Below are 57,671 nucleotides of genomic sequence, written 5' to 3'. Positions count from 1 at the left end.
TCACAGGCTGTTGCCACCACCTTGAAGTACCTGCGGATGTCCAGTGAATCCAGCACCGCATCCACCATGGCCCTTCCGTTGCTGGTGGCAATGCCGGCCACCAGTCCCTTTCCTGAGATAAATTCCAGGAAAGCCCGCGCTCCCGGCTTCAAGGTTACTTCCTTTCTGTACTTCTCTATGGACATCTGAATCCAGGCGTTCTTTATCTCATCCAGGGATTCCTTTAACCGGAACCGTTCCTTAAAATACACCGCAGTCTCAGAAAAGCTCATTCCCTCGATTTCCTTCTGCAGGTCATCCGGGCAGGCAAGACCAAACCTGGCCAGGTATTCTATGTCAATCGCCTTCCACATCCACATGGAATCCACCAGCGTGCCGTCCAAATCAAATATAACTGCTTTTTTCCTGTTTAACTTCATCTTTCCCTATTTTCCTCTGTCTATAAACATGTTGACAAGTTTTCCGTGACTCTTATTCTGTGACTCCTATATAGTTATACACGGTTTCCCCGGTTCCCGCAATCCTTTATGGAAGCCTCCTCCTGCAGAGTCAGGGGACGGTATTCCCCCGGTTCCAGATTTGGGTCCAGGATAAGGGGTCCCATGGATATCCGTTTCAGATACTCCACCCTGCACCCCAGCGCCTCAAACATCCGCTTAATCTGATGGAACTTTCCTTCCCTTATGGTAACCAGTACTTCCTGCGCGTCTTCCTCCGGTCCTGCTCCTTTTAGTATCTTAAGCTCTGCCGGAAGGGTCATGGTGCCGTCCTCCAGTTTGATTCCTTCCTCAAACCGCTTTACGGCATCCTCCGGCAGCCCTCCTGACACATGGGCCAGATATACCTTATCCACATGCTTTTTAGGCGACAGCAGATTGTGGGCCAGCTCCCCGTCGTTGGTGATGAGAAGAAGTCCCTCCGTGTCAATGTCCAGCCTGCCCACCGGAAACAGGTCTTTTCTCAAAGCCTCCCTGATAAGACCCACCACCGTCGGGTATTTCCTGTCCTCGGTGGCAGACACCACGCCCTGGGGCTTGTTGAGCATATAGTACTCCATTCTGGCGTACGCCACCCGGCTCCTGTCCACTTCTACAATATCTGATTCCGGGTTCACCTTCCGGTCCGCGTCCTTTACCGCCTCTCCGTTCATCCGGACGCGTCCTTTCTTCACCATATCCTTTACCTGGGTACGGGTCCCGTATCCCATCTCAGCCAGAAACCGGTCAAGACGCATCGGTCCGTTTTTCCTGCCTTTATCAGCCATCGGTCCCTTTCCTCCCATTGCGTTGTTTAACTTTAGATGCTTTCATACGGATGGCTACTGCCATCTCCAGCCGGGATAGTACTTATTCTTCAGGCTCATCCCCGTACCTTTGGCCCAGCCAAGAGGAAATCCCTCCATGGCTGCCAGGCACCATCCCTTAACCGGTCCTTCATCCCCTTCCAGGGAAATAGTCTCCCCCTTCAGATAGCGGAGTACCCTGTTGTCACCGGCAGGGAAGCTGACGGTATTCGGAAACTGCCCGGCCTTCATGGACATGGCCAGGGCCTGGGATGGTTCAAACCGTCCTTTTTTTAGCTCTCCCAAAAAAAGCCCCGTGCGCAGGAATCTCAGGGGCAGGTTCCATGCAAGTCCCTCCGGCAGATAGTAGACATTGTCCTGGTGTATGACAATCCGCCCATAATCCCACTCTGCGCCGCTCTGCCTTAAAAATGCATCCAGCTCTTTTTCCTTCTCCACAGCCCGGACCCGCTTCCTGGCTGTTCCGGGGTCCATGGGGGGCAGTATCTCCTTACCCCCGTCATCCCCGCCCTTTTTTCGCATCAGGGCCAGAAAATGCCCCTCCCCTTTTAAGCGGTGCGGAAAGAGCCTCATGCAGCCGGGAAGCCCAAACCCGCCGCATGCTCCCGGCACTTTATCAAGGTCCAGACAGCACAGCTGCATCTGCGGAAATTCCTCCAGGACATAGGCCACATTCCCCTCATCCTCCTCCACGGAAAACGTACAGGTAGAATACAGCATATATCCGCCCGGTCTGAGCATGGCTGCGGCCTGGGACAGTATCTGGCGCTGGATGGGCACATAGTATTCCGGTCCCTTTTCATTCCAGTCCTTCACCATATCCTCATCCCGGCGGAACATGCCTTCCCCGGAACAGGGGGCGTCCACCAGTATCTTATCAAAAAACTCCGGCCACACGCCGGCCAGCTTTTCAGGCGCTTCACTGGTAACGCAGATGTTTGCCGCACCGGCCAGCTCCAGATTTTTAAGAAGCGCTCTGGCCCTGGAATAGCTGATGTCATTGGACACAAGCATTCCCCGGCCTTTAAGCTTTGACGCCAGCTCTGTGCTCTTGCCTCCCGGTGCAGCGCAAAGGTCCAGCACCCTGTCTCCGGGAACCACAGGCAGCATGGCTGCCGGGGTCATGGCGCTGGGTTCCTGGAGGTAATAAAGCCCGGCGTAATAGGCCGGATGCTTGGAGGGTCTTAATACCTCCCCGTCCAGCGTCCCGTCATAATAAAAACCATTGTCTGCCCACGGCACCGGCTCCAGGTTCCACGGCACCAGTTCAGCCAGTTCCCCCGGGGAAAGCTTCAGCGTGTTCACCCTGAGACCGGGCTTCCACTCCTCTTTGAAGCTTTCCAGGTACTGCCCGAACTCCTCCCCCAGAAGCTTCTGCATTTTCAGCAGAAAGGCCTCCGGAAGCTGTCTCACATCCGTCATATCATCCGCCCTCATTTCTTTATAACAGTACAGGTCAAAACTGTCACAATTGTATTTATCATATCACATCCGCCGTGATTCTGCCACCGTGCGTTTCTTTCCGGGAAATCCTGGAAATTTTATAAAAGTAATAGGGCACAATGGGAACCAGGGCCGCAAGCCAGGCCGCCGGGTCCGCCAGGCACACTCCCACATACCCGAAGCTTCCTGCCACTGCCGCCACAATAGCAGCCCTGGCAATCAGCTCAAACACGCCTCCCATCATGGGCATAAGTCCGTATCCCAGACCCTGCAGGGCATTTCTGTACAGGAAAATACTTCCCAGGAAGGGATAACACCATGCCACTGCTCTGAAGTACGTTCTGGCCGCACTCATTACCTCTGTCTCCGATGCGTCAATAAATATATGGATCAGCATATCCCCGAATAAATGGATGACCAGAATCATAACAGCGCTCCAGACCAGAATCATAACCTGTATGGACTTGACCCCCTGATGGACGCGGTCCATACGGCCTGCGCCCCGGTTCTGCCCCACATAGGTGGCTGCCGTTGCCCCGAATGCCACAAACACAGTGGACACAATGTTTTGTATCTTACCCGCAGCTGAAAAGCCGGCAATGTACACAGACCCAAAGACATTGACGGCCCCTTGTACAATGATAGTGCCTATGGCTGTGATGGAAAACTGAAGCCCCATGGGAATCCCGATGGACAGGAGCCGTCCCATAATGCCGAAGGAGATACGAAAATCCTCCCGGCTCAGCTTCAGTATATCAAATTTCCTCACAATGTAGAGAAAACACAGAAGGGCTGAAACGGCCTGGGCAATCACGGTGGCGTAGGCGCAGCCCTCCACTCCCATTCCAAACCAGATGATGAAGGCCACATCCAGGAGCACATTGATGACCGCGGAAATAATCAGAAAATACAGCGGTGAACGGCTGTCCCCCAATGCCCTCATAACAGCCGCCAGCCCGTTGTAGGCAGCCGTCGCAAAAAGCCCTGCGTAAATCACAGCCATATAACCGGCCGTGTCATCTATGATTCCATCCGGCGCGTTCATCAGGCGGAGAATGGGATAATTAAGTATCTCCAGCGCGATTGTCATGACCAGCACAAAGGCCAGGCACAGATAGATGGACATGGCCACATTGCGGCGCATCCTTTCATATTTCCCGGCTCCGAAATGCTGGGCCACCATAATGGAAAAACCGCTGGTAAGACCGTTGAGCCAGCCTATCACCAGAAAAATAAGGGATGTGGTGCTTCCGATGGCTGCCAGGGCATCCACTCCGATGAAACGCCCTGCCACCACGGAATCAGCCAGGTTATAAAACTGCTGGAATATGTTTCCCAGGCAGGTGGGAATCATGAACTGCAAAATCAGTTTTGCCGGCTTTCCGGTTGTCATATTATTAGTCATATAGTTATATTCTACCTTTCCAAAAATAGCAGGCATCATTATAATACAAAATCATGGAATATTCCAGTTGTTTTTTATCTGCTTAATGGTATACTGGAAAAATCAGACTTAGACGGACATTTGCAGGGCATTTTTGCATGATTGGCAGGGAGACACACTGTATGAACGGAAAGAAACTTCGCTACGGGTTGGTATTTATTGTTTTGACCACACTTATATATATGCTCATGGAGCTTCGCTATGGCCTTCCCATCCGGCCTCTGCGTCCAAAGCATTATGCTGCCGCGGCTGTTCTCGCCGCATGCTCCTGCCTGATTCACAGCAGGCGGGCCGCGGCATCCCCGGGTTATGCAGGGGAGCTGTTATTAGGATGCCGTAATCAGCCCGGACGCATTGTATATATGGATTATCTGAGGGTACTGGCTTCCTTCCTGGTCATCCTCGTTCATGTACTGGAGCCGGCTTATGCCCTGCTTCCTCCCCATACCTTTTCCAGAAATGTGATGGCTGCGGCGGCCGGTCTGGGCTTAAGCTGCAACCTGCTGTTCATGATGCTCAGCGGGGCACTGCTGCTGGGAGGAAGGGAGGAATCCGTCTTACAATTTTATTCCCGGCGCTTTGTCAGGGTGCTGATTCCCTGTTTTGCCTATTACCTCTTATACTTCTTTTATGTGGAAGGCATCTTTGCCCTCAGTCCTGGAAACTGGGGTAGCCTGATACAGAGCTTCCTGTCCAATGACAGCGGCCAGACACCTCATTTCTGGCTGGTGTATATTATCCTGATGTTTTACGTTGCAGCACCCTTTTTCCGAATCATGTTAAGACACATGACAGAACCCATGCTGGAGGCACTGACCGCTGTTATCTTTATCCTGCATTTCATCTACACCTACGGCCCTCTGGTTCATATACAGTTTGCAGCCTCCTCCTTCCTGGCATCATGGGACTCCATTTTCCTGCTGGGATATTACTGCACCACCCGGTCTGCCATGAAGCATTACCGGCTATTCATGACGGCAGGCCTGTTGTCAGGGCTGGCAATAGCGGGCTCCATCATGGCCCCGGAGAGCCTGGGCCCCCTGGTTTACAACAACGCGCCTCCCCAGATGCTCTTTACCTGCGCCGTATTTCTCTTCTTCCGAAAACATGGGGACCGTCTGTTTGCAAGGATTCCCACCCTGCTCTCCGCCATAGGCAGGTACAGCTTCTCCATTCTCCTGATTCACTGGCTGGTGCTGCACCGGATTGTGGGCGACGTGTTTGGCATTAACGGCCTGTCCTTTGGAATTGCAGGCGGCATACTGGTATCCTTCCTGCTTACCCTGGTCATCAGCCTGGCCCTCTCCTTCCTGTATGACAATACGGTAGTCCTGTGCATGGACAGGGCCTGTGAGATTTTCTTCGGAGTCTTGGGACGTGTGGGGAAACGGCTGGGGCGCTTTGCAAAATAGTCATGCTGACAGTTATGCTGTATACATGCCTTCCGGGCGCAGTGAAACGGGCCTTTCATGATGGTTTTCATGAAAAGCCCGCTGTCTTTTATCCTCTTACTTTATCCTCTTTTTTATCCCTCTATTTCATCCGCGGTGCCTGGTTTCAGCGGTGCATAGTTTCAGCGGTGCTTGGTTTCATCTGCAGGGACAGCCTGGCATCCTCCTTCAGGAACAATGGAATGGTATCCAGAGGCGCATCTGCCTCAATCCGCGTTCCGCCGTCATATACCATGCCCGTTCCCGCGTCCTTCCACCTGCATCCCTCCGGCAGATAGACCATCCGCTTTCTGGCTCCCAGCTCCACCACCGGGGCCACCAGAAGGTCCGGTCCGAACATATACTCATCCCCTATGTCATATACATTTTTATCCCCGCAAAAATCGTAAAACAAAGGACGCATGACTGGTGTTCCGTCTTCAGAGGCCAGCTTCATCTGCCCCATGATATACGGCTTTAATTCTTCTCTGACATACATATACCGGCGGATGATTTCATAGGCCTCCTCACCAAAACTCCATACCTCATTGGGACCTCCTGAACCGCAGTAACCGTCCGGATTCAATATATCCCTTACCGGATAGGGAAGCCTGAATCCGTGAAGGCGGAATATAGGGCAGAATACGCCGAATTCAAACCATCTAATCATCAGCTCCCGGAATTCTTCCGACTCCGGATCCCCATTGATGAACCCGCCGATATCCGTGGTCCACCAGGGTATCCCGCACATGGCCACGTTAAGCCCTGCCTTCAGCTGTTTTCTCAGGCTGTCAAAGGTGGAAGCAATGTCCCCCGACCATAGTACGACTCCATACCGCTGGGAGCCCAGCCATGCGCATCTGACCAGGTTGCACACTTCCTCACCCTGGGCTTTCAGGCCGTCGTAAAATGCCTTTGCAACCCCCACGCAATAGATATTGCTGACCTCCTCCCCGTTTCCAAGGTACATGCGGACATTGTCGTAATCATAGGGCCGCATCTCCGGCTCCGCCTCATCCAGCCAGAAAGTACGGATTCCATAGTCATAGTAATTTTTCTTTGCCCTGGACCAGAAAAATTCCCGGGCTCCCGGATGGGTGGTATCCACATATGTCTGGGGACCAAAGAACATAAATACCACGTCCACTCCCCGCTCTCCCCTGAGAATGTAATTATGCTCTCTCATATATGCATAATTTTCACTTCTTGGGTCTATGGTAGGCCAGACGGACACCATCAGTTTGATACCCATGGACTCCAGCTCACTGACCATGGCCTTGGGATCAGGCCATTTCTCAGGATCAAACTTCCATTCTCCCTGCATGGTCCAGTGAAAATAATCAATGACTATGACTGAAATGGGAAGTCCCCTTCTTTTATACTCCCTGGCCACCTGAAGCAGCTCCTCCTGGGTCTCATAGCGCAGCTTGCACTGCCAGAAACCCGCGGCCCACTCAGGCAGCATGGGAGCCCGGCCTGTGATGGCGGTAAATTTCTCATTGATCTCTCCCGGCGTGTCCCCTGCTATGATCACATAGTCAATCTGCTTTGCGCACTGTACATGCCACATGGTATGGTTGTTGACAAATTCAGCGCGGCCTATGGCTGGATTGTTCCATATGAATCCATATCCCCTGGATGAATATGTATAGGGGATGGTGCATTTTCCGTTCTTCTGAAGCAGCTCCACCGTGCTCCCCTTTAAATCAAAGCAGTCATTGGCGTCCTGTCCCATTCCATAAAAATGCTCGCCCGGCTCCGCCTTAAAGTACAGGCTTATCTTAAACTGATTGCCTGATGTGACCCTGTATTCCCTGGCCCTGCGGAGAGGGGCCGTGTGTACCCTTCCGTCAATCCAGTATTCCTCCAGAAGCACCTTTCCTGTCCGGGTGTTCCGGTAGGTGACGGTGCCGTCGCCCGTAATCGTCACCTGTATTTTACCGTTTGTCATGCAGGCCTTTTCATCATCCGCTTCTATGATAACTCCCTCAGGAGAGGCCGGTTCCTCCAGAGTCCAGTTGAGAGCTTCATCAATGCGCAGGCTCTTACTGGAGCGGAACCGTATGGCGTCCCTTCCGTATGGTTCGATATAGACCAGCTCTCCTGCCGTCTCCCATATGATGCGGTTTCCTTCTGTCTTTCCCTCATACCTGGGTATTGTGTAATATGCCACTTACTGCTCTCCTTTCTCTATGACCATATGGATATCATGGTCCTGCATCCGATTGCCCATATGGATATAAGTCCTTTTATGGTCCATCCTGAAACCAATGTCCTGTCCGTCAGCCTGCACTCCGGCCGGTCTTATGTTGTGCAGGACAAAGGTAAGGTTCATGTCCGTTCTGGTGCAGTCAATTTTGACCCGGTCAGCCGATGCGTACATTTCAACTGTAAATCCGTGTTCATAGGAACAGAGCCGTCCTTTGCCCTCCATTGGATAACAGTGGATTTCCCACTGGTCATCTTCCTTCTGTCCTATATATTCCATTTCAGGCCCAATGGGGATAATGGCGTTCTCCCTTACATAGACCGGTATCTTATCTAACGGAACCACCTGTTCCATCCATTTCCCGCCTTCCTCAACCGTATCGTCGTAAAAATCCGTCCACTGACCCCGGGGAAGATAGATTCTCACTGAATTATCTTCATTTAACACAGGAATGACCATAAGCTCTTTTCCAAACAGATACTGGGTATCCAGACCGGCCGCGCTTAAATCTGACGAATAGTCATAGAACACCGGCCTGTGTATCAGTGTGTCCTCTTCCCTGACAGCCAGGGCCTGGTTATAGATGTATGGAATCAGGCGGTAACGCAGGCCCGCGTATTTCCTGTAAACATCAACTGCCTGCTGGCCAAAATCCCATGGCTCCCTGGAATAAAAGCCATGGAACCTGGCGTGGGAGCAGAACATGCCAAATTCCAGCCACCGGATATAAAGCTCCGGACTGCTCTCAAACCAGAATCCCCCTATGTCGCTGGACCAGAATGGAATTCCGCTGAGGGACAGGTTCAGACAGCCTTTAACGGAGCTTGCAAGGCTTCCAAAATCCGTTCCCGCATCACCGCCCCAGTGAACCGGATATTTCTGGGAGCCGGCCCAGGCGCTTCTGGCCCATATGAGGGCCTTATCTTCCCCAAATTCCTCCTTAGCGGCCTCGTATGCGGCCTTATTGTACAACAGGGCATACAGGTTATGCACGTCCCTGCCGTCGGCGCCTGCATACTTAAAAAATGCCGGGGCGGATTCCCCAAAGTCAACCTTGATGACATCCACGCCCTTCCTGAGCAGGGGTTTTATCAGTTTTTCCTTATACCAGTGAACTGCCTCCGGATTGGTGAAGTCAATAAGTCCGTGAGGAAACTGAAGGTCACCGTCCGGATTTCCGGCAAAATATCCGTTGGCAGCCGCCTCATCATAAACCTCATAGGAGGTCTTTCCCCGTTCAATATAGGGAAGCTGCCAGAGGGACAGCTTATATCCGTCCTGATGGAGTTTTTCAATCATCTCCTCCACCTTTGGGAATTTTTTCTCGTCAAACTTCCAGTCACACACCCAGTTTTCCGTAAACCAGTCCGTATCAATATGTATGACGTCACATGGAAGCCTGCTGCTTCTCATCTGTCCGGCCACCCGCTCCACTTCTTCCCTGGTGCCGTAACTGATTTTACTCATCCAGATGCCGAAGGACCATTTGGGAGGCACCGCAGGCAGTCCTGTCAGCCTGTGATACGCCGGAATAATGTCCTTTATCGTGTCCCCTGTCATCAGAAAATAATCTAACAGAGCTCCTTCCACCATGGTATAGCTTGCCTTGGATAAGGTTGCGCCCAAATCACACCGTATTTTCCTGGATGTATTATAAAAAATCCCGTATCCCCTGGAACTCATATAAAAAGGAATATATTTATATCCCCTTTCCGTGTTTACCCCAAGGGAATTGGTGTTCCACAAATCGAACAGTCGGCCCTTTCTTGACACAGATGTAAAATTCTCCCCCAATCCGTAAAACTCCTCATAGGGATCGGACCATGCCGCCTCACAGGCATATTGTTCCTTTGTATTTCTGTCAAACAGGAATCCCATGGGACAAATCTCATAGGGCATAAAGGAATGGCAGTCCCTGCCGAACTGGCGGTATATGACCTCCCCATCCCTGTTTTTGACAGAAAGGTTCCAGGGACTTTTCTGAATCACAGCTGTCATACATCCGGTTGCCATTACAATCTGGCCCTCTGATTCAGAACAGGTGACGCTGCATTCCGTCTCTTCCATATCCCCAATCATTTCTGTCCTGTTTTCCGGCACACAAAAACCCTCCGCCATGGTGACCCGCAGCGTATTCTCATTGACAAATCTGAGCCGTATGGAAAGGGTACTGCGGTTTGGCTTTTCTGTAAACACATGGCGGTAATCCAGATACCTGTATGTATAATTTTCATCCACATACAAGCCCTCTGCCAGGATATCACATCCCTTTGGGACAGGGGTGCAGGATTTCACCCTGTGCACCAGCAGCATGGTCAGGTTCTTTGACCGGCTGATTCTGGGAAATACAGGCATGTTCTCAAATAATTCTTCCTCACGGGCTATGTTTTCTTCGGATAGACCGTGCATGATTTCTCCAAGGCTTTTCTCCATCTTTTTACTCCTCTCACCCTTTGACTGAGCCGGCGGTCAGACCGCTGACTATGTATTTCTGCAGACAGATAAACACGATAACAATGGGAAGCACCACTACGGTTGAGTAGGCCATTAAAATCTCCCATCTGACTCCCAGCTCGCCCATGGCCTTGTAAAGAATCAGCGGCAGGGTCTTTAGCTTTTCCTGATTCAGGAATGTCAGGGAGAACACCATGTCGCCCCAGGACATGAACAGGGCCATGGAAGTGGCTGTCACGATACCCGGATAGCTGATGGGAACCATGATGCGGATGAATGTCCCCAGGGGACCGCATCCGTCAATAATGGCGGCCTCCTCCAGTTCTTTGGGTATGTCTTTAAAATATGTCCTCAGTATGATGACCACAAATGGTATGGTAATGGTTGCGTCGGACAGGATGACTCCCAGATGATTGTTGATTAACCCCAGTTTGTTAAAATTTACAAACAGAGGCGTCAAAATCAGTGAGCTGGGCAGCATCTGAGCCACCAGGAAGATGAACAAAAGCACGCTTATCATCCTGCTTTTAAACCTTGCCAGCCCATAGGAGGCCGGAACCCCTAAAACCAGGGTGAGGGCTGTTGCCCCGAACGAAACCACAACACTGTTTTTAAGATATGTGAACAGGCTGATCCCATGTTCATTTTTCAGGATATATGAATCAAACACAATCCTGCTGGGAAAAAAGGACGGGTTGGAAAAGGATTCCCCCGGCGGTCTGAGCGATGTGGCCACCATCCAGTACAAAGGAAACAGGAATACACAGGTAACCAGTATGCCTGCGGCTGTCAGCGCTGCCTTCCTCCGGCCTTCCATACGTTTTCTATCCTTCATAGTCCTCACCTCCTAATTTTCGTCTTCCCGCGTCACAATATGAATATAAATCATTCCCACCGCCATAAGCATTACAAACAGAATGTTGGCCACAGCCGCTCCCTGGGAGAAGTTATATTCACTGAAGGAATAGCGGTAAGCCAGGGTGGACAGCATCTCCGTGGAAGATCCAGGTCCACCCCCCGTCATCACATACACCAGGTCAAACACCTTAAAGGTATAGATGAATCCCAGTGTTAGCACCGATATGATGGCCGGCCTCAAAAGAGGCACTGTAATATAAAAGAATCTTTGTATTCTGGTGGCTCCGTCAATACTGGCTGATTCATAGATATCCTGGGGTACTGTGGTCAGCGCCGTTGCCAGAAGAATCATGTTAAACGGAACTCCCTTCCATATGTTTGCGATTATGATGGCTGCCATGGCCGTATTCCCATGTGCCAGCCATTCCACCGGCTTCTGAATCAGGTGCAGCCCCATCAGTATACGGTTCATGATTCCTATATCGCTGTTGAACATGTATTTGAACACACCGGCTACCGCAACCATGGGAATCATCCAGGCCACCACATTGACGGCCCGCAGGGGTCCGGCTCCCTTAAAATCCTGGCCGAAAAACAGCGCCATGAGAAACCCGATGGGGAATTGGAATACAAGACACCACAGGGTGAATACCAGGGTATTCTTTACGGCAATCCAGGTGACCTCTGTCCTGCATATTTTCTGGTAAATCTTAAGTCCCACAAAATGGCTGTCACCTGTGGCAAAATTCATCAAATCCACATTCTTAAAGCTCATGATTATATTGCTTATAATCGGAAAAATAATCATGATGGTCATGAACGCTGCACCCGGCAGGACAAACGCAAACAGTGTCAGCTTCTTCTTAAAGAAATATCCTTTCTTACTTCCCATCTTCCCACTCCATTTCGCAAAAAGGGCGCTGCTGCGCGCCCTCTTCTTTATTCGCTGATGATTTCCGCAACCTCTGCCGCTGCCTGCTTCAGTGCATCGTCCACTGATTTGGCACCCGAGAGCACATCCTGGTACGCAAACTGAATCGCACTGGAAATCTCAGGCCATTTCGGATGAGGCCCCCTGGCCTTGGCAAGCTTTAACTGTTCCGTATAGACCGAAAGAATTGGGTCATCCAGCCACAGGGTACTCTCCGCCACAGCATCTTCCCTTGGTGATATGTAACCGGCATCCTCACAGAATTTCCTGGAATTCTCTTTGCTGCTGAGGAATTTCATTAATTCCCAGGACGCTTCCCTGTTGTCATCCTTCATCATCATGATGTTCCCTCCACCTATGGGAGAAGCGGCATTTTTGTAGTTGGGGAAGGTAACCACGCCGTAATTCAGATCCGGGTTCTCATTCTGGATATTGGTATTCAGCCAGCTTCCTGCCACCATCATGGCCGACTTGCCGGTTGCGAACAGAGAAGCGCACATATCTGCCTGGGTCATGGATATCAGCTCCTTGCTCATATATCCGTTCTGGTAGAAATCATTAATCATGGTAAGGGCTTCCCCGGCCCCCTCTGAATCCAGGCTGTCATAATCCGCCCCTGCCTGCCAGATAAACGGAAGCACATCAAAGGTCCCTTCCTCTGATTTAATCAGGGACATTGTAAGCCCGTAATGGTCTGCCGTGGTTGTCTTGGCCGTCATGTCCTTAAAGTCATCCCAGGTCCAGCCGCTGTCAGGATACTCCAGCCCCATTTCATCAAAAATGTCTTTATTATACATGATGGCAAGACAGTTGCTGTAATAGGGAACCCCGTAATACTTATCCTCGTACCGGGCAGAGTTCACCGGTGCCTCAAAATAATTCTCCAGCTCTCCCCAGGCCTCCACCTCGCTTGTGATATCCATGGCTGCTCCCATGGCTGCAAATGAAACATTGTCCACGGTATCACAAAGCGTAACGTCCGGCAGCTGATCCGCAGCCACGCCAATGGACAGCTGTTTCTTGATTTCCGCGAAAGCCACGCTCTGGGTTTCCACCTTGATGCCGGGATGCAGTTCCTGGAACTCATCAATCATCTGAAGCAGAAGCGTTGCCTGGTCCGGAGAAATGTGATACCACATTTCAATGGTGGTCTGCTCCTGTCCCTGAGACGCCTGGGTTTCTGCGGTCTGACCTGTGGTGCCTGCGTCTGTGCTGCCCTGGCTGGTACTGGTGCCGGAGCCGGAACACCCTGCCAGCATCACCGCTGCCAGCCCAAGGGCAATTCCTCTTGTGAATAAACGTTTTTTCATGTAATCCCCTCCTGTATTTTCTGTCATCTGATGTCTTAAGTATATCCATTTAATCCAATTTAGGGAATTCCATTATTTTAACTTCATTTTGATATTTTAACCAAAATACATTCCACTTTTTTAAACCATATTGACTATTTTGATGGTTAAAATTATAATTAAGCCACTTATTAGTACTACATTTCGGCGCGAGGGGGGATTTATGTGAGAAAATTCATCCCATGGATAAAGGGACATTTTTTATATAAAATACGATACCAGATTACCATTTTCCTGTTCTTTGTGACCTTTCTCCCGGTCATCAGCATTCAGCTTTTTAACTATGAAAAGACTTCCGAAATGCTGTTTACTAAAAACCACTCCCTCCTGGCAGATAACCTGCAGCTGACCCAGAACAGCATCAATAACGTGCTGACGGATTACAAACGTATCCTGTTCCAGATATCCACCGATGTTACCTGCATGGATAATATACTGGAACTGTCCAAGGTATCTCCTGATTCCGCAGAATACAGGCGCATCTCTGAGTCGCTGGAAACATATATCAAAGCCAATATTCTCATGTACCCGGAAATACAGGCATTGTGTGTCATCAGCACCACCGGCACCCCCTATATCTACGTTCAGAAACGCCAGAAAACCCAGCCAATCATAGATTATTTTGAGGCGAATAAGGAAGAACTGAACCAGCTTCTTCTCTCGTCGACCCGTTCCATCATTGGTTCCGTCCACGACGGCAGCCCTTATTATGACCCAGAGCACCCGGTATTCTTTCTGGGCAGCAGAACCATACATTATGAAAAAATGAAAATAACCGGCAGCATACTTCTGTTCATCTCACCGGATAAGATGAACTCTGCCATCAATAACCCGGATTCCCAGGTCTATCCCTTTACGGATAAACTACTGGTGGATTCCTCCGGAAGGCTTATCTGTTCCAAAGACAGAAACACCGGAAAAATCCTTGGCAGCCTGGAAAACTACAAAGCCATAGACTGGGACAGCCTCTCCTCTGACTCCGGGGACATGCAGGGGGATTATCTGGTATCCCAGATACCGCTGGAGCATTTTGACCTGCACCTTATAAATATAGTGGATTACAGACAGATGACAAAGGACCTGGAGGCGCTGTGGACCACCATTACCCTGGCCATATCAGCCATCCTGCTGGTGTCCATGCTGGTCGCCTATGTGCTCTGCCACAAGTTCATATTCTCCATTGAAAATGTGGCCGCCAAAATGAATCTGTTTGACGAGCATCATCTGGATGTGGAAATCAGGAACATGAGCAGGAATGAGCTTCGCATCATAGAATCTTCCTTTAACCGGATGCTGGGGCAGATCCGGGGCCTGTTGGATGAAAACAAGCAGCAGTATAAGAAAATCTGCGAGGCTGAGTTAAAATCTCTGGAGCTCCAAATCAATCCCCACTTTTTGTTCAACACCCTGGATTCCATCTGTTGGACGGCTGCCCAGGAAAACTGTCTGACCGTAAGCGAACAGCTCAACAAGCTGGCTGCCATTCTGCGCCACACAGTATATAATATGAACTGCGTGGTTCCTCTCCAGGATGAAATCTGCTGGATGCAGAATTATCTGGATTTACAGAAAAGCCGGTTTCACGGCCGTTTCTCCTACGACATACACGACCTGACAAAGGGCAGGCGAATTTATATCCATAAGCTGCTTTTACAGCCGTTTTTGGAAAACGCCCTGATTCACGGATTTGAAAATCTGCCCCGCAAGGGCCGTCTGGAGATTGCCTGCCGTATCACCGGACAATCCCACCTGCTCCTTCAGGTGTCTGACAACGGCTGCGGCATACCGGAAGATAAGGTGAGGGAAATCAATCTTCTCTTTACCACAGGACGGTCCGCCTTTACCGGCATAGGGCTGACTAATATTGCTTACCGCACAAAGGGCTATTATCCTCACAGCCGTATTTTTGTGTCATCCTCTCCTATGGGCACCTGCTTTAAGATATTTATACCAATGAATGAAATGGAGTGAAAAATATGTTTCGATTGTTGATTGTGGAAGATGAAGAAAACTCAAGAAAAGGGCTGAAAGCCACGCTTGCCCCCATACCGAACCTGGAAATCGACACTGCCTGCGATGGACGGGAAGGCTGCTTAAAGGCCATACGATGGAATCCGGATATCATTATCAGCGATATCCACATGCCTGTCTGGGACGGACTTGTGATGACGGAAAAGCTCTGCAAAAAGGGATTTGCAGGCACCATATATCTGCTGACCGGATACGCGGAATTTGAATATGCCAGAAAGGCCCTGCAATACCATGTGGAAGATTATATTCTGAAACCGGTGGTCCCCTCAAAACTCAGGAATCTCATTGAAGTCAAATTGAAAGACCTGAACAAAAAAAGAAACAGCCAGAATCCCCAGCTATGCCATCTCTTATCCGATGAAGATTCGGTGCTTCTCACGGAACGCCTGGCCCCCTTCTGCTATACGGATTATTTTTTGGCCGTGGTCTATATGGAACGGGAACACCATCTTCCCCTGGAGGTCAAGGAAGCTGTCATAGAAGAGCGGGGCCATTATATCCTGACCCTGCCGGATAAGCACTACCGTGGCATCCTCATAGGCTTTACGAACCACATGATTAACCACGGCAAAATTGACCGTATTTCATCCCTGCTGGAGCCATACGAGCATCTGACCTGCATTTATGAAACACGGCAGGCTGGTTTTATTTCAAACTGGCTTCTTGCCTTTGAACAGCTCCGGAGTGCCATTCCCTGGACCATCACCTGCCGCTCCCGCTTTCTGTCCTACGATACATACATGGAGCAGGAGGCGGGAGAATTAAACGAGGATGTATTTTTCAAGAAGGACCTGCAGCGTATGCTCTGCGGCGGCGACTTTGACGGATGCAGGAAAATACTGCTAAAAAAAATCAGCCAGATGCAGGCCAATGCCTGCCATCCCAGACATATTCTTGCCGCTGCCGTATCCGGCCTGGTCAAGTTTGACTCCAAACAGGCCTATCTGGAGGCGGTAAACCAGATGGCGGCTGCCAGAACCATGCATGAAATCAGGACCTGTATTGATTCCTATTATGAGACATGCAAGGGCAGACCCGCGTCCGCCGGCTATTCCCCACTGATACAAAAGGCCCTTCATGTGATAGATAAGAGCTATAAAGAACCTATTTCCCTGAATTCCGTTGCGGAACAGCTCAACATCACCCCCCAGTATCTGAGCCGGTTATTCATGAAGGAGATGTCCCGCTCTTTTGTGGATTATCTGACCTCCTACCGCATGGAGCGCGCCAAAAGCCTGCTCCAGGATACAAACATGAAAATCAACATGATCTGTGTCCAGGTAGGGTATCAGGATGCCAAATATTTCTGCACCCTGTTCAAGAAAATAACCGGAGTGACCCCCAACCAGTACCGCGCCAGCAGCCCTAATATGTAAACACCAGCCGCTTCTTTTCCAGCCATTTGAGAATCCAGTAAGGATTCACGCTCATTTCCTCATTGTGGTCCGTCTTAATATAAATCCCCACATGGAGATGAACATCAAAGTTCCCCCTGGTTCCCTCTGTCTTTCCGTATCCCGTATCCCCCATGTATCCGATCAGCTCCCCTGCCTTTACCCTGTCTCCTTCCTTAAAGTCTCCGGCATAGCTATAGAGGTGCGCATAGTACAGGTAGGCTCCCCCGGGAGCCCGCACGCCTATGCGCCATCCCCCCATTTCCAGCCACCCTATTTTTTCAATGATTCCGTCCGTCATGCTGACAACAGGATAATATCCGGGCGGCATTTTTGAGCCCATGATATCGCAGCCTTCATGGCGGCGTTTTGGGCTGTTTTTCCGGCCACCGTTCTCTCTGCTGTTGTCCCCTCCGCCGTTCTCCCCGCCGCTTACATATCCCCGCCCGTCCATCCAGCCGTTCTCAAACGCCACCTCCGGCGTGTCCTTATTCCGGCTCTCTGGAATTGGAAAGTACTCTAAATCCCCCAGGACGGTCTCATATGCATGTTTCAGCTTTCGGTAGTCCGCAGGCCTGGCCGCAGCCAGCAGCCTGTTATTATATCTGGTGTCCTTAATGCCTGTAAGGTCATAATCATGTTCCACCATCAGGGTGGCAACCATGTCCGGATCCAGGTTGTCAAGCCCTGCCACCGCATCTCCCAGACTCATGGCCCTGAAATCATCGCTCTCCCAGGAATACGGCCCCAGCTGGTAATAATCCGGATTCGCAATCAGATAATTGGTAATGGAACACTGGAATACCGCCAGCAGCAAAATAAGAATCAAAGGCATAGCCCGCCACCCTTTACAATATATTTGTATAAACCATTGTATTCAGGTGCGTATGAAAAAATCCATAGGAGGCGTTCTGTCTGTCCTCTGTCTGCTTATGCTGTTATTCAACCCCGGACTTGCACTGGAAGGTGCCAGGCAGGGTCTTGTACTTTGGGGAAATGTAGTCCTTCCCACGCTCCTTCCCTTCATGATATGCTCCGGCGTCATCGTGGCCATGGATGCCATCCATATCCTCACAGGACCCTTTAAACCCATCCTCTCAGGCATCCTGTCCCTGTCAGACCAGGGCAGCTTCTGCCTGATGAGCGGGCTGTTATGCGGTTATCCCATGGGTGCCAAGACCACCAGCGACTTTTTAGACCAGGGCAGACTCTCTGTTCAGGAGGGAAAATACCTGCTGGCCATCAGCAATCATCCCAGTCCCATGTTTGTGCTGGGATATGTAATGGCCCAGATTGCCCTGATTCCCTCCATGGCATCCCCCTGCCCGCTGTGGGCTGTCCTGGCAGCCCTGTATCTTCCCATACTCCCCATCTCCATATTAGCCAGATGCTGCTATCATTACAACCGGCAGACCCGTGAGGAAGCATGCCCTTTGGCGGCACAGGCAGCACCGGAAAAAACAGCCTGCTTTTCCTTTGACACTCACATGATGAGCTGTTTTGAAACCATGGTCAAAATAGGCGGTTATATCATGCTGTTCTCTATCCTGGCTCTGTATCTGACCGTGTTTCCGTTTCAGATGCCTCCCCTGCTCCGCCCGGCCCTGTTGGGAAGTGTGGAAATCACCACCGGCATCCAGATGATAGCATCCTCCGTGCCCGGAAGTATGGGAGCCCTACTTATCATTGGCTCCGCTGCCTTCGGCGGATTTTCAGGCATATTTCAGACAAAAAGCGTATTAAAAAATGCCGGATTGTCCATCCGGCATTATATGCTGTGGAAAATGCTCCACAGCGCGCTGTCCTGTCTTATATTTTATGTATCCCTGTGCTGATAGCCTATCCCTGTGCCGGCAGCCTATGCCTGCTGCTGGGCGTCATCCATCTCCTGAGGCGCCTGGCCTTCGCCCTCCTCCGGCCTCACAATGCCTCCTGACAATTCATTCCGGTTTGAGGAAACAATGTCATAGCTGGACTGCATGGAAGACATAAAGGCGTCAAAACGTCCCCTTGCCCCTTCCATGGTATGGTTGATGATGGTCTGGAGACTGCGGAGCATGTCGTCTGTATACTGAATGGAACTCTGGCGGATTCCATTGGCATCGTTCACAGCAGAGTCCACAATGGCCTGGGCCTGTATGCTGGCCTGCTCCACCACTTCGTTGGCATGGGCATATGCGCGCTGCATGATTTCATGCTCATTAATCATCTCCGAAGTCTGTTCGCTGGCCTGGGCCACCATGGAATCCGCCTGCTTCTTGGCATCATCCAGCATGGCATCCGCCTGGGCCTGGGCTTCATTCAAAATGGTTTCCTGCTGGCTGATGATTTTCTGATATTTCTTAATTTCATCCGGTATCCTGAGTCGCAGCTCTACCAGCAGTTCCTCCAGCTCTTCCTTATTGACAATAATTTTGCTGTTTGATAATGCCTGGAACTTACAGCTGTCTATATATTCCTCGATTTCACTGATTAACTGCTCTATCCTACTCATCATGTCAACCGTCTCCTCTCCTCCAGCTTCTCTCTTACCCTGGCTGCAATGACCGGATGGAGGAATTCACTGATATCCCCCTCGTACTCCGCAATCTCTTTCACAATGCTGGAACTCAAATATGAATATTTTAAATTCGTAGTCAAAAATATAGTATCAATCTCCGGCGCAATGACCCTGTTGGTCTGCGCCATCTGAAGTTCGTATTCAAAATCCGTAATGGCCCGCAGTCCTCTGACCACGATATCCGCATGACTCCTGCGCACAAAGTCAATGAGCAGGCCTTCAAATGACTGAATCTCCACGTTAGGCAGGGATGAAGTCACTTCCTTTAACATATTAACACGTTCCTGGGCAGAAAACAACGGGCATTTTGCCTTATTGTTAAGGACCCCGATGATTAATTTATCCACCATCTTTGCTGTGCGCTCTATGATATCATAATGGCCTAATGTAACCGGGTCAAAGCTTCCCGGATATACTGCTGTCCTCATCTACTCTCCTCTGCCAACGAACACATGCTTGTTGGTCTTGTACTCTTTGCTTTTTATCATATGCCATCCGGATTCTTCCAGCCATCCAAACTCAGTTTCCCTGGATGCCTCAATTACAATCAGGGTTTCCTCCGTAACCATGGGGGAATGGTTCAGATAATCCAGAACCAGCCGTTCATACTCATGATTATAGGGCGGATCCATAAAAACAATATCAAACTTGTAATTCTTGCCCTCCAGGCGCTTCAGGCCGGTTATCACATCACAGCCCATCACCATGGCCCGTTCCTCCAGCTTTGTCCTGCTCAGGTTCTCCCGGATGCACTCCAAAGCCTTTGGATTGTTCTCAATCATTACAGCCAAACCGGCTCCCCGGCTCAGCGCTTCAATTCCTATGGCCCCGCTGCCGGAAAAAAGATCCAGGAACATGCAGTCCGCCAATTCCGGCTGAAGCATGTTAAACAGCGTTTCTTTGATTCTATCAGTGGTGGGCCTGGTATCCAGCCCATCCAGTGTCTTTAAAAGCAGCCTTCTGGCACTGCCTGCGATTACTCTCATTCAATAACTCCCGCTTCCATACGCCGCACACTTGCAGCAATTTTCATACCAAACAAGTATAATATGAAAATTCCAGATATACAAGGGTTTTTTTAGGATTTTTGCAACATTTCCCTCATTATTTGGAAGCAGGAAGCCCCTGGGCAATCCGTCCGGTAAATTCCGCAATGTTCATGGTCTGCATGTATACCTTGCCAGGGCCTGTCAGTTTTGTGAGGAACAGTCCCTCGCCGCCGAACAGGATATTTTTCACACCTTTAACTGTCTCAATTTCATAGGATATGCCGGGTTCAAAGGCAAAGACATTTCCCGTATCCACCTTAATCACTTCTCCGGGGGCCAGAACCCTCTCCACCACATCTCCATCCACCTCCAAAAAGGCCATGCCGCTTCCCTGTATCTGCTGAAGTATAAAGCCCTCTCCGCCAAAGAATCCGGCCGTAAACTTCTTAGTCAGTACGGTATTGATTTCTACGGTTGTCTGGGCGCACAGGAAAGCTCCCTTCTGGCAAATCAGGCTGGTCTTTGCCGTATCTATGGCCAATATCTTCCCCGGCACAGTGGATGCAAACGCAATGGTACTGTCCGGCCTGGACGCCGTATAGGTAGCCATAAACAGGGATTCGCCGGAAAACATCCTTCCCAGTCCCTTCATAAGCCCTCCCTTTACATTGGAGTCCAGTGTGAAACCGTCGCTCATCCATGCCATGCCTCCGGACTGCGTATACATAGCCTCTCCCGCCTGCAGCCTGATTTCAACGGCCGGCAGTATATCTCCCAACATTCTGTAGTCCATGTAGTGTTTCCTCCTTAGATGATTTCATTTGTGTAACAGTATACCATATGAAGTGTTAAAATCCTTTACATTACTCTTAATATTTATGATTGAAAATCATCGGCTTAGGGTATCCAAAATAACCTCCCATTTATTGGTATCAATCTCCAGAAATCTATATCTCTGCCTACTATCTTTCCAAATACCTGCCCACAAACCGAAACACCCGGTCCCAATACTCTGCCCCGCCCACCAGCGCTGCCTGCACATGGGCCGCGCCTGCCACTGCAAGACATTCCTTTTCGCTCCTGCAGGCGTCATAGAGCTCCTTCATCATCTCAAAGGGAACAAACCGGTCCTCCGTGCCATGGATAAAAAACATGGGCAGTCTGGTCCCTGCCACGCATTTCAATGCATCCGCCTCCTTCATACCATAACCAGCCCTTATGCGGGTGACAAAATCCGCGCAGTATAAAAATGGGAACGCAGGCAGATGGAACTGGGACTTCATCTGATATGACAAAACCGACCAGGCGGACGTATAACCGCAGTCTTCCACCGCTGCCTTTACATTGGAAGGCAGCTTCTCTCCGGCAGCCATCATGACCGCAGCAGCTCCCATGGATACTCCATATAATACGATTTCCGAATCCGGATATTGCCTCACAAGCCAGCATATCCATTCTTTGATATCCAGGCGGTCATGCCATCCCATTCCCACATATGTACCCCGGCTCTTTCCGTGACCTCTGGCATCGGGCAGAAGAAGATTAAATCCCGCCTGATAAAAAGCCAGCGCTTCCCTTCCAAACCACATGCCGGAATCATCATATCCATGGATCAATACAGCCCATTTTTTATTTGGTTTTTTCTGTCTGCACAGATAGCCATGAAGTCTTAACTGGTCAAAAGACACGATTTCCCGTTCTTCGTACTGTGCTTTAAGCATTGTTACTGCTTCTGGTGCATTTCGTTCCTCTCCCGGCACTTTTTCTTCTTTCTCTGTGCCGGGCGCGGGTTTTAACAGGGCTGATTTATCTGTCGATGCATCCAGGGCAATATGAAAAAAATATTCTCCGGCCAGCAGTCCGGCGATTGCTGTGGATATTCCTGCTGTTATACCCGCAGCAATTCCTGCGGTAATACCTGCGGCAGTTCCAACCTCCGCACCTGTCATAGATTTCTTCATCCGATACCGCCTCCTTAAAAATAAATATTAACTTCTACTATACTATGGCAACCAGTTTTAAAGGTCTATGCGTTCTAAAAAAGCCGATTTCCTTTTTTAACCAAAATACGAAGAACCTTCTAGTTTATAATTTTTGAATCATCACATAATAGGATTGTAACACAAAACAAGCCATGAACCACTAAACAATTTCATGGCAAATATAATACAAGGAGGCGTTTTATTATGTCTAACAATTCTAACAGAACAAATGTACCTGAAGCAAAGGAAGCAATGGACAGATTTAAGATGGAGGTTGCTAACGAGATTGGTGTACCGTTAACCAACGGATACAATGGTAACCTGACTTCTGCACAGAATGGTTCCGTAGGTGGCTATATGGTTAAGAAGATGATTGAAGCCCAGGAGCGTCAGATGGCAGGTAAATAAATCCTCCCTTTCTGAAGGATTTCTGAAGTAAGATTGTATCATTGCTGGAAACAGCAGAAAATCCCCAGACTATGTGTTAAACACAGTCTGGGGATTTTGTCATTAATTTATCATATTTTCATCATCCATTTGTCATCCCTATTTCTGTCATCGGCATATCAGTCGTACAGATGCAGACTAATCCACATATACCACTTTACCCGTACGTTCCTTATCCTCCTTCGTGTCGGCCGCGTATCCAAGAGCAGCCATACCGTATACCACATGGTCAGCCGGCACTCCGAAGGATGTCAGAATCCGACGGATGGCAGGCTCATCGCAGATTCCCTGGAGCTGGTTAATCCACACAGAACCGATTCCAAGGGAATGGGCGGCAAGGAACATATTTTCCATGGCACACGCATCGTCCTCCCTGCCGAAGCGGCTCTCCTTTTCATTGGACGGAATGACCAGAACCTGGGGCTGGTACATATCATATCCCTGACGGTCCAGTGTCTTTTCAACGGCCGCTGCCAGCATCTGGATCTTCTCCCTGTTTCTCACAACTGTAAACTGCCATGTCTGGAGTCCCATCCCGCTGGGCGCATGAAGGCCGGCCTGTACAATCAGCTCCATCTCATCCTCCGGAATAGGCTTGTCTGAAAACTTTCTGGTACTTCTCCTGGTCAAAATCGTATTCAATGTCTCATTCATGGTAAAACACCCCTTTCTGTTTTTATACAGCGGTTCTTATACAGCAGTTCTCATGCCGCAATTGTTATATAGCAGCCCCTAAACAGCAAATCCATATAAATCCGCTACAGGTTCAGCTTCTCATAATTGGTTCCCAGGTAATCCTCCACCTTCCGCTTCAGCTCCCTGTGCTCATCTTTTTCCAGCTGAGGGTCCTCATCCAGAAGCCGGTTTACTTCCTCTGAAACCTTTTTTAAAATATTGGCATCCGTGAATATATCTGCCAGCTTAAATTCCATATCCCCGCTCTGACGCAGTCCGAAGATATCCCCTGGTCCCCGCAGCTTCAAATCCTCTGAAGCAATGTAAAAACCGTCATTGGAACGGTTCAGTATATCCAGGCGCTCCCCTGCCCCCTGGTCCCGGGAACAATTGACCATGATACAGTAGGACTGGTCCTTTCCCCTTCCTACCCGTCCGCGGAGCTGATGGAGCTGGGCCAGGCCGAACCGCTCTGCATTCTCGATCATCATCACCGTTGCATTGGGCACATTGACCCCTACCTCGATGACAGTGGTGGATACCAGTACATGGATTTCCCCTGCTGCAAAGCGCTCCATAATGGCATTCTTTTCCTTACCCTTCAGCTTGCCGTGGAGATATTCCACTGTCACAGAGGGCGGCAGCGCTTTCCTCAGGGCCTTGGTATAATCCAGCACATTCTCAGCCTCAATCATCTCGCTCTCTTCCACCATGGGACAGATAACATAAGCCTGATGGCCCTCCGCCACCTGGCGCTCGATGAACGCATATGCTTTTGGACGATAGCCCGGATCCACCACACAGTTCTTTATGGTCTGGCGTCCCGCAGGCAGTTCATCTATGACGGATATATCCAAATCCCCGTACAGGATAATGGCCAGTGTACGCGGAATGGGCGTGGCGCTCATAACCAGCACATGGGGTTCCTGTCCCTTGCTGCTGAGAAGTTCCCTCTGTCCCACGCCAAAGCGGTGCTGCTCATCGGTAATAACCAGGGCAAGGTTGTCGTACACCACCTTTTCCTGAATCAGGGCATGGGTGCCGATTATAATGTCCGCCTCATGGCTGGCAATCTTCGCGTATGCCAGACGTTTTTCCTTGGCCGTCATGGAGCCTGTGACCAGCACAGGAACCTTTTCGATTCCCTGCTTTTCAAAAAGGCCGGTCATGGATTCAAAGTGCTGTCTGGCCAATACCTCCGTAGGCACCATAAGCGCGCCCTGATATCCATTATATGCAGCCTCCAGCAGGGCCAGAATGGCTATGATGGTCTTGCCGCTTCCCACATCTCCCTGAATCAGGCGGTTCATCACCAGGCCGCTTCCCATATCGCCATATACTTCCCTCAGGGCCCTTTCCTGGGCTCCTGTAAGGGCGTAGGGCAGACTGGATTGAAAGGCAGCCACCTCCTCCGACTCCTTTATCATAAAGGCAGAATGCCTGTCCTCCCTGTGCTCCTTCAGACGCCTGACCCCCACCAGGAACATGAAGAACTCGTCAAATACCAGACGTTTCCTGGCAAACAGAAGCTCTGTCTGGTCAGCCGGGAAATGAATGTGCTCCATGGCATAATTGATTTCAGCCAGCTCATACCTGCGCCTTAAATCCGGCGGCATGTACTCCCGCTCCATCTTCCGCATTTCCAGGGCCATCTGCTGCGCCCGCACAATGGTCTTATTGCTCAGGCCCCTGGTCTGTCCGTATACAGGCTGCATGGAGCCGGCCAGGGCCTGGTAGCTGTCAGGGGTAAATACCTCCGGCTGTTCCATGACCATCCGTCCCCTTTTCTTAACCACCCTGCCGCGGAATACGTAGGTGACGCCGGTCTTTAAATTTGCCCTCATATAGGGCATGTTATACCAGGATACCTGGAGGGAGCCTGTCAGGTCCTTAAGCTGCACCGAGACAATCTGCATATGGCCCAGACGCAGCAGGTCAGCTCCCCTGACAAGCGCCGACTCCACAGCCATAACAGCCTGCTCCTTTAACTGCCCTATGGACACCGGGGGCTCGTATGCATCGTATGCCCTGGGATAATAGGACAGCAGGTCATCTATGGTGACAACTCCCAGTTTTTCAAATAGTTTGCCTGTCTTCTCGCCAATTCCTTTTAACGAGTTTACCGGCTGTCTGTTTAACATGTATCAGAATCCTCCAAAGGAAGTCATGCCTGTAACGCATTGAGTCCCAGCTTTATGCATCCCATGATTCCCTGGTCATCGTGAAGGCTTGCCGGAACAATGTAGCTGTCCATGTCTTCCAGTTCCTTTGTCTTGATATAGCCGTTTAACATCTCCCTCACCTTTTGGCGGATCATAGGGAACAGCTGTTCCTGGTGCATGACTCCGCCGCCCAGAATAATTTTCCGGGGAGAAAGCAGCATGATATAGTCCACAAGGGCCTGGGCAATGTAATAGCTCTCCATCTCCCATACCTCGGGCCTGTCCACCAGTTCCACGGCCTTTTTACCCCATCTGGCCTCGATAGAGGGACCGCTTGCAAAGCCCTCCAGACAGTTTTTGTGATAAGGACAGATACCGCCCTTTGAATCGTCCTCATGACGCGCCAGAAGGATGTGCCCTCCTTCCGGGTGAAGCATTCCGTGCAGCAGCTTTCCATTGATGCATACGCCCACGCCCACACCGGTTCCTATGGTGATGTAGATAACGCTGTCCAGTCCCCTGGCACATCCGTATGTCACCTCTCCCAGACAGGAACCGTTCACATCCGTATCCAGTCCCATGGGAACCTTAAGCTCAGCCTTAAGCCTGCCCAAAAGATCCTTATGCCTCCATGCCAGCTTAGGCGTGTCCAGGATATATCCGTAAGTCTCTGACTCCGGCTTCACATCCACAGGGCCAAAGGCAGCCACGCCCAGGGCCTCGATCTCCTTATCCTTAAAATATTCAATGAGCTTAGGTATGGTCTCCTCCGGTGTTGTGGTGGGTATGGATACCTGCTCCAATATGGTACCGTCTTCCTTTCCTACGGCGCACACCATCTTAGTGCCGCCTGCTTCCAATGCTCCAATTAACATATATGCTCCCCTTTCTGAAATATATTATTTCAATATATACTTTTGAAACAATGTATCTGACATGAAAATTATAACAGTCTTTGACTTCTTAGGCAACTAAATTTGTAAATGCCCGACAGCTTCTCCACACCTCTCTCAGCATCCTTCCCTTCATGCTCTTCATTCCTCCCACATCTCCAAAGCCGCCATCACAGCCCCATAATCACCAATCTGCTCCCCCAGGCCGCAGGGCAGGATGCAGCAGGCATTTACACTGGCTGGGAGCGCCTCCCTCCGAAGCTCCTTTTCCATCTCGTCCTTAAGGAACCTGCCGGCCCTTGCATAAATTCCTCCGGCTACAATTCTCTCGGGATTCAGTATATCCACCAGCATGGCAAGTCCCCTGCCAAAATACCGCCCGGACACTGCCAGGACTTCTCCGGCATCCGCGCATCCCATTTCCGCAGCTTCTGCCACATCCCTGGCTGTGATATCATCCAGTCCTCCCTCTTTCATGTACGAAACCGGACGGCCTGCCTTAAGAGCATCCTCTGCCATGGACCTGGCCAGCCGCGCAATCCCTCCCCCGCTGCAAAACCCCTCAAAACTTCCCGCCTTTTCGTAACCCACAGGTCCTTCCTCTGCCAGCCGAACATGCCCGGCTTCCCCTGCCATGCCGCAAGCTCCTTCGTATAACCTTCCGTTTAAAACCAATCCTGCTCCCAGTCCTGTTCCAAAGGTAAGGAATATCATGTGGCGGCAGCCCCTGCCGGCCCCATACCGCCATTCTGCCAGGGCACAGGCATCCGCGTCATTCTTAAGTCTTGCATCCATGTCCAAACGCTGTTCCAAATAGGACACAATCGGTACCTGGTCCCAGCCTGGCAGATTAGGCGGCGACAAAATCACGCCTCTTTCGCTGTCCAAAGGTCCTCCGCAGGAAATGCCGATACAGCATTCTTTTCCGGATATCTGATGTGATTCCAAAAAGGCTTTTCCCTTATCCGCCAGGCAGCCCAGCACTTCCTTCCACGTTCCGTGAGTGGGGATGGCTTTTCTTTCCAGAAATTCCACGTTTTCTTTACCCGGCCTGGCCAGAAGAATGGCTGATTTTGTTCCGCCTATATCAAAACCCAATACATATTTCATATTTACCTCCTGTCTGTATGCAAAATTCATCATGCAAAAAGGGCGCATCGCCGCAACTCTAATCCAGTCACGTCAATGCACCCCTTGGATAATCATAGTATTCCATTAAGTATATGCCGGGTATCCCTGCTTACTTCCTGCGCCCCAGAATCCTCATAATATACACAAAGAGGTTGATAAAATCCAGATAAAGCTGCAGTGCGGAGAAGATGGAGGCCTTGGCTGCCATCTCAGGCGCCTGGCCGTAGTATGCGTGGAATGCCTGTATCTTCTTCACATCATAGGCTGTCAGTACCAGGAACAGGAAAATTCCCACAGTCGATACAATGGTGTCAAATGCGCTTAAATCAATAAACATTGCAAAAATCCAGTAGAAAAACAGGAATACAAGTCCTCCAAGCATGAAAGGACGAAGCTTGGTAAAATTAATATTGCCAAACCAGCCAATCAATGCCATGATTCCAAAGAACAGGGCTGTGATGCCGAATACCATCCACAGAATCTCCAGGCTGAATGCAAATAGATATGCGCTGAATACAATGCCGTTAAGGGCGGCATACAGGAAGAATAAGCTCCTGGCCATACCCACGGACATCTTCTCAATCCTGGCGGAGAGATATATCACTACTCCCAGCTCGGCGGCCAGAAGTGCCAGAGGCCAGTAACGGAAGGAATATATATAAAAAATCGTTCCTGTCATTGCAAAGCCCACCGCAACAATAAAGGTAACCAAAAGCCCTGCAAACATCCAGCCAAAAGTCTTTGCCGTGTAGCGTCCCAGTGAGTCTCCCTCTACCTGAACTTCGTAAGATCTGTTCATCATGTTTTCATTCATAGTCATCCGCTCCTTTTAATTTAAAATATAAATGTAAATGCAAAAATCAGATTGATAATGTAACCGATGATGGCAGCCACCATGGCAATGGTACCCAGAATCACAGCCGCCCTGCCTATATTGTTTTTGCTGGAGCTGCGGGCCTTCTGTCCGAAGGTAATTCCCAGTCCTCCCAGCACAATGCCGCCCAGAGGCGAAAGCAGCAGGCCCACCACAATTCCCAGTATAGAGAGTATCATGGCTGGAACAGCGCACTTTCCGTGGTCAGGCACCTGTATGGTAATGACTTTGTTTCCTGTGTCTTCCTGTCCCTGGGGCAGGGGCTGATGGAGCAGGCGTATTAACTCCTCCAGGCTCTCCCGGAACATCTTCTTGGGCATGGCGCCCACAAATCCCTTGATGGGATTCTCACGTTTCTTACCGATCCAGGCTTCCAGATGAAAGCTTCCGTCGTTATACTCATACCGTATAAACCTTGCCATGGTCAGAAAGCCATCGCCCTCCTGCCAGACTTCCTGTCCCTTGTGGGTCTTTTTTTTGAACCCGTTTTTTGTAAGAAAGTCCTCCATCATGAACTGCACGAAATCAGCCGGCTGGTTCAGTTCCTCATCTCTTGTCCATCTAGCCATTCTCTCTTCTGGCTCCTCCTTTGCCTTCTTCCTTCTACTCAGCAGAAATCAGATAGTAGTATATGGGCTGTCCCCCGTACTGAAGCTCGATTTCCTTATCAGGATACTGTTCCTGTGCCTGTTCTTCAAGAACCTTTGCCTCATGCTCAGACACATCTGCTCCATAGTATATGGTTACAAGCTCACTTTCATCATCCAGCATCTCTTTCATGGCCTCCAGGGCAACCCCATCCACAGATTTTCCCACTGCCAGAATACCGTGGTCTCCCAGGGCCATGATATCCCCTTCTTCAATGTCAATGCCGTCAATATTGGTGGTGCGGACCGCATAGGTAATCTGGGCAGTCCTCACATTTCCCATCTCCTCGGTCATGGTCCGGGTATTTTCCTCCGGTCCCAGATCCGGCATAAAATTGACCAATGCCGTGATTCCCTGGGGAACGGTCCTGGAGGGGATGACGATTATGTTCTTATCTTCCGTCAAATCCCTGGCCTGCTGTGCAGCCATGATAATGTTCTTGTTGTTGGGCAGAATGAAAATGTTCTCTGCATTTACCCGTTCTATGGCCTTTAGCATATCCTCTGTACTGGGATTCATGGTCTGTCCGCCTTCAATCAGGCAGTCGGCTCCGATTCCCCTGAAAATATCGCTCAGACCTTCCCCGCTGGATACAGCTATAAAGCCATATTCCCTGCGTTCTGACGGCGCCTCTTCCCCGGTTGCCTTGTCTTTGTCTTCCTGCTCCCTGGCAGCCTGTTCCCTGGCCAGACGCTCCGAATCCTGAATGACCCTCTCCTGGTGCTCCTCCCTCATGTTGTCTATCTTCATGCGGGATAAGGAACCATAGGCCAGCGCCTTTTCAAAGGCCAGGCCGGGATGATTGGTGTGTACATGGACCTTTACGATCTCATCATCCGACACCACCACCAGGGAATCGCCAATGGATTCCAGGTATGACTTTAACTCCGTCTCATCCTTATCCGTGTAAACCTTCTCCAGATTTATGATAAATTCAGTACAGTAACCGAATTTGATATCGGCTGTATCTATATCCGTCCTTGCAGCGCCTCTGGCGGCTTTTTCGCCGGCTGCCGGCCTATTCCCGCTGTCCGGAACCGTGTCCAGTGAAAAGTCCACTGTCCTGCCCAGAAGGCCGTCCACGGCCCCCTTGACCACCTGCATCAGCCCCTGGCCTCCGGAATCCACCACACCCGCCTGTTTTAACACGGGGAGCATCTCCGGTGTCTGGCTCAGCACATAATCGCCGTATTCTATAACTTGTTTTACAAATTCTTCTATATCATCTGTCTGTGAAGCCATCTCCAGGCCCTTATCCGCCATGGCCTTGGCCACGGTCAGGATGGTTCCCTCTTTTGGTTTCATGACAGCCTTGTATGCTGTCTCGGTTCCCCTCACCATGGCGTTGGCCAGAATGGTGGTATCAATTTCTTCCACTGCTTTTATTTCTTTTGTAAAGCCTCTGAGAAGCTGTGATAATATAACTCCGGAATTTCCTCTTGCCCCGCGCAGGGAACCGGATGAAATGGCCTTTGCCAGCTGGTCCATGGTGGGATTCTCCAGCTCCGCCACTTCCTTTGCCGCCGCCATGATAGTAAGCGTCATATTGGTTCCCGTATCCCCGTCCGGCACGGGAAATACATTCAGTTCGTTAATCCAGTCCTTCTTTGCCTCTAACCCCTTTGCTCCTGCCAGGAAGGCATTCTTAAGCATACCGGCGTCAATCGTACTTATACCCACAAGTTACTTCCTCCTAGTCAATCACTCTAACACCTTCCACATAGATATTGATTTTCTCAACCTCCATGCCGGTGAATTCTTCTACCCTGTATTTCACGCTTTCAATCAGGTTGTCAGATACAGCCGAAATACTGACCCCATAAGATACGATTACGTGGAAATCAATGGATATTTTATTATCATTTATATCCACATTGATTCCATGAGTCAGGCTCTCTCTCTTTAATAGTTTAACCAGCCCGTCCTTCATGCTGACAGCTGCCATACCTACAATGCCAAAACATTCAACTGCGATGGTTCCTGCATATAAAGCAATCACGTCCGGGTTAATCTGGATTTCGCCCATTTTATTGCTGATTCGTCCCTTCATACACATGCCTCCGTTTCTTTACTAGAGACAGTATACACTATTTTCTGAAAAAAAGAAAGAAATTTTAATTTTTTCACTTGCAAAATTTGCAAACTTCTGGTATCATACATTTGTTGTGGATTTTTCTTAATGAAAGAATCCAAGTAACGTGTTAAGGAGGTGCAATAGTATGGCTAAGTGTGCAATCTGTGAAAAGGCAGCTCATTTCGGAATTCAAGTGAGCCATTCCCATAGAAGATCCAACAAGATGTGGAAAGCGAACGTTAAATCTGTCAGAGTCAAGGTTAATGGTGGAACCCAGAGAATGTACGTATGTACTTCCTGCTTACGTTCAGGCCTTGTAGAAAGAGCTTAATGAAACAGAACATATCACGGAAAAAGACATTGTCTCTGTCATACCGACAGGCGGTGTCTTTTTTTTGCGCAATATTCAGCCTGGTATCCGCTTGTCAGTCCCTGCCGCAAAAAACCAGACAGTAAAAAACAGGCTATGCTCCTATGGGAGGAACGCATAACCTGTATTTTATATTCAATCCCTATTGTAGTCTTCTTCCTCTTCGATACGCCATACGTTTATATTAACAACAGAACAGATTATATCCTAATACAAGGCAGCCGATAACGAACAGGAAGGTAAAGATTGTCTCCGGAATAAAGAGCAGCACTGCCATCCCCAGTCCAAAGCAGAACAGCATAAGCCCGCATATTCTTCTCATATCTTAATTGTCTCCCCCATTCTGCAACAAGCTATATTCCATCATATGCAGAAAGGCGGCCCGGGATTCCTATTTCACATCCATATGTTCTGCCTTACCCGTGTCGTAGGTTGCCGCCGTATCCTTTGCGGTTTGGACCGTCTCTTCAGACACAGCTGGCTTCCCCCCCAGGAATTTGTTGATAAAATCCGGCGCCATATCTATGACTTTGGTGATGGCATCCTGATTCTTTACGTTGACAAGCTTAGTTACGCCCCCCTGAATCACCAGCACGGCGCTGGGGCTCATCTTAGCGCTCATGCCTCCGCCGCCCCGCTGTTTCTGCTTGACACCCTCAGCAAAGCTTCCGGCCGCCATACCGCATGTCACATCAACCAGAGGGACAATGATGGTATCTCCCACCTGTACCGGTTCCCCCACCACGGTCTTGGTGTTGACGAACTGGTCCATGCCTCTAAATAACGTGTCTATCGTAGATGTAAATTGATTCTCTGCCATAGTATGTCCTCTTCTCTATTTATTCCCGCGGGCTGTTGGGGGACAGGATATCCCATCCCCCAACAGCCGCCGCGAGTGTCATATCACTTTAAGAAACCCTTCAGCATCCTGCGGGTATGTCCGTCAAACAGGACCTGGAGTACCAGCCAAAGAATTACGGATAACCGTATTCTTCCTTTCAGGCTTCCCTCTGCGTCCAGTATTTTCTCATCAAATACCGGGTACAAAAAAAGCTGCCTGTGGTAAAACGGGTAAATAAGGCTGGCGGCCTGGAGCACCTGCCCCGTTGTATAGGGATCGTCAAACCCGAAGGTGACGGTGCACCTGCCCTTTCTGGGCCACAGATGTACCAGGAGACGTTTTGTCTGCCTGTAAAGGAGCTTTAAGGACGCCTGATTCTTTTCATCCTCCAGCCACATTTTCTTTTCCTGAACAAACTCCCTGATTCCCTTAAGCTTATCACAGATTTTCGCAAAAGAAAACTTAAGTTTTTCCAGTATATGCCTGATTGACTGACTGATACGGCCCGGGAAGCCTTTTATTTTCCCCATGATACCGGGCCCCTTTTTGCCAGACTCAGGCCCTGTCTCATCTTCCTCTTCCCTGCTATCCTTCCGGTTGGCGTCCTGTTCTCCTGCCCGTTCCCCATGGAGTTGACTGCCATGGGCCTGTTCTTCAACGGACCGGCCGCCACGGGTCTGTTCACCGCCGGACTGACCGCCGTGGGTCTGTTCCCCGACGGACTGACCGCCATGGGCCTGTTCCTCCTGGGACTTCCTGTAATGCTCCTCATCCTGCTGCAGTTCCTCATACAGGGACTGTTCTTCATCTCCCAGTATGGTCTCCAGACCGTCTTCCAAATCCCGGGCAGGATCCTTTTCCCGATTGTGCCACAGCCTGAAGCCCAGAACCTTAAGACTGCACACCAGGCCTTCGCCTTCATAAACAGCCCTGAATGCCAGGATATGAAAGAACCAGGTGGCGCAGACCGACAGCAGCAGCTGTCCGTGGTAGCTTCCCTCTGCCTTATACCTCACAGGGATGAACAGCACTGCCAGGAGAATGCCAAGCAGCAGCCCCAGGATGACCAGAAGAACAATACCTATTATCTTCAATATCACGAGCAGAATATGAATCATCTTGCCTCCCCCAGGTACGCCATATATGATTTCCAGTTAAAACCGTCCGTATGCCGGTACATATCATCCACCATGGTGCGGACTACCTCACATGCTTCCCCATATCCCTCGGCCACGCCTAAAATCAGGAAATCCTCTGCCTTGCGTTCTTCCTCTGTCAGCAGCATCACAGGCCGTATGTCAAGTATATGATTCCCACTCTGAGGAAGAGTAATCACATAGGTGTCCGGCATGAGCTTCCTTTCGCGGATTCCCATGAGGACCCTGGCCCGGTGCCTTCCGGCCCGGTCTCCCATATATAGATGCTCCCACCAGCGCATTCATTCATCTCCCTCTGTCTGCGCGCCAGGCCATGTCTGAAACCCATTTCCGCCAAGGCACGTCCTAATAATCTTCCTGGTCAAATTTATCCTGCTCCATCAACATGCGTATAAGGCCCATGGAAATCTCTTTTTCCTTCACATCAGAGCAGCTTCTGAGGCTCCCTTCCACATACAAACGCACTTCCTCCAGGGAATCAAAAAAGACCGGCAGCCTGGACAGAATTTTGGACATCACAGCCCTGACAAGGACCTTTGGTTTTCCTTCCCAGGCAGCTGACAGCTCCCCAAAGAAGCGCTCCAGCTTTCCGGCCATCAGTTCTTCATCCACCTTCTGATCCGCCTTGTCTTCCGGACGATCCAGGGACATAAAGGAGCTGTCCGACATGAGCAGCTCTATCTTCCTGAGAATCTCCCCGTCCTCATCCGCGCTGTCTGCCGCGCTCTTAACCTCTGTCGCCAGACGCATCCACTGCTCAAAGTAGGTCTCCTGCTTTCCCTCCAGCATGGACAGCTTATCTGTCAGCTCCTGCGGAATGGCCGTTACGGCCCCTTCCTCAAAAAGAGACTGGACCTTTGACAGCAGCTCTTGTAACAGGCTTTCCTCTGATACCTCCATCATCGCCCATCTTCTGGAAAGCATAAGCACATAAAGGTCATTGATCAAATCCATAAACAGCATCAGTTCCCCCGTGGTATCCAGGAGAATCTGTCCTGCCCGCTCCATCTCGGCTGTCAGATGCCGGTATTCCTCTGCTGTGACGGCCTTAAAATCCGCCCTTTCAAATTCCCTGAGAATGGAGTGAAGATCCTCGTATCCTGTCTCCATGTCCTCCGGCCGCGCCAGCATGGCCTCGGACCTCAGGATATACAGCATATCATCCAGGCTGGAGACCGGACCGCCCTTATAGACAGACAGCCCCTCCTCCACCATGGCAAAGAATTTATTCCTGGTAAGCCGTATGGGAAGCTGGCCCACCACGGACTGTATCCGTTCATTGACAACCATCGCCTCATCTGTGTCCGTGATATAGGCCATAATTTCCGCTGTCCATTCTTCCTCATCTGGCTGGACATTTCTGTTTCCCATGAGCTGGGGCTCAAAACGTCCTTCCAGACGGTTCAGAACGTACTCATACGCCTGAAAAGCATCCGTATAAGCGGTATTGGCCTCCATGGCCGAGGCAGTCTCATCCCTTAAGCCATTCAGCTCCTCCGGCTTCAGGCTTCCCTCCAGGAAATCCTTCAGCAGACCGTGGTATCGTTTGCTCAGCCTCTCCAGCCTGCTGCTTAAAAGGTCTCCTTCCAGGATTACCTCGTAGTACATATAGTAATTCAGGGCCAGCCGTGTATATGCATAGTGGCAGGCCGCTGAAATCTGTTTCTTCCTTCGTCTTGATTCCAAACCCAATTCCTCCCGGAACTTATTTTCACGCAATAAGCAAGGATGCTATATCCGCCTGGTATTTATTTATTAGCCAGTATGCAAAGACGCGCCAGATCCAGTGCCTTCATCATAGCCTGTTCCCGCACCTTTTCCCGGTTGCCCTTAAACTGGTATCTCCTGACGCAGGTTTTTCCCCTCAGGCAGCAGGCCATGTACACCAGCCCCACAGGCTTTTCATCCGTGCCGCCGTCAGGTCCTGCTATACCCGTAGTGGCCACACAGAGGTCGGTACCGCTGGTATTCACTCCGCCCTCCGCCATTTCCCTGGCAGTTTCTTCACTGACAGCGCCGTAAGCTTTCAGCGTGTCCTCACGCACTCCCAGAAGGCGCATTTTGGCTTCATTTGAATATGTCACCATACCTTCCATAAACACGCCGGATACACCGGGCACATTGACCATTCTGGCCGCTATCATGCCTCCGGTACAGGACTCGGCAGTGCACATGGTCAGATGATTCTGTTTTAGCAAATCCGCCACCGCCATCTCCAGGCTCACCTGTTCCTCGGTGGTATAGACAGCGTCCTTAAAGCGGTTCTTTATTTCCTTTTCCACAGGCGCAATGAGGGCCATACCCTCCTCCCGGCTTCCCGCCCTGGCCGTAATCCTTAAATGTACCTCTGCCGTCTTGGCGTAGGTGGCAATGGTTGGATTGGTCTGGGCGTCAATCAGGTCCAGGATCATATCCTCTACCTGGCTTTCTCCGTATCCGCAGATTTTAACCATACTGGATACCAGCACCGCGTTCTGCTTTTGCTGGAGATAAGGAAACACCTGCCTGCTGAACATGGGATACAGTTCATTGGGAGGTCCCGGAAGCAGGATAGCGGTCTTGCCCTCCTTTTCCAGTATCAGGCCCGGGGCCATGCCGTTGGCATTGTCCAGCACCAGCGCCCCCTGGGGGACTGTGGCCATCTTCCAGTTGTTGTCCGGTATGTGCCTGTAAATGTTATTCCTGAAGAATTCTTTCAGATGCTCCCTGGTATGGGCATCCTCCACCAGAGGCATGCCGAATGCGTCGGCACATACCTCTTTTGTCAAATCATCCTCTGTGGGGCCCAGGCCTCCTGTCAGTATGAGAATGTCCGAGCGTGATAGCGCCTGGCGCACCACGGACATCATCCTGTCATAATTATCCCCCACCGTGACCTGGAAAAACAGATCGAAACCAAGCATGGCGCATTTCTCCGCCAGGAACTGGGTGTTGCTGTTTACAATATTTCCCATAAGTATCTCGGTCCCCACGGATATGAGTTCCACAGTCATGCTACATGCCTCCCTCTGTCAGGATTTTGATATTCTTTGCCACATAGTCCACCAGGGATATGATGGTCAGGGCAACCGCAATGACAACCACAATGTTTGTCACCAGCGTCAGGGCCGGAATATTAAAAATCATCAGAATGACAGCCGCCATCTGGAAAGTGGTCTTAAATTTGCCCCAGTAGCTGGCTGCAATGACCACACCGTTATCTGCTGCCACCAGACGGAATCCGCTGATGATGAATTCACGGCTGATGATGATGATGACAACCCAGGCCGGAAGCTGTCCCAGCTCAATCAGGCAAATCAGCGCGGAACAAACCAGAAGCTTGTCTGCCAGCGGGTCCATAAATTTACCAAAATTGGTCACCAGGTTATACTTCCTGGCAATCTTGCCGTCAAACAGATCCGTGAGACTGGCCACAATGAACAGAACATTCGCCACAATACGCATGGTATAGTTATTACCGTGGTCAAACAACAGGGCCGCAACAAAAAATGGGATCAAACACACTCTTATAATCGTCAGTTTATTGGGCAGATTCATCATACACCTCTCCTATCAAATCATATTCAGCGGCTCCTGTTACCTTAACCCTCACAAAGTCGCCTGACATCAGTTCCACATCCCCGTTCACAAATATCAGACCGTCCACATTCGGCGCGTCCATGTAAGTCCGTCCCACGTAGGCAGGCTCATCCACCACCTTTCCTTCTATGAGAACCGTAAGCACCCTGCCTACCATATTCTCACAGTGTTCAAATGCAATGTCCTGCTGCAGCTCCATGATTTCGTCCCTGCGCTCCTCCTTCACCTCCTCCGGCACCTGGTCGGGATAGGAAAAGGCCGGTGTATCCTCCTCAGCGGAATAAGCAAATACACCCAGACGCTCAAACTCCATCTCATTGACAAAGTCCATCAGCTCCTCATGGTCGCTCTCGGTCTCTCCCGGAAAGCCCGAAATCAGGGTAGTCCGGATGGCAATATCCGGAATCTCCTGCCTGAGTTTTCCGATGCGCTCCATCAGCTCTTCCTTGTTGGTCCTGCGTCCCATGCGCTTAAGAATCCGGTCGCTGGCATGCTGGATGGGTATATCCAGGTAGTTGCACACCTTTTCCTCTGTCCGGATGGTCTCTATAAGCTCATCTGTGATTTCCTCCGGATAGCAGTACTGAATGCGAATCCAGTAGATACCCGGAATCTTTGCCAGCTCCCTCAGAAGTCTCGGAAGACATTTCTCCCCGTAAAGGTCCCTGCCGTAGAGAGTGGTTTCCTGCGCCACCAGAATCAGCTCTTTTACGCCTGCTTCCGCCAGCTGCCTGGCCTCCTTCACCAGCTGCTCAATGGGAACGCTGCGGTAGGGGCCCCTTAAATAAGGGATGATACAATAGGTGCAGCGCTTGTCACAACCCTCCGCGATTTTAAGAAAGGCATAATGGCCGCCGGTGGTAACCACACGTCTGACTTCCGTCTGGGGAAGCTCGCTCAAATCGTGAAAACAGGAAAGATGGGTACCCGTTCTTCCTGCCAGCACCTCATCCAGCACCTTTGCCACCTCCTCATAGGAAGTGGTCCCAAGGATGGCGTCCACCTCAGGTATCTCATCCAGAATTTCCTGCTTATATCTCTGGGCCAGGCATCCTGCCACCAGAAGGGCCTTTAAGTTACCCTCCTCCTTATACCGGGCCATGTCCAGGATGGTGTTGACACTTTCCTCCTTGGCATCTCCGATAAAGCAGCAGGTATTGACCAGTATCACATCCGCCTCTGTCTCGTCGTCCGTAAACGTGATGCCCCGTCCGTTTAACAGTCCCAGCATCTTCTCTGTATCCACCAGATTCTTATCGCATCCAAGGGATACGCAAAATAACTTTATATTCTCCATATGAAAATAACTCCTAATGAACATTTAAGCCATCTCTGTCCAGGCAGCACCGGAAATGACCCAGAATGCTTCCCTGTACAGGAGACGGCTTATGATTTATGCGTTCTGCTCTTCCTCTTCCGTTGTCTCTTCCTCCGGAAGGATTTTTACCTTCTGGTGATACAGTTCATCAATGGCAATGGACAGAGGTTTCTTTCCTGCTGCTCCGGCAACCATGGGGTCCTCCCCCGCAATAAGCTGTCTGGCGCGTCTGGAAGCCGCAATGACGATGGAATAACGGCTCTGTACCACCGGCTGTTCCCCTGGCTCAATATCGCTGTTTACTACGTTGATTAAATCGGTGTATGATGGATGTAACATATTACATTCCCCTTTCAAAATTGTTATATGATTTTTATAAATGGTTTACTGTCTGTCATCCAGGTGGTAAAGTTCTTCCCGCATCCTGCTCAGGAAGTCTAAATGATAGCAGGTCTTACTGTGCTGCAGAGTGATAAGCTGATGCATCTGCTCCACACAGGCATCAATCTCGTCGTTAATCAGCAGGTAATCATAGGCTTCCATACCCGACGCCTCCTCAGCGGCACGGCGGAGCCTGGCATTGATGACCTCAATGGTCTCTGTTCCCCTGCCTACCAGACGGCGGCGAAGCTCCCCGGCACTGGGCGGCGTCACGAAAATCAGCAGCGCATCAGGAAAACGCTTCTTCACCTTAAGGGCGCCCTGAATCTCAATCTCCAGAATCACGTCCTTTCCCTCTGCCATCTTCTTCTCCACATAATCCCTGGGCGTGCCGTAGTAATGGTTCACGTACTGAGCGTACTCCACCAGACGCCCTTCCTCAATCATCTGCTGAAAATATTCCCTGTTGACGAAGAAATAATCCTCCCCGTCCTTTTCTCCTTCCCTGGGCTGCCTTGTGGTGGCGGATACGGACAATGCATAATTGTCATACCGCTTTAGCAGCTCTTTCATGAGTGTTCCCTTTCCTGCTCCGGAGAATCCGGATACTACCACTAAAATTCCCTGCTGGTTCATGGTATGCTCTCCCTGACTTTTCAATGTACTTATTTGGATGTTCCTATTCAATATTCTGTATCTGCTCCCTGACCTTTTCGATCTCGGTCTTAAGGGCAATGGCCTTGTCCGAGATGGACAGGTCCGTGGACTTGGACAGGATGGTATTGGCCTCCCGGTTCATCTCCTGGGCAATGAAATCCAGCTTGCGGCCAACGCTCTCTCCGCTTAAAAGCTCATTTCTGGTGTTGTGTATATGGCTTCTGAGACGCACCGTCTCCTCATCCACACAGATCTTATCCGCATAGATGGTAACTTCTGCCGCAATACGGCTCTCCTCCATGGCTGTGTTGCTTAAAAGCTCCTTTACCTTGTCCTCCAGCCGGTTTCTGTACTCTGTTAAAATCTGGGGGGAGCGCTCTTCGATAAAATCCACCAGCGTTTCCATATAATCCAGTTTGCCTAAAAGGTCCTTCTTAAGATGTTCTCCCTCTATCTCCCTCGACTCCACAAACTTGACAGCGGCCTCCTTAAGGGCTTCTGAAAGGATTTCCCACAGATGCTCCTCGTCGTCCGGCACCTGCTCCATGGTAAGCACCTCAGGAAACTTGGCCAGGGCCGACACCTTCACATCATTCTGGATGCCAAACTCATCCGACATCCTGTTAAAGTACTCCATATATTCAGCAGCCAGCGCCCGGTTGTACTTAAGGCACATATTGCCTTCTGTGTAATCCTCGTAGTTGATGAACAAATCCACTTTTCCCCTCTGGATATATTTCTTAAGGAGTGTCCGGATGGAAGCTTCAAAATAATTGAACTTCTTGGGCATCTTAATACTTAAATCCAGATATCTGTGATTAACGGCCTTCATCTCGACAGAAATCTTGTACTCGTCCGTCACATTCTCGCATCTGCCGAAACCAGTCATGCTTTTTAACATAACGAATGCCTCTCTTTCGCTTTTATCCATAGTTAGTTAGTATTATAATTCATCTGGGGAATCAAGTCAACAAATTGTTCAACAAAGCAATTTCCGCTTGTTCAGCAAAACAATTTCCGCCGGCCAACCCAATTTCCAGTGAAGCAATTAACGGGGCGGTTCAAATGCAGGGCCTTTTCTATTCCGTCAAATTATGGTATTCTTATATTCAGCGGCCACAGCGCCCGGACATGCCCCGAAGCAGGGAACCTTCCGGTTCATCCCCTTTCCCTGTCCAAACAGCATTTCCCGCGTTAATACAGGCCCGACAGGAGTGTATATATCATATGGCATTTGACGGCATTACCATAGCAAACCTGGTTCATGAGTTCAAGGAAGCCCTTGGGGGCGGACGCATATCTAAAATCGCCCAGCCCGAAAAGGACGAGCTTCTCATAGCCATTAAAAATAACAGGGAAAATTACCGCCTCCAGATATCGGCCAGCGCAAGCCTCCCCCTTATCTATCTGACGGACAAAAACAAACCCAGTCCCATGACAGCGCCTAATTTCTGCATGCTGCTGCGCAAGCACATCGGCAGTGCCAGAATCGTGGACATCAGCCAGCCCGGCTTAGAGCGCATCATCCAGTTCGAGCTGGAGCACTTAGACGAGATGGGGGACCTGTGCCGCAAAAAACTGATTGTGGAAATCATGGGAAAGCACAGCAACATCATTTTCTGCAAGGAGGACGGCACCATCATCGACAGCATCAAGCATGTGTCCGCTCAGGTCAGCTCTGTCCGTGAGGTGCTGCCGGGGCGAACCTATTTCATCCCCCAGACCGTTGCCAAGGAAAATCCTCTTTCGGTCACAGAGGAAACCTTCCGCCAGACAGTAGGATCCTCCTCCATGTCCATACAGAAAGCCCTGTACAACCATCTCACAGGCATCAGTCCCATTATGGCTGAGGAAATATGCCACCTGGCAAGCATTGATTCGGATTACGGCGCCTCTGAATTGTCTGAAACAGAACTTCTGCACCTTTACCACACTTTTTCCCTGGTGATGGAGGATGTAAAGGAAGGGCGCTTTGCTCCTGCCATTGTCTTTGATGAAGAAGGCCCGGCAGAATACGCTGCCCTGCCCCTGACCTGTTACGAAGGCGGCGTTTACCGCAGCCAGTCCTTCCGGTCCATGAGCCATCTGCTGGAGGAGTACTATGCTTCCCGGGACACCCTCACCAGAATCCGTCAAAAGTCTTCAGACCTTCGCCGGATCGTCCAGACAGCCCTGGAGCGCAACAACAAAAAATACGATTTACAGCTAAAACAGCTGAAAGACACTGAAAAACGTGAAAAATACCGCATATACGGCGAACTCCTGAACACCTACGGCTATGAGCTCACCGGCGGCGAGAAATCCTTTACCTGCCTTAACTACTACACCAATGAGGAAATCACCATTCCCCTGGACACGCAGCTGTCAGCAAAGGACAATGCCAAAAAGCACTTTGACAAATACAACAAATTAAAGCGCACCTATGAAGCCCTGACAGACCTGACAAAGGAGACCAAGGCTGAAATCGACCATCTGGAATCCATCAGCTCCGCCCTGGACATAGCCCTGGCCGAAAACGACCTGGTGCAGATTAAGGAAGAGCTGATGGAATACGGGTATATCAAAAAGCGCCGTTCCAGCGACAAAAAGCCGAAAATCACCAGCAAGCCCTTCCACTACATTTCTTCCGACGGCTTCCACATTTACGTGGGAAAGAACAACTACCAGAATGAGGAACTCACCTTCAAGCTGGCCACAGGAAACGACTGGTGGTTCCACGCAAAAGGCATTCCCGGATCCCATGTCATCGTAAAAACTGAGGGCCGCGCCGACCTTCCCGACCGCCTCTTTGAAGAAGCCGGTTCCCTGGCCGCCTACTATTCCAAAGGCCGTGACAATGACAAGGTGGAAATCGACTATATCCAGAAAAAGAACATTAAAAAGGTAGCCGGAGCCGCACCCGGATTCGTGATTTACCATACCAATTACTCTTTGGTGGCATCGCCGGAGTGCGGGTTGAATGAAGTGGAGTGATTTGGATTTATAGTGTCGTGAACGAGAGTACGGTACGTCTGCGGAGAGGGGAGGCTTGAGGCTGCAGGGGTTGTGTTGGATGTAAAGCAATACAAGCCCCGCACCCCCGCCTCCCCTCTCCGCAGACTGTGCATCTCTTCCGCCAGGTATATAAATCCGAAAAAAGCAAAAAAACAACTGCCTGCCATAATCACTTATGACAGCCAGTTGATTTTCCACTACATTAACACCTAATCCAACCAGTGAATTAGTTGTACTTACGCTTACGAGCAGCTTCAGACTTTTTCTTACGTCTTACGCTTGGCTTCTCGTAATGCTCTCTCTTACGAATTTCCTGCTGAATGCCAGCCTTTGCACAGTTTCTTTTGAATCTGCGTAAAGCACTGTCTAAGCTCTCGTTATCTTTAACAATTACGTTTGACATCGCTCACACCTAACCTCCCTCCAGTTGTGTAATTGTGCATAATACAACTGTTTGGGTATTTTTAGCACTGCTATGATTATAGCATAAAAATACCGTACGTCAAGAATTTTTTTATAATTCTTACATTTATTTTTAAATTTTATCTGCACATGTACTATTTTGTCTGTTCTTCCACTGTCTCAACCGCTTTTTTAAGAGCATCGTCGATACCTGCCGGATTTTTGCCGCCGGCCTGGGCCATGTTGGGACGGCCGCCGCCGCCGCCGCCCACAAGACCAGCTATGGCTTTAATCAGGTTGCCTGCGTGGGCGCCCTTTTTCTGGGCGGAATCTGTGGCTGTAGCCATAAGGTTTACCTTGCCGTCCTGCTCGCAGGCCAGTACAATGACGCCTTCTCCCAGCTTGTCCTTTAACTGGTCGCCTAAGTTTCTCATGCCGTTCATGTCCACTCCGGCCACCCTGGCTGCCAGAACCTTAAGTCCGTTTACTTCCTTGACCTGGCTCATAACATCTCCCAGGGAGTCATTGGCAAGTTTGCTCTTAAGCTTCTCATTCTCGGAGTGAAGGGTCTTAATCTCCTCCAGAAGGGACTGTATCTTGGAAGTCAGCGCGGACGGTGTTGTCTTGGCTGTCCTGGCCGCCTCCTGAAGCTCCTCTTCCACCTCCTGATAATGTTTCATAAGCCCCTCGGATGTAAGCGCCTCAATACGCCTTACACCGGCGGCAATACCAGCCTCGGAAATAATCTTAAAATATGCAATGGTGCCTGTATTCGGCACATGGGTGCCGCCGCAGAGCTCCGTGGAGAAATCTCCCATGCGCACCACGCGCACCTTATCTCCGTATTTTTCACCGAACAGAGCCATGGCTCCTGTTTTCTTGGCTTCCTCCAGTGTCATAACCTGGGTGACGACCGGAAGGGATGCCTGGATTTCCTGGTTCACCAGTTCCTCCACCTTCTTAATCTCATCCGGTGTCATGGCTGAAAAATGGGTAAAGTCAAAACGCAGCCTGCCAGCGTCCACGTAGGAACCAGCCTGCTCCACATGGTCTCCCAATACCTTGCGCAGAGCCTTCTGAAGCAGATGGGTGGCGCTGTGGTTTTTGCAGGTAAGCGCGCGGTTGTGGGCACATACAGACAGAGTCACGTTTTCTCCCACCTGGAACATGCCTTTTGTCATAACGCCCACATGGCCTACCTTGCCGCCCTGAAGGTGTATGGTGTCTTCAACCTTAAAGGCGCCGTTTTCATTGGAGATAACACCTGTATCTCCCTGCTGGCCGCCCATGGTTCCGTAGAACGGGGTCTGCTCCACGATGATGGTACCCTTCTGTCCGTCTGTAAGGGCCTGTACCAGCTCTTCTTCCGTGGTCAGGACCGTCACCCTGGAATCAGCCGTCAGCCTGTCATAACCAATAAATTCAGTGGTAACAGAAGGATCGATGGACTGGTATACAGTCACGTCCGCACCCATGTAATTGGTAGTCTTGCGGGCCTTTCTGGCCTTTTCCTTCTGTTCCTTCATGGCGGCGGCAAAGCCGTCTTCATCCACGGTGCAGCCTCTCTCTTCCAAAATTTCCTTGGTTAGATCCAGAGGGAATCCATAAGTATCATACAGTTTGAATGCATTGGCTCCGGAAAGACACTTGTTCCCGGTTTTCTGCATTTCATCCTGCATCTCACCCAGGATGCTCAGTCCCTGGTCAATGGTCTTGTTGAACTTTTCCTCTTCCTCAGACAGTACCTTGAATATCATGGCCTGCTTTTCTTCCAGCTCAGGATAGCCGTCCTTGGACAGCTCGATTACGGTCTCAGAAAGACCGGCCAGGAACCTGCCTTCAATCCCCAGCTTTCTCCCATGACGGGCAGCACGGCGCAGAAGGCGGCGGAGCACATAGCCCCTTCCCTCATTGGAAGGCATGATTCCGTCTGAAATCATGAAGGTACAGGACTTAACGTGGTCTGTGACAATACGCAGAGACACATCTGTCTCATGGTCCTTCTGGTATTCTGTATGCGCAAGCTGGCACACCCTGTCCAAAAGCGCTTTGTTGGTGTCAACGGTAAACAGGGAGTCAACGCCCTGAACCACCACAGCCAGACGCTCCAGCCCCATGCCCGTATCAATATTCTTATGCTCCAGCTCTGTATAATGGCCATGTCCGTCATTATCAAACTGGGTAAATACATTGTTCCATACCTCAATATAGCGGTCGCAGTCGCAGCCCACCGTACATCCGGGCTTTCCGCAGCCAAAGGCCTCGCCTCTGTCGTAATATACCTCTGAACAGGGACCGCAGGGGCCTGAACCGTGCTCCCAGAAATTGTCCTCCTTGCCGAACTTGAAAATACGCTCAGCCGGAATCCCGATTTCCTTGTTCCAGATGCCGAAGGCCTCATCATCATCCAGGTACACGCTGGGATACAGCCTGTCCGGGTCCAGTCCCACCACATCGGTCAGAAATTCCCATGTCCAGTGGATGGCTTCTGTTTTAAAATAATCCCCAAAAGAGAAATTACCCAGCATCTCGAAGAAGGTGCCGTGACGGGCTGTCTTTCCTATATTCTCAATGTCGCCGGTGCGGATACACTTCTGGCAGGTGGTAACCCTGTTCCTGGGCGGAATCTCCTGTCCTGTGAAATATGGCTTCAGGGGAGCCATACCGGAATTGATTAAAAGCAGGCTGTTATCATTATGCGGCACCAGTGAAAAGCTTTTCATTGCCAGATGGCCCTTGCTCTCGAAAAATTCAAGGAACATCCGGCGCAGCTCGTTCACGCCGCGGTACTGTGGTTCTTTCACTTTATTTTCCTCCATATCATTGCTCTAATTACATAACCGTCATTTTACCATAACGCTATATAATTATCAAGACCGTCTTAACAAAAAAGAGAGGGAAAACCAATGATTTTCCATTGTTTTTCCCTCTTTCCCGCAATTCTTGATTCCGGTCATACGGACCGTTCTTTCCATATTTTCTCCTGTTACGGCGATGCCGGTTGAGAAGAATCCTCCTCTTCATAGAACACCCCGTTGGCTTCCTCATAGCGTCCTGCCAGTTCATAAGCCCTGTCCCTGGTCAGACTGGCCAATGTGGCCGCATAGCTGATTCCCTCCATAGATCCGCTGTTCCTGCCTGAACTCTCCGCCGCCCTGGCATCCCGGTTCTTAAGCCATTCCTGCTGCTCAGAAGCCAGCTTTGCAGCGTCCTCCTGGGACAGCATCTCCATAAGCGCATTGTAAATGGAATTCAGTTCACCTTCCCACAGCTTAAGTTCTGTTTCCGCCGAGGTCTTGATGGAATATACATTGGAGTCCGTTTCCTCCTCCCGCATCTTAAGAATCTGGGTATCCAAATCTTCCAGGCGTTTGCGGTAGTCTACTATGAGACTCACCTTATATTCCCTGGTCCTGGATCCTGTGAGAGGGGAAATAGGCATATTCTCTTCCGAAGCAGCGGCCCCCTCACCGGCGCCACCCGCAGTATCCGAAGCCATTGTTTCCCCAGCGGCATCCGCCATTGCAGGAGCTGCCTGGCCGGACGAAAAGGGCTCTGCTGCTGCCTTTGCTGCAGGAGCCTTTGCGTATGCTGCATCTCCGGAATCTGCACCTTTCGGAGCTGCGCTTGCAAGGCCTGCATCTCCTGATGCCGTGTTTCCCGAAGCTGTATTCCCCGGCCCTGCATCTCCCGTCATCCTGCGTTCCGCAGGTGTTGCGGGTGCTGCCCTGCCTGCTGCCGCCATACCTGTATCCGTTCCGCCTGCCTCTGTATCCTGCTGTCCCAAAGCCGGGGCAAAGGAAGGCGCTGCCGCCGTGTCTTCTGCCCCTGCTGTAATCTCAGCCATCATGGCCGCCCCCTGGCTGTTCACATAGTATTTGGTATAGTGGGTAACACCAGTTCCTATGAACAGGATACAGCCAATCACAATCCATATCCGTTTATCTTTCATCGCAACACATCCCTGCCATAATCTTGTATTTACCTTATCACAAAAAAGGAAGAAAAGAAACACGAAGATAAAAGGAGTAATAGATTGTAAGAGATATGTAAGAAAATCAGGAACAGATACAAATGCAAAAAAAGCGCTGCATCCCCTTTTTTCATGTAATCCAGGGTTAAGCAGCGCCTTCTGCTTTTAAACTGCATCAGGGTAAAGCTTATTTATGCCTCCAGCCCCTGATCTGTCATCAGATTCCCACCATCTGCCGCAGAGGTGGCCAGAGCATCGCATTTCTCATTTTCAGGATGGCCTGCATGTCCTTTTACCCAGATGAATTTCACCTGGTGGGGTTCCTTTGCCTTTAACAGGCGTTTCCAGAGGTCGATATTCTTTACCGGCCCGCTTTTCCCGCGGTTCCATCCCTTTGCCACCCAGCTGTCAATCCAATGCTGGTTAAATGCGTCTGTCAGGTATTTGGAATCCGAATATAATTCCACCTGGCATGGCCTGTTTAATGCCTCCAGCCCTACAATAGCAGCCATCAGTTCCATCCGGTTGTTAGTGGTGCGTACATACCCGCCGGACATGGTCTTCTCATGAAGCTGGCCGCTGCTGTCCGTAAAATGAAGCACTGTCCCGTAACCGCCCGGACCGTCAGGATTTCCCCTGGCAGAACCGTCTGTGTAAATCTGTACCTTCGTCATGTGTCAATATCTCCTGTCAGTAACATTCTATCTGTCCCATTTATCGCACAGGGCAAGAATCTGTTCCGTAAAACGGGTCAGGTCCTTATTAGCGCCGCCCTCGTTGCGGTGAATCACATCCAACAGCATCTTGCCAGCATCCACCAGCCTGGTATAAACACCGCTGGCCCTGCGTTTGGCGGCAGTTTCCTTCTCAATGAGAACGCCCTCTGTCTCTTTAATCCAGAAGCCCTTTATAAGGTCAAACTGGGAACCTGAAAAAGGCGCCCTGGCTGTGAGTTTCAGCTGGGTATTCAGCACATCCGAGAAGGATACGCAGGATTCCTCGCTTCCGTGAACCACAAAAACATAATCCGGCTTTTTCTCAAACGCGGATATCCAGCTGATAAGCCCGTCCCTGTCCGCATGGCCGCTGATTCCATCCATGGTTTCTATATGAGCCCGCACATCAATTTCCTCACCGAATATCTTCACGGTCTGAGCCCCGTCCTGCAGAATCCGTCCCAGGGTTCCCTCGGCCTGGTATCCCGCGAACACAACGGAGCACTCCGGCCTCCACAGGTTATGTTTCAGATGGTGGCGTATACGGCCCGCATCACACATGCCTGCCGCTGATATGATGACCTTGGGCGTCATGTCAAAGTTTATGTTCTTGGATTCCTCACTGGTAATGGAGAGCTTCAGTCCCGGAAAATCAATGGGGTTGATTCCGCGTTCCACCAGGGCTTTTGTCTCCTCGTCATAGCACTCCAGCATATTGTCCTTAAACACATGGGTGGCTTCCACGGCCAGAGGGCTGTCTACATAGACCTCGAAGCTGTCATGGCCGGCCACAAGCCTTTCTTCCTTAATATGGCGTATCAGATACAATAACTCCTGGGTACGTCCCACTGCAAAGGCCGGTATGACCACGTTGCCCTGCCGGTCCAGAGTCTCCTGTATGATTCTGGCCAGACTGTCCACATGGTTTACATCCTTTTTATGATAGCGGTTTCCGTAGGTGGATTCCATAACAACATAATCCGCCTCCGTAATATACTGGGGATCACGGATCAGAGGCTTATTCTTATTCCCAATGTCGCCGGAAAATACAATTTTTTTCTTGCTGGCGCCCTCAGTGGCCCATATCTCAATGGAGGCAGAACCCAGCAAATGTCCCACATCCGTAAAACGCAGGGTCAGATTGTCATTGAGCTTAAATACCTGCCCGTAAGCCACACCTTCAAAATGCTTAAGCACATCCTCAGCATCCTGCATGGTATAGAGGGCTTCCACCTCGCCCCGGCCTGCACGTCGCGCTTTCCGGTTTTTCCACTCAGCTTCCATCTCCTGTATGTGGGCGCTGTCCTTAAGCATGATGCTGCACAGGTCGGCGGTTGCATAGGTGGTGATAACCTGGCCTCTGAATCCCCTGGCATGAATCCACGGAAGCATGCCTGCATGGTCAATATGCGCGTGCGTCAGAAGCACATAGTCAATTTCATGATACCCCACGGGCAGCTCCGCATTCTGGTATATGTTATTTCCCTGTTCCATACCGCAGTCTATAAGCACCTTGGTATTTCCCACCTCCAGAAAATGACAGCTGCCCGTTACCTCATGGTCGGCCCCGATAAATGTAAGTCTCATCTGCATTCTCCCCTCTGAGTATAATATAGTCTTGCCCCACAGAATATTCTGTCAATTATGGCTACAGTATATCATATTCCCCATAAGAATGCAAATCGTATTGCAATATTTGCACAATTTTCTGAGAATCGTCCTTCTCCCAACACGCATTCTATTATTGCTGATTTTAAATAATAATGCATATCATACCGCCATTGCTGTCATTGATAATTTTCTGCAGAGTATCCTGCAGCTTCAGCTGGCAATCCTCCGTCATCTGGGACACCTTGGCCTGGATACCGTCCTCCACAATCTGTTCAATGGATTTTCCGAAAATATTGGTATTCCAGATTCCGTCGTCGCTCTCCCTGGCATTTTCCTTGATATAGGCAATCAGATCCTGGGCCTGCTGCTCGCTTCCCACAATCGGAGCGATCTCTGTCTCGATATGGGCCTTAATCAGGTTGATGGACGGTGCTTCCGCTTTCATCTTCACCCCATACTTGTTGCCGTGTTTGATGACCTGCGGTTCATCCAGCACGATTTCCGAGCGTTCCGGTGTCACCACTCCATATCCCTTTAACCGCACCTGGGTCAGAGCGTTCTGCACTTTTTCATATTCCTTCTGCATATTAGCCAGGCTGCTCAGGGTCTGCATGAGCTGGTACTCCCCTTCAATGGGCAGTCCCACATAGTCGCTGAGAATCTGGTAATAGTAGCTGTCATCCATATCCACCTGGACACCCACCCTGCCGTCCGCCATCTGCATATTTTTGACATTCATGGATCGTATGGTATCCGTATGCTGCTGTTCCAGTTCCCCGGACACATCCTTCATGTGTGTTACTTTCTGGATTACATTCCTGGCCGCCTGGATCACCTGGGCCTTAAGCCAATGGGTGGAAGGCAGGATCTCCAGCCATTTGGGAATATGGAAATCCATCTCAGTCACCGGAAACTCCTTCAGGACGCGCTCCAGGATATGGAAAACATCCTCCTTCTTGAGCTGCTCGCAGTTTACAGGCAGCACCGATACCCCATATGATTCAGACATTTCCCTTGCCAGCCTGGCAGTTTCGTCGGAATAAGGTTTGGTGGAATTTAAAAGTACCACAAATGGTTTGCCCAGCTTTTTCAGCTCGTCAATGGTCTGCTTTTCAGCTGCTATGTATCCGGGGCGTTTAATTTCCCCAATGGTGCCGTCTGTGGTCACAACGATTCCAATGGTGGAATGATCATTGATAACTTTTCTGGTTCCGATTTCCGCAGCCTGGGTAAACGGAATGTCATAATCAAACCACGGCGTCTTCACCAGTCGCTCCTCACCGTTTTCCACATGCCCCGCTGCCCCGTCTACCATGAATCCCACGCAGTCTATGACCCTTACCTTGGCTTCAATACCGTCTGCCAGATTAATGCTGGCCGCTTCTTTAGGAATAAACTTGGGCTCCGTGGTCATGATGGTCTTGCCGGCCGCGCTTTGAGGCAGCTCATCCCGGCTCAGGTTGCGCAGGTTCTCATCCTCCATTGCAGGGAGCACCAGCAGCTCCATGAACCGCTTTATGAAGGTAGATTTGCCTGTGCGGACCGGCCCTACTACGCCTATGTAAATCTCTCCGCCTGTTCTCGCCTGAATATCCTTGTATACATTAAAATTGTCCATAAATATACCCCCTTGCTATGCTTTTATAGTATATGCAGGGGGGTATGAGTATATGACTGGTACAAAATCACCATGTATCAGGTCTATTCACGCAAAATCAACAGATAAAATCAGGCCGTCATCGCCGTACATTATATATAGCATATCTTACCAGGGGTGTCAAGGAACGAAGCAGGGGTTATCCGCCCCTGCTCCTTTCTCATATCCATGATTCATTTTTACATAATTCTTCCTGCCAGTGGACTATTATTACCTTTATTCGCTGAGATAAGCCTTTTTTACCTGATCATTGTTCATAAGCTCCTTTGCGTCTCCGCTGAGAGCAACATTGCCCGTCTCCAGTACATAGGCCTTATGCGCAATGGAAAGAGCCTTCTTTGCGTTCTGTTCCACAAGAAGCACGGTAGTCCCATCCCCGTTTATCTTCTGGATGATATCAAAAATCTCATTTACATAGATTGGTGAAAGTCCCATGGAGGGCTCATCCATAACAATCATCCTGGGGTGGCTCATAAGAGCCCTTCCCATGGCAAGCATCTGCTGCTCGCCGCCGGACAGGGTGCCTGCAAGCTGGTTCTTGCGCTCCTCCAGACGCGGGAAACGCTGGTATATCATCTTCAGAGTGGCTTCTATCTCTTCCTTGTCTTTTCTTGTATAAGCCCCCATTTTCAGATTCTGCAGCACCGTAAGGGTGGCGAACACCCGCCTTCCTTCCGGCACATGGGCGATTCCCATGCCCACCAGTTTATAGCCGGGAACCCTGGTTATATCGGTTCCCTCATATACGATTTTTCCTGTCTTCGCGCTGATAAGCCCGGTGATGGTGTGCAGGGTTGTGGTCTTTCCCGCACCGTTGGCACCTATCAGAGCCACGATTTCTCCCTGGTTCACATCAAAGGAGATTCCTTTTATGGCCTGGATTACACCGTAGTATACTTCCAGGTCCCTGACTTCAAGCATAGCCATATTATACGCTCCTCCTATTCACCAAGATATGCTTTGACAACTTCCGGATTGTGAAGCACTGCGCCGGTCTCGCCCTGGCACAGGACCTGTCCGAAGTTGAGAACGGTCAGTTCTTCGCAGATACCGCTTACAAGCTTCATATCATGTTCAATCAGAAGGATGGTCATATCGAAATTATCCCTCACAAAACGGATGGTATCCATAAGCTCGGCTGTCTCATTTGGATTCATTCCCGCTGCCGGCTCATCCAGGAGAAGGAGCTTTGGCTCCGTGGCCAGGGCCCTGGCTATCTCCAGCTTTCTCTGCTTTCCGTAGGGGAGGTTGGAGGCTTTGTAGTCGCACTCTTCGTCCAGTCCGAATACCTTGAGCAGCTCCATGGCCCTCTCGTCCATTTGCTTCTCCACCTTAAAATAGTTGGGAAAACGGAAAATTCCGGCTGTGGTGGAATACCTGTAATGATTGTGAAGACCTGCCTTCACATTGTCCAGCACCGACAAATCCTTAAACAGACGGATGTTCTGGAAGGTCCTGGCAATGCCGGCCTGGTTTATTTCCGTGGTTTTCCTGCCGGTAATGTTGACTCCTGCCAGCTCAATGCTTCCTGCATCCGGCTTATATACGCCTGTCAGCAGATTGAAAATAGTGGTCTTACCGGCTCCGTTGGGACCGATGAGACCGTAAAGCTGTCCCTTTTCTATGCTGATTTGAAAATTATCAACTGCCTTAAGGCCGCCAAAAGATATGCTTAAATTCTTAACTTCAAGTAATGCCATCTTATGCTGCCTCCTTTGCGGGTTTCTTATCTTTTCTGCTGAATTTTTCCGCCAAACGTTCACGCATCACCACAAACTGGGGTGCGGAGTTGAACAGCATGGCCAGAATCAGCACGATTGCGTACATAAGCATACGGTAATTGCTGAGTCCGCGCAGCATCTCCGGAAGGAGATACAGAATGACCGTCGCAATGACGGAACCGCGGATGTTTCCGATACCGCCCAGTACCACGTACACCAGAATCATGATGGACATGTTGTATCCGAAATTCTTGGGCAGGGCTGTCAGGGTGGTCAGATTGTGGGCATACAGCACACCGGCAATACCTGCAAGTCCAGCGGAAATGGAAAATGCCAGCAGCTTGTACTTGGTGATATTGATGCCGATGGACTCCGCTGCAATGCGGTTGTCCCGGATAGCCATGATGGCACGGCCTGTGCGGGAGTTCACCAGATTCATGACAATGAACAGGGTGATAAGCACCAGGATAACACCTATGGTAAAGGTGGCTGCCTGGGGCGTTCCCGTAATGCCCTGGGCGCCCTTTATCAGGATTTCCCCGCCCTCTCCCAGCTTTAAGGACATGGAATCCTTAAAGGAGATATGGAAGCCGGAAGCGTCCCGTCCCAGATAAACAGCATTGACCAGGTTCTTGATAATTTCACCAAAGGCCAGGGTCACAATAGCCAGATAATCACCTCTCAGGCGCAGCACCGGGATTCCGATAATGACGCCGAACAGGGCCGCTGTAACGGCTCCGATGAGGATGGCGATGACCATTCCAAGAGTCGGGTCAATGGCTCCCTTCATGCACTTTGAAAACAGGGCGCCGGCAAAGGCTCCCACGCACATAAAGCCTGCGTGTCCCAGACTCAGCTCTCCCAGGATACCCACGGTCAGGTTCAGGGACACAGCCATGATTACGTAGATGCAGAAAGGAACAAGAAGTCCCTTCATAAGGCTGGATATATGCCCTGTTCCCACCAGGACCTGCATGATGATATAGGCAGCCACCACCATGCCGTATGTAATCATATTATTTATGAATGTCTTTCGTTTTGCGTTGCTCTTCATACCGGCACCTACACTTTCTCATTAATCTTCTTGCCCAGAATACCGGTAGGCTTCACCAGAAGCACGATAATCAGGACGGAAAACACAATGGCATCTGACATCTGTGAGGATATGTATGCCTTGGACAGAATCTCAATGACACCCAGCAGGATACCGCCGATGAAAGCACCCGGAATGGATCCGATTCCTCCGAATACAGCCGCAACAAAGGCCTTGATACCCGGCATGGAACCAGTATAAGGTGTAAGGGACGGGTAAGCGGAGCAGAGCAGCACGCCCGCTATGGCCGCCAGCGCGGAACCGATGGCAAATGTAAGGGCAATGGTGCCGTTTACATTGATTCCCATAAGGGTAGCCGCCCCCCTGTCCTCGGAAACCGCCAGCATGGCCTGTCCGGCCTTGGACTTGTTGATAAAGGCAGTGAGTCCAATCATGATGACGATACAGGAAAGGATGGTGACGATGGTCTCCCCTGTAATGGTCATCTCTCCTCCCGCCAGTTTGATGGCAGGCAGGGTCACCACGGAGGTGAAGGATTTGGTATCTGCTCCAAAGATAAGAAGGGCAACGTTCTGCAGCAGGTAGCTGACGCCGATTGCCGTAATGAGAACCGCAAGGGGAGAGGCGCCGCGCAGGGGCTTATAAGCAATCCGTTCAATGGTCATGCCCAACAGCGTACATACGGCCACCGCAAGGAGCACTCCCGCCATGGGCGGCAGTCCCATTGTGCTGACCGTGACAAATACCACGTAGCTGCCTATCATAATAACATCGCCATGAGCGAAATTCAGCATCTTGGCAATGCCGTAAACCATTGTATATCCAAGTGCGATGATGGCATATACACTGCCCAGGCTGATGCCGTTAATTAAATAGTTAATAAAGCCCATACCTACACCTCTTCGTCTGAAGTCTTTTTTAGTTTATCGCTATAAAGCGACAGATTATTCAAAATTATATCATATATCGTTACTATAAACAAGAGGGTTGTCATAGTGACAACCCTCTGTTGGGTTTTCTGGTTGGTTCTGGCCGGATTTAAAAGGCGGCAGATTACATTGCAGAGTAAGCTCCGTCCACTACCTTAACAGCCTTAGGCGCCTTGTGAGGCTCGCCGTCCTCAGTCCAGGTCATGCCCTCGCCGGTCAGGCCGTCTAATTTGATATTCAGCATGGATGCCTTTAACGCGTCACAAATCGTGCTGGCGTCTGCATCAGGAGTTACATTGGCGTCCTCAATAGCAGCCTTGATAGCGTAGATTGCATCGTATGCATCTGCTGCAAACTGTACCGGAACCTCGTTGTAAGCAGCCTTGTAGCTCTCAACAAACTTAACGGTCAGGTCATCGGTAGCATCTGCCGCGAATGGTGTCAGGAGCATAAGTCCCTCTGCCAGCTTGGTGTCAAAGTTCTGAACCTGAAGGATACCGTCCATGCCGTCGCATCCGAAGAACTGCGGTGCAAAGCCCATGGTGCTGGCCTGCTGAAGGATCAGGGAAGCCTCGGTATAGTAAATTGGCAGGAACACCAGCTCAGCGCCTGCATCCTTGGCCTTCTGTAACTGGGTGGAGAAATCCTTGTTGCTGTCAGCGGTAAATGCCTCGGCTGCAACAATCTCAATACCCTGGTTTGCGGACTCTTCCGCGAACTTCTCATAGATACCGCTGGAATATACGTCGGAGCTGTCATAGATAACAGCAACCTTGGAAGCCAGCTTGTTCTCGCCTATGTACTTAGCGGATGCAGCGCCCTGGTCCGGATCGGAGAAGCAGATACGGAATACGTTGGGGTTAGCCGCACACTCTACAGCGGAACCGGATGGTGTAATCTGGAACATGTTGTCAGCTGCTGTCTTATCTGCAACTGCGATACATGGAGCGGAGGTAACCGTGCCCATCAGCACCTGCATACCCCAGTCCTTTAATGTATTATAAGCATTGACAGACTTCTCTGCGTCATGCTCGTCGTCCTGGAAGTTGAATTCAATCTGTGCGCCGTTTATTCCTCCGGCCTCATTGATTTCCTTTACTGCCAGCTCTGCGCCGTGCTGTACAGCCACGCCGTACACAGCCGCACCGCCGGTTACAGGACCGATGCCGCCAATCTTGAACACGCCGCCTGCCGCACCTGCGTCAGTTGCTGCGGTATCCGCTGCCTCGCTTCCCTCTGCTTTTGCATCTGCCGCAGTAGTCTCTGCTGCTTTTGTGGTCTCTGCCGTATTGGAACCGCCGCATGCTGTCAATGACATAGCCATAACGGCTGCCAGGCCCAGACTTAAAAATCTCTTCTTCATAATTAGTTCCTCCTCTTGCCTTTAAAATATAAAGCTTTCTATATTATAGGTAGTCCGAATGGGTTTGTCAATCGTTTCATGAAAATTATGGTTTATTTTCGACGATATACCGAAAAATTAGAGCCAAAGCAGGTATAATCCGCCAAAAACAGGCTATTTTTTAGGGGAAGGCACCATTTCTGGTTCCCTTCCCCTATTTTTTATTCTTCCGACCACTCCAAATCCGAGTTTTCGATACGCTTATCCCTGAGCATCAGCTCCAGAACCGCTTCCTTTGCAGGCATGCCTCCGAACAGGATGGCATTGACCTGTTCCACAATCGGCATGGACACCTTGTACTGCTGCGACAGCGCCAGAGCCGCCTTGGCGGAATACACACCCTCCACCACCATCTTTACCTCTGCCATGGCTTCCTCCATGGTATAGCCCCGGCCAATCAGGATGCCTGCCCTGCGGTTGCGGCTGTGCATGCTGGCACAGGTCACAATTAAATCCCCTATGCCTGTAAGTCCGGCAAATGTCTCCATCCGTCCGCCCATGTCAATGCCCAGGCGGGATATCTCCGCGATTCCCCTGGTAATGAGGGCAGCCTTGGTGTTGTCGCCGTATCCCAGACCGTCGGCCATACCGGCGGCCAGGGCAATCACATTTTTAAGGGCGCCTCCCAGCTCAATTCCCAGCACATCAGGGCTGGTATACACGCGGAATACCTCGCTCATGAAGATTCCCTGGACAAATTCAGCCACGCTGCGCTTATGGGCGCCGGCCACACATGTGGTGGGGAGGCCCCTGCTCACTTCCTCCGCATGGCTGGGCCCTGAAAGGACCGTCACCTCAGCCTCCGGCAGCTCCTCCTCAATAATCTGGGACAGGGTCATGAGGCTCTTCTCCTCGATTCCCTTTGCCACGTTTGTTATCACCTGGCCCTGCTTTATGTAGGGCTTCATCCTTTGTGATGTCTGCCTCACAAAAACCGAGGGAACAGCCAGTACCAGAAGGTCCTTATCCCTCATAGCCTCCTCAAGGTCATCCGTAAGCCCGATTGCTTCCGGGATCTTTACCTCAGGAAGATTGCGGTGGATACGTGTCTCCTTTAGTTCCGCTATCTCCTGCGGAATGGCGGACCATATCTGTACCGTATGTCCATTGCCGTTAAGTAAAACTGACAGGGCTGTGCCCCATGTGCCTGATCCGATTACACCGATTGATGCCATAACCTCACCGTCCATTAATTGTTTTTTACTGTCCTTTGTATACTACTCTGTCTTTTTCTTAGCGCCTACCTTGTTCTCCCTGCCCTGTACCAGTCTGACGATATTCGCCCTGTGCCTCCAGAAAGCCATGGCCGCTATAACCGCAGAAACAGCGTAGAACTGGGGTCTGGCCTCGGGTGCCAGCCCGTAAGCCCCCAAATGGCCGAAATAGATGTTCCAGCACAGGAAAATAGCGGACACCACCAGGGAGCCCAGGGACACATACCTGGTCACCGCCACGATAAGAACAAAGGCCAGCAGGCAGACAGCTGTCAGCCGCCAGTCCAGCGAAAACATGATGCCTGCTGTTGCCGCAATCCCCTTACCGCCTTTAAACTTAAGATAAAAAGGAAAATTATGGCCCAGTATGACGCCGAAGCCCGCACAGAGTATCAGCACATAGATATACCCCGG

Annotated in this window: 54 protein-coding genes (2 of these 54 cut by a window edge); 7 read left to right on the top strand and 47 right to left on the bottom strand. The window is 50.4% G+C overall.

Annotated elements, in window-relative coordinates:
• From CGC65_RS14220 to CGC65_RS14205, 4 genes are all read right to left on the bottom strand, one after another.
• A protein-coding gene (locus tag CGC65_RS14220) for an HAD family hydrolase (protein WP_002567552.1) crosses the window boundary here: on the bottom strand, positions 1-419 show its 5' portion. The gene continues 244 nt to the left of window position 1, outside the view; only the first 419 of its 663 coding nucleotides appear in the window; the start codon lies at positions 417-419; the stop codon falls past the left edge of the window.
• Between the two features lie 74 nt (positions 420-493).
• The gene (locus CGC65_RS14215; protein WP_002567551.1) at positions 494-1,264 is read right to left on the bottom strand and encodes a pseudouridine synthase; all 771 of its coding nucleotides are present in this window, start codon (positions 1,262-1,264) and stop codon (positions 494-496) included.
• A gap of 54 nt (positions 1,265-1,318) precedes the next feature.
• On the bottom strand, positions 1,319-2,725 hold the full coding sequence (locus CGC65_RS14210; RefSeq protein ID WP_002573625.1) for an RsmF rRNA methyltransferase first C-terminal domain-containing protein: 1,407 nt from the start codon (positions 2,723-2,725) through the stop codon (positions 1,319-1,321).
• A 58-nt stretch (positions 2,726-2,783) separates the two neighbouring features.
• The gene (locus CGC65_RS14205) at positions 2,784-4,151 is read right to left on the bottom strand and encodes an MATE family efflux transporter (protein ID WP_330361530.1); all 1,368 of its coding nucleotides are present in this window, start codon (positions 4,149-4,151) and stop codon (positions 2,784-2,786) included.
• Between the two features lie 161 nt (positions 4,152-4,312).
• Here CGC65_RS14205 and CGC65_RS14200 point away from each other — a divergent pair, with 161 nt between their 5' ends.
• On the top strand, positions 4,313-5,602 hold the full coding sequence (locus CGC65_RS14200; RefSeq protein WP_002567548.1) for an acyltransferase: 1,290 nt from the start codon (positions 4,313-4,315) through the stop codon (positions 5,600-5,602).
• 145 nt (positions 5,603-5,747) lie between these two features.
• Here the strand turns inward: CGC65_RS14200 and CGC65_RS14195 are convergent, their stop codons facing one another.
• The 5 genes from CGC65_RS14195 to CGC65_RS14175 are packed head-to-tail and all read right to left on the bottom strand — an operon-like array spanning position 5,748 to position 13,382.
• Positions 5,748-7,793 carry a glycoside hydrolase family 31 protein gene (locus tag CGC65_RS14195; protein ID WP_007037303.1) on the bottom strand — a complete coding sequence of 682 codons (2,046 nt, stop codon included), beginning with the start codon at positions 7,791-7,793 and terminating at the stop codon, positions 5,748-5,750.
• On the bottom strand, positions 7,794-10,262 hold the full coding sequence (locus CGC65_RS14190) for a TIM-barrel domain-containing protein (protein ID WP_002567546.1): 2,469 nt from the start codon (positions 10,260-10,262) through the stop codon (positions 7,794-7,796). It abuts the gene before it with no gap.
• 13 nt (positions 10,263-10,275) lie between these two features.
• Positions 10,276-11,118 (bottom strand): carbohydrate ABC transporter permease, encoded by an 843-nt coding sequence (locus tag CGC65_RS14185; RefSeq protein WP_002567545.1) that lies wholly within the window; start codon positions 11,116-11,118, stop codon positions 10,276-10,278.
• A 12-nt stretch (positions 11,119-11,130) separates the two neighbouring features.
• Positions 11,131-12,033, bottom strand: a complete 903-nt coding sequence (locus CGC65_RS14180; protein ID WP_002567544.1) for a carbohydrate ABC transporter permease — start codon at positions 12,031-12,033, stop codon at positions 11,131-11,133.
• 47 nt (positions 12,034-12,080) lie between these two features.
• Positions 12,081-13,382, bottom strand: a complete 1,302-nt coding sequence (locus tag CGC65_RS14175) for an ABC transporter substrate-binding protein (RefSeq protein ID WP_002567543.1) — start codon at positions 13,380-13,382, stop codon at positions 12,081-12,083.
• A gap of 204 nt (positions 13,383-13,586) precedes the next feature.
• Here CGC65_RS14175 and CGC65_RS14170 point away from each other — a divergent pair, with 204 nt between their 5' ends.
• Together CGC65_RS14170 and CGC65_RS14165 are read left to right on the top strand one after the other, a co-directional pair.
• Positions 13,587-15,392 carry a sensor histidine kinase gene (locus CGC65_RS14170; RefSeq protein WP_002567542.1) on the top strand — a complete coding sequence of 602 codons (1,806 nt, stop codon included), beginning with the start codon at positions 13,587-13,589 and terminating at the stop codon, positions 15,390-15,392.
• A gap of 5 nt (positions 15,393-15,397) precedes the next feature.
• The gene (locus tag CGC65_RS14165) at positions 15,398-16,828 is read left to right on the top strand and encodes a response regulator transcription factor (protein ID WP_002567541.1); all 1,431 of its coding nucleotides are present in this window, start codon (positions 15,398-15,400) and stop codon (positions 16,826-16,828) included.
• Here CGC65_RS14165 and CGC65_RS14160 read toward each other — a convergent pair.
• Positions 16,818-17,681 carry a M23 family metallopeptidase gene (locus CGC65_RS14160; RefSeq protein WP_002567540.1) on the bottom strand — a complete coding sequence of 288 codons (864 nt, stop codon included), beginning with the start codon at positions 17,679-17,681 and terminating at the stop codon, positions 16,818-16,820. The genes CGC65_RS14165 and CGC65_RS14160 overlap by 11 nt on opposite strands.
• A gap of 52 nt (positions 17,682-17,733) precedes the next feature.
• Between CGC65_RS14160 and CGC65_RS14155 the strand changes: the two genes are divergently transcribed.
• Positions 17,734-18,681 carry a hypothetical protein gene (locus tag CGC65_RS14155; protein WP_002567539.1) on the top strand — a complete coding sequence of 316 codons (948 nt, stop codon included), beginning with the start codon at positions 17,734-17,736 and terminating at the stop codon, positions 18,679-18,681.
• Between the two features lie 23 nt (positions 18,682-18,704).
• Here CGC65_RS14155 and CGC65_RS14150 read toward each other — a convergent pair whose 3' ends face one another.
• The 5 genes from CGC65_RS14150 to CGC65_RS14130 all read right to left on the bottom strand — a co-directional run bounded on the left by CGC65_RS14150 (position 18,705) and on the right by CGC65_RS14130 (position 22,356).
• Positions 18,705-19,343, bottom strand: coding sequence for a hypothetical protein (locus CGC65_RS14150; protein ID WP_002567538.1), 639 nt, complete (start codon positions 19,341-19,343; stop codon positions 18,705-18,707).
• Positions 19,340-19,834: a pantetheine-phosphate adenylyltransferase gene (gene coaD, locus CGC65_RS14145; RefSeq protein ID WP_002567537.1), complete on the bottom strand. Its 495-nt coding sequence runs from the start codon at positions 19,832-19,834 to the stop codon at positions 19,340-19,342. The genes CGC65_RS14150 and coaD overlap by 4 nt, the downstream gene beginning before the upstream one ends.
• Positions 19,835-20,392, bottom strand: coding sequence for a 16S rRNA (guanine(966)-N(2))-methyltransferase RsmD (gene rsmD, locus CGC65_RS14140; protein WP_002567536.1), 558 nt, complete (start codon positions 20,390-20,392; stop codon positions 19,835-19,837).
• 118 nt (positions 20,393-20,510) lie between these two features.
• A complete protein-coding gene (locus CGC65_RS14135) occupies positions 20,511-21,188 on the bottom strand; it encodes a TIGR00266 family protein (protein ID WP_002567535.1) in 678 nt (225 codons plus the stop codon).
• A gap of 169 nt (positions 21,189-21,357) precedes the next feature.
• A complete protein-coding gene (locus CGC65_RS14130; RefSeq protein ID WP_002567534.1) occupies positions 21,358-22,356 on the bottom strand; it encodes an alpha/beta hydrolase in 999 nt (332 codons plus the stop codon).
• 225 nt (positions 22,357-22,581) lie between these two features.
• On the opposite strand from CGC65_RS14130, the gene CGC65_RS14125 reads away from it, so the two are divergent.
• The gene (locus CGC65_RS14125; RefSeq protein ID WP_002567533.1) at positions 22,582-22,785 is read left to right on the top strand and encodes an alpha/beta-type small acid-soluble spore protein; all 204 of its coding nucleotides are present in this window, start codon (positions 22,582-22,584) and stop codon (positions 22,783-22,785) included.
• Between the two features lie 177 nt (positions 22,786-22,962).
• Here the strand turns inward: CGC65_RS14125 and CGC65_RS14120 are convergent, their stop codons facing one another.
• The 8 genes from CGC65_RS14120 to CGC65_RS14085 all read right to left on the bottom strand — a co-directional run bounded on the left by CGC65_RS14120 (position 22,963) and on the right by CGC65_RS14085 (position 31,257).
• A complete protein-coding gene (locus tag CGC65_RS14120; protein ID WP_002567532.1) occupies positions 22,963-23,478 on the bottom strand; it encodes a nitroreductase family protein in 516 nt (171 codons plus the stop codon).
• Between the two features lie 104 nt (positions 23,479-23,582).
• Positions 23,583-25,640 (bottom strand): ATP-dependent DNA helicase RecG, encoded by a 2,058-nt coding sequence (gene recG / locus CGC65_RS14115; protein WP_002567531.1) that lies wholly within the window; start codon positions 25,638-25,640, stop codon positions 23,583-23,585.
• A gap of 23 nt (positions 25,641-25,663) precedes the next feature.
• Positions 25,664-26,536, bottom strand: coding sequence for an ROK family protein (locus CGC65_RS14110; RefSeq protein ID WP_002567530.1), 873 nt, complete (start codon positions 26,534-26,536; stop codon positions 25,664-25,666).
• Between the two features lie 159 nt (positions 26,537-26,695).
• The gene (locus CGC65_RS14105; RefSeq protein ID WP_002567529.1) at positions 26,696-27,664 is read right to left on the bottom strand and encodes an ROK family protein; all 969 of its coding nucleotides are present in this window, start codon (positions 27,662-27,664) and stop codon (positions 26,696-26,698) included.
• Positions 27,665-27,794: 130 nt separating this feature from the next.
• Entirely contained in the window at positions 27,795-28,499 is a 705-nt protein-coding gene (locus CGC65_RS14100) for a Bax inhibitor-1/YccA family protein (protein WP_002567528.1), read from the bottom strand.
• A gap of 20 nt (positions 28,500-28,519) precedes the next feature.
• The gene (locus CGC65_RS14095) at positions 28,520-29,128 is read right to left on the bottom strand and encodes a hypothetical protein (RefSeq protein ID WP_002567527.1); all 609 of its coding nucleotides are present in this window, start codon (positions 29,126-29,128) and stop codon (positions 28,520-28,522) included.
• A 34-nt stretch (positions 29,129-29,162) separates the two neighbouring features.
• On the bottom strand, positions 29,163-30,887 hold the full coding sequence (locus CGC65_RS14090) for a DAK2 domain-containing protein (RefSeq protein ID WP_002567526.1): 1,725 nt from the start codon (positions 30,885-30,887) through the stop codon (positions 29,163-29,165).
• A 13-nt stretch (positions 30,888-30,900) separates the two neighbouring features.
• Complete coding sequence (locus CGC65_RS14085) at positions 30,901-31,257, bottom strand: Asp23/Gls24 family envelope stress response protein (RefSeq protein ID WP_002567525.1); 357 nt, start codon at positions 31,255-31,257, stop codon at positions 30,901-30,903.
• A gap of 169 nt (positions 31,258-31,426) precedes the next feature.
• On the opposite strand from CGC65_RS14085, the gene rpmB reads away from it, so the two are divergent.
• The gene (rpmB, locus tag CGC65_RS14080) at positions 31,427-31,612 is read left to right on the top strand and encodes a 50S ribosomal protein L28 (protein ID WP_002567524.1); all 186 of its coding nucleotides are present in this window, start codon (positions 31,427-31,429) and stop codon (positions 31,610-31,612) included.
• A gap of 223 nt (positions 31,613-31,835) precedes the next feature.
• Here the strand turns inward: rpmB and CGC65_RS31320 are convergent, their stop codons facing one another.
• From CGC65_RS31320 to CGC65_RS14030, 11 genes are all read right to left on the bottom strand, one after another.
• Complete coding sequence (locus tag CGC65_RS31320) at positions 31,836-31,973, bottom strand: hypothetical protein (protein WP_002567523.1); 138 nt, start codon at positions 31,971-31,973, stop codon at positions 31,836-31,838.
• Positions 31,974-32,042: 69 nt separating this feature from the next.
• On the bottom strand, positions 32,043-32,471 hold the full coding sequence (locus tag CGC65_RS14075) for a GerW family sporulation protein (protein ID WP_002567522.1): 429 nt from the start codon (positions 32,469-32,471) through the stop codon (positions 32,043-32,045).
• An 83-nt stretch (positions 32,472-32,554) separates the two neighbouring features.
• On the bottom strand, positions 32,555-33,610 hold the full coding sequence (locus tag CGC65_RS14070) for a DUF2953 domain-containing protein (RefSeq protein ID WP_002567521.1): 1,056 nt from the start codon (positions 33,608-33,610) through the stop codon (positions 32,555-32,557).
• Positions 33,607-33,906, bottom strand: coding sequence for a hypothetical protein (locus CGC65_RS14065; RefSeq protein WP_002567520.1), 300 nt, complete (start codon positions 33,904-33,906; stop codon positions 33,607-33,609). The genes CGC65_RS14070 and CGC65_RS14065 overlap by 4 nt, the downstream gene beginning before the upstream one ends.
• 88 nt (positions 33,907-33,994) lie before the next feature.
• Positions 33,995-35,335: a hypothetical protein gene (locus CGC65_RS14060; protein WP_002567519.1), complete on the bottom strand. Its 1,341-nt coding sequence runs from the start codon at positions 35,333-35,335 to the stop codon at positions 33,995-33,997.
• 62 nt (positions 35,336-35,397) lie between these two features.
• Positions 35,398-36,642, bottom strand: a complete 1,245-nt coding sequence (locus CGC65_RS14055) for a competence/damage-inducible protein A (protein ID WP_002567518.1) — start codon at positions 36,640-36,642, stop codon at positions 35,398-35,400.
• Position 36,643: 1 nt separating this feature from the next.
• Complete coding sequence (gene pgsA, locus CGC65_RS14050; protein ID WP_002567517.1) at positions 36,644-37,186, bottom strand: CDP-diacylglycerol--glycerol-3-phosphate 3-phosphatidyltransferase; 543 nt, start codon at positions 37,184-37,186, stop codon at positions 36,644-36,646.
• Positions 37,170-38,525, bottom strand: coding sequence for a 30S ribosomal protein S12 methylthiotransferase RimO (rimO, locus tag CGC65_RS14045; protein WP_002567516.1), 1,356 nt, complete (start codon positions 38,523-38,525; stop codon positions 37,170-37,172). The genes pgsA and rimO overlap by 17 nt, the downstream gene beginning before the upstream one ends.
• A gap of 96 nt (positions 38,526-38,621) precedes the next feature.
• Complete coding sequence (rpoZ, locus tag CGC65_RS14040) at positions 38,622-38,885, bottom strand: DNA-directed RNA polymerase subunit omega (protein WP_002567515.1); 264 nt, start codon at positions 38,883-38,885, stop codon at positions 38,622-38,624.
• A gap of 45 nt (positions 38,886-38,930) precedes the next feature.
• On the bottom strand, positions 38,931-39,563 hold the full coding sequence (gene gmk, locus CGC65_RS14035; protein ID WP_002567514.1) for a guanylate kinase: 633 nt from the start codon (positions 39,561-39,563) through the stop codon (positions 38,931-38,933).
• Between the two features lie 43 nt (positions 39,564-39,606).
• On the bottom strand, positions 39,607-40,485 hold the full coding sequence (locus CGC65_RS14030) for a YicC/YloC family endoribonuclease (RefSeq protein ID WP_002567513.1): 879 nt from the start codon (positions 40,483-40,485) through the stop codon (positions 39,607-39,609).
• Positions 40,486-40,811: 326 nt separating this feature from the next.
• On the opposite strand from CGC65_RS14030, the gene CGC65_RS14025 reads away from it, so the two are divergent.
• The gene (locus tag CGC65_RS14025) at positions 40,812-42,557 is read left to right on the top strand and encodes an Rqc2 family fibronectin-binding protein (RefSeq protein WP_002567512.1); all 1,746 of its coding nucleotides are present in this window, start codon (positions 40,812-40,814) and stop codon (positions 42,555-42,557) included.
• 247 nt (positions 42,558-42,804) lie between these two features.
• On the opposite strand, the gene rpsU is transcribed toward CGC65_RS14025, so the two are convergent.
• The 13 genes from rpsU to plsY form a co-directional block, all read right to left on the bottom strand.
• Positions 42,805-42,981: a 30S ribosomal protein S21 gene (rpsU, locus tag CGC65_RS14020; protein ID WP_003504099.1), complete on the bottom strand. Its 177-nt coding sequence runs from the start codon at positions 42,979-42,981 to the stop codon at positions 42,805-42,807.
• A gap of 154 nt (positions 42,982-43,135) precedes the next feature.
• Positions 43,136-45,784 carry an alanine--tRNA ligase gene (alaS, locus tag CGC65_RS14015; protein ID WP_002567511.1) on the bottom strand — a complete coding sequence of 883 codons (2,649 nt, stop codon included), beginning with the start codon at positions 45,782-45,784 and terminating at the stop codon, positions 43,136-43,138.
• A 182-nt stretch (positions 45,785-45,966) separates the two neighbouring features.
• Positions 45,967-46,932 carry a lysozyme inhibitor LprI family protein gene (locus CGC65_RS14010; RefSeq protein ID WP_002567510.1) on the bottom strand — a complete coding sequence of 322 codons (966 nt, stop codon included), beginning with the start codon at positions 46,930-46,932 and terminating at the stop codon, positions 45,967-45,969.
• Positions 46,933-47,144: 212 nt separating this feature from the next.
• The gene (gene rnhA, locus CGC65_RS14005; protein WP_002567509.1) at positions 47,145-47,627 is read right to left on the bottom strand and encodes a ribonuclease HI; all 483 of its coding nucleotides are present in this window, start codon (positions 47,625-47,627) and stop codon (positions 47,145-47,147) included.
• Positions 47,628-47,654: 27 nt separating this feature from the next.
• On the bottom strand, positions 47,655-49,262 hold the full coding sequence (locus tag CGC65_RS14000) for an MBL fold metallo-hydrolase RNA specificity domain-containing protein (RefSeq protein WP_002567508.1): 1,608 nt from the start codon (positions 49,260-49,262) through the stop codon (positions 47,655-47,657).
• 160 nt (positions 49,263-49,422) lie between these two features.
• Positions 49,423-50,898: a stage IV sporulation protein A gene (spoIVA, locus tag CGC65_RS13995; protein WP_002567507.1), complete on the bottom strand. Its 1,476-nt coding sequence runs from the start codon at positions 50,896-50,898 to the stop codon at positions 49,423-49,425.
• A 255-nt stretch (positions 50,899-51,153) separates the two neighbouring features.
• Positions 51,154-51,864 (bottom strand): ABC transporter ATP-binding protein, encoded by a 711-nt coding sequence (locus CGC65_RS13990; RefSeq protein WP_002567506.1) that lies wholly within the window; start codon positions 51,862-51,864, stop codon positions 51,154-51,156.
• A 14-nt stretch (positions 51,865-51,878) separates the two neighbouring features.
• On the bottom strand, positions 51,879-52,637 hold the full coding sequence (locus tag CGC65_RS13985) for an ABC transporter ATP-binding protein (RefSeq protein WP_002567505.1): 759 nt from the start codon (positions 52,635-52,637) through the stop codon (positions 51,879-51,881).
• Between the two features lies 1 nt (position 52,638).
• Positions 52,639-53,712, bottom strand: a complete 1,074-nt coding sequence (locus CGC65_RS13980; RefSeq protein ID WP_002567504.1) for a branched-chain amino acid ABC transporter permease — start codon at positions 53,710-53,712, stop codon at positions 52,639-52,641.
• A gap of 8 nt (positions 53,713-53,720) precedes the next feature.
• Complete coding sequence (locus CGC65_RS13975; protein WP_002567503.1) at positions 53,721-54,602, bottom strand: branched-chain amino acid ABC transporter permease; 882 nt, start codon at positions 54,600-54,602, stop codon at positions 53,721-53,723.
• 163 nt (positions 54,603-54,765) lie between these two features.
• Entirely contained in the window at positions 54,766-56,004 is a 1,239-nt protein-coding gene (locus CGC65_RS13970; RefSeq protein ID WP_002567502.1) for an ABC transporter substrate-binding protein, read from the bottom strand.
• A gap of 200 nt (positions 56,005-56,204) precedes the next feature.
• Positions 56,205-57,218, bottom strand: a complete 1,014-nt coding sequence (locus tag CGC65_RS13965; RefSeq protein ID WP_002567501.1) for an NAD(P)H-dependent glycerol-3-phosphate dehydrogenase — start codon at positions 57,216-57,218, stop codon at positions 56,205-56,207.
• 42 nt (positions 57,219-57,260) lie between these two features.
• A protein-coding gene (gene plsY / locus CGC65_RS13960) for a glycerol-3-phosphate 1-O-acyltransferase PlsY (RefSeq protein ID WP_002567500.1) crosses the window boundary here: on the bottom strand, positions 57,261-57,671 show its 3' portion. It continues 231 nt past the right edge of the window; only the last 411 of its 642 coding nucleotides appear in the window; its start codon lies beyond the right edge, outside the window; its stop codon occupies positions 57,261-57,263.

It is taken from the genome of Enterocloster bolteae, assembly GCF_002234575.2.
In the GTDB taxonomy this organism is placed as follows: Bacteria; Bacillota; Clostridia; order Lachnospirales; family Lachnospiraceae; genus Enterocloster; species Enterocloster bolteae.
Note: the sequence above shows the minus strand (reverse complement) of the source record. Positions and strands in the feature narration are given on the sequence as shown.

Bases quoted from the DNA above. Each gene is read 5' to 3' on its own strand.
- recG (WP_002567531.1), bottom strand. From the start codon at position 25,640: ATGTTAAACAGACAGCCGGTAAACTCGTTAAAAGGAATTGGCGAGAAG.
- rnhA (WP_002567509.1), bottom strand. From the start codon at position 47,627: ATGACGAAGGTACAGATTTACACAGACGGTTCTGCCAGGGGAAATCCT.
- CGC65_RS14025 (WP_002567512.1), top strand. From the start codon at position 40,812: ATGGCATTTGACGGCATTACCATAGCAAACCTGGTTCATGAGTTCAAG.
- CGC65_RS14055 (WP_002567518.1), bottom strand. From the start codon at position 36,642: ATGACTGTGGAACTCATATCCGTGGGGACCGAGATACTTATGGGAAAT.
- CGC65_RS14100 (WP_002567528.1), bottom strand. From the start codon at position 28,499: ATGAATGAAAACATGATGAACAGATCTTACGAAGTTCAGGTAGAGGGA.
- CGC65_RS13980 (WP_002567504.1), bottom strand. From the start codon at position 53,712: ATGAAGAGCAACGCAAAACGAAAGACATTCATAAATAATATGATTACA.
- CGC65_RS31320 (WP_002567523.1), bottom strand. From the start codon at position 31,973: ATGAGAAGAATATGCGGGCTTATGCTGTTCTGCTTTGGACTGGGGATG.
- gmk (WP_002567514.1), bottom strand. From the start codon at position 39,563: ATGAACCAGCAGGGAATTTTAGTGGTAGTATCCGGATTCTCCGGAGCA.
- coaD (WP_002567537.1), bottom strand. From the start codon at position 19,834: ATGAGGACAGCAGTATATCCGGGAAGCTTTGACCCGGTTACATTAGGC.
- CGC65_RS14190 (WP_002567546.1), bottom strand. From the start codon at position 10,262: ATGGAGAAAAGCCTTGGAGAAATCATGCACGGTCTATCCGAAGAAAAC.
- CGC65_RS14030 (WP_002567513.1), bottom strand. From the start codon at position 40,485: ATGTTAAAAAGCATGACTGGTTTCGGCAGATGCGAGAATGTGACGGAC.
- CGC65_RS14205 (WP_330361530.1), bottom strand. From the start codon at position 4,151: ATGACTAATAATATGACAACCGGAAAGCCGGCAAAACTGATTTTGCAG.
- CGC65_RS14010 (WP_002567510.1), bottom strand. From the start codon at position 46,932: ATGAAAGATAAACGGATATGGATTGTGATTGGCTGTATCCTGTTCATA.
- CGC65_RS14085 (WP_002567525.1), bottom strand. From the start codon at position 31,257: ATGAAGGGACGAATCAGCAATAAAATGGGCGAAATCCAGATTAACCCG.
- CGC65_RS14105 (WP_002567529.1), bottom strand. From the start codon at position 27,664: ATGAAATATGTATTGGGTTTTGATATAGGCGGAACAAAATCAGCCATT.
- CGC65_RS14000 (WP_002567508.1), bottom strand. From the start codon at position 49,262: ATGCAGATGAGACTTACATTTATCGGGGCCGACCATGAGGTAACGGGC.
- CGC65_RS13970 (WP_002567502.1), bottom strand. From the start codon at position 56,004: ATGAAGAAGAGATTTTTAAGTCTGGGCCTGGCAGCCGTTATGGCTATG.
- pgsA (WP_002567517.1), bottom strand. From the start codon at position 37,186: ATGAATCTGCCCAATAAACTGACGATTATAAGAGTGTGTTTGATCCCA.
- CGC65_RS14215 (WP_002567551.1), bottom strand. From the start codon at position 1,264: ATGGCTGATAAAGGCAGGAAAAACGGACCGATGCGTCTTGACCGGTTT.
- CGC65_RS14110 (WP_002567530.1), bottom strand. From the start codon at position 26,536: ATGTTAATTGGAGCATTGGAAGCAGGCGGCACTAAGATGGTGTGCGCC.
- CGC65_RS14120 (WP_002567532.1), bottom strand. From the start codon at position 23,478: ATGAATGAGACATTGAATACGATTTTGACCAGGAGAAGTACCAGAAAG.
- CGC65_RS13990 (WP_002567506.1), bottom strand. From the start codon at position 51,864: ATGGCTATGCTTGAAGTCAGGGACCTGGAAGTATACTACGGTGTAATC.
- CGC65_RS14200 (WP_002567548.1), top strand. From the start codon at position 4,313: ATGAACGGAAAGAAACTTCGCTACGGGTTGGTATTTATTGTTTTGACC.
- CGC65_RS13965 (WP_002567501.1), bottom strand. From the start codon at position 57,218: ATGGCATCAATCGGTGTAATCGGATCAGGCACATGGGGCACAGCCCTG.
- CGC65_RS14095 (WP_002567527.1), bottom strand. From the start codon at position 29,128: ATGGCTAGATGGACAAGAGATGAGGAACTGAACCAGCCGGCTGATTTC.
- rsmD (WP_002567536.1), bottom strand. From the start codon at position 20,392: ATGAGAGTAATCGCAGGCAGTGCCAGAAGGCTGCTTTTAAAGACACTG.
- spoIVA (WP_002567507.1), bottom strand. From the start codon at position 50,898: ATGGACAATTTTAATGTATACAAGGATATTCAGGCGAGAACAGGCGGA.
- CGC65_RS14125 (WP_002567533.1), top strand. From the start codon at position 22,582: ATGTCTAACAATTCTAACAGAACAAATGTACCTGAAGCAAAGGAAGCA.
- CGC65_RS14160 (WP_002567540.1), bottom strand. From the start codon at position 17,681: ATGCCTTTGATTCTTATTTTGCTGCTGGCGGTATTCCAGTGTTCCATT.
- CGC65_RS14210 (WP_002573625.1), bottom strand. From the start codon at position 2,725: ATGACGGATGTGAGACAGCTTCCGGAGGCCTTTCTGCTGAAAATGCAG.
- CGC65_RS14065 (WP_002567520.1), bottom strand. From the start codon at position 33,906: ATGGGAGACCGGGCCGGAAGGCACCGGGCCAGGGTCCTCATGGGAATC.
- CGC65_RS14165 (WP_002567541.1), top strand. From the start codon at position 15,398: ATGTTTCGATTGTTGATTGTGGAAGATGAAGAAAACTCAAGAAAAGGG.
- CGC65_RS14135 (WP_002567535.1), bottom strand. From the start codon at position 21,188: ATGGACTACAGAATGTTGGGAGATATACTGCCGGCCGTTGAAATCAGG.
- CGC65_RS13975 (WP_002567503.1), bottom strand. From the start codon at position 54,602: ATGGGCTTTATTAACTATTTAATTAACGGCATCAGCCTGGGCAGTGTA.
- rpoZ (WP_002567515.1), bottom strand. From the start codon at position 38,885: ATGTTACATCCATCATACACCGATTTAATCAACGTAGTAAACAGCGAT.
- CGC65_RS14070 (WP_002567521.1), bottom strand. From the start codon at position 33,610: ATGATTCATATTCTGCTCGTGATATTGAAGATAATAGGTATTGTTCTT.
- CGC65_RS14185 (WP_002567545.1), bottom strand. From the start codon at position 11,118: ATGAAGGATAGAAAACGTATGGAAGGCCGGAGGAAGGCAGCGCTGACA.
- CGC65_RS14075 (WP_002567522.1), bottom strand. From the start codon at position 32,471: ATGGCAGAGAATCAATTTACATCTACGATAGACACGTTATTTAGAGGC.
- CGC65_RS14130 (WP_002567534.1), bottom strand. From the start codon at position 22,356: ATGAAGAAATCTATGACAGGTGCGGAGGTTGGAACTGCCGCAGGTATT.
- CGC65_RS14155 (WP_002567539.1), top strand. From the start codon at position 17,734: ATGAAAAAATCCATAGGAGGCGTTCTGTCTGTCCTCTGTCTGCTTATG.
- rpmB (WP_002567524.1), top strand. From the start codon at position 31,427: ATGGCTAAGTGTGCAATCTGTGAAAAGGCAGCTCATTTCGGAATTCAA.
- rpsU (WP_003504099.1), bottom strand. From the start codon at position 42,981: ATGTCAAACGTAATTGTTAAAGATAACGAGAGCTTAGACAGTGCTTTA.
- CGC65_RS14150 (WP_002567538.1), bottom strand. From the start codon at position 19,343: ATGATGAGTAGGATAGAGCAGTTAATCAGTGAAATCGAGGAATATATA.
- CGC65_RS13985 (WP_002567505.1), bottom strand. From the start codon at position 52,637: ATGGCATTACTTGAAGTTAAGAATTTAAGCATATCTTTTGGCGGCCTT.
- CGC65_RS14180 (WP_002567544.1), bottom strand. From the start codon at position 12,033: ATGGGAAGTAAGAAAGGATATTTCTTTAAGAAGAAGCTGACACTGTTT.
- rimO (WP_002567516.1), bottom strand. From the start codon at position 38,525: ATGGAGAATATAAAGTTATTTTGCGTATCCCTTGGATGCGATAAGAAT.
- CGC65_RS14175 (WP_002567543.1), bottom strand. From the start codon at position 13,382: ATGAAAAAACGTTTATTCACAAGAGGAATTGCCCTTGGGCTGGCAGCG.